The sequence below is a fragment of the Dehalobacter sp. MCB1 genome, from assembly GCF_003590275.1.
GTDB lineage: Bacteria > Bacillota > Desulfitobacteriia > Desulfitobacteriales > Syntrophobotulaceae > Dehalobacter.
The window spans coordinates 57,672-115,342 of record NZ_LXPC01000008.1 but is presented as its reverse complement, the minus strand read 5'-3'; the positions used below and the strand labels follow the sequence as shown (position 1 = coordinate 115,342).

Genomic DNA, 57,671 nt, shown 5'->3' with positions numbered 1-57,671 from the left:
GCCACTTGACTTCCTGGCCAATTTGAGCCTCGGTCAGCATAATCTGCTCATAGCTTTCATTATCCATCACAACAAATTGATCACCGTCTTTATACAAATACTGCATCTCACGGCGATCCAGACGGGCTCTGGGAACTTTCTCCCCGGCATTGAATTTCTTTTCGACAACGCCGCCCGTTCTGACATTCTTAACTTTGGCACGCACAAAAGCAGCGCCTTTGCCAGGTTTCACGTGTTGGAATTCGACTATCTGAAATATATCGCCATCCAGTTCAATCGTCACTCCGGTTTTAAAATCGTTTGAAGAAATCATTTTGCTGATCCCCCTATAATATTGTAGATTTTTTTATGTATCAATAACGGATACAAGTAATACCACTAATCAATAATAATGCACTGCTTTGGCGTTTGTGTCAAGACTTCCGCCCCAGAATTTGTGACTAACGCAACATCTTCAATTCTGACGCCGCCCCAGTCAGGGATATAAATTCCGGGTTCAATCGTAAGCACCATCCCCGGTTCAAGTACCGTTTCATCACGGGTATTTAAATACGGCGTCTCATGGATCTCGATCCCAAGGGAATGCCCCAGACTGTGACCGAAATATTCACCGTAACCGGCACGTGTAATCACTTCCCTGGCTACCGCGTCAACATCTTTAACCTTAACGCCGGGCCTCAGAGCTTTAAGCCCAGCCAGCTGCGCCTCGAGCACGATATCGTAAACTTCCAGGTGCTTGCTCTCAGGCTTTCCCAAAAACAGCGTCCGCGTAAAATCGGAACAATACCTTTGGTAGATCGCTCCAATATCGAGCGTTAAAAATTCCCCTTTTTGTATCTTTTTGCTGGAAGCCACACCGTGCGGCAGCGCGGAACGTGTTCCCGAGGCAATAATATAGTCAAACGAACGCCCGCTGGCACCCATTTTCCTTTGCAAGAACTCCAGTTCCAGAGAAAGCTCTTCTTCCGTCATTCCCGGATAAATCTTGCTGAGCGTCTGGGCAAAAGCATGATCCGTGATTTCAATCGCTTTGCGAATCAGCGCAATTTCTGTTTCATCCTTAATTTGCCGAAGGTTCTTAAAGATCGCGGAAGCATTCTCAAATCTATGCCCGCTTAGAGCCTGCTGCAGTTTTTGGAAATCGCCCAGGGACAAAGCCTCTTCCTCAATTCCTATTACGAACAGCCCTTTAATCATTTCCCCGATGACTGCATAGGGATCTCCGGTCACTTTGATAATTTCAAAACCCGGTGCTTCCGCCTCGGACTGTTCGATATATCGGAAGTCTGTGAACAGAATGGCGTGTTCGGGGTCGATCAACAAGGTTGCACTGGTTCCCGAAAAACCACTCAAATAAAAAATATTGGGCGGTGAAGTCACGATCAGCACATCAAGTTTATTCTCGGCCAGCTTCCGGCGAATCTTGTCCAGCCTCATGGTTGCTATTCCTTTCTTTCTGACGGTACTTTTGAAATTCCAGCGCATAGGCTAAGGCCAGAAAATAACTGTCTGTCCCGAGTCCGCTGATTTGCCCGACGCAAGCTTCGGCGATCACCGAATGGGAACGGAAACTTTCCCGGGCGTAAATATTCGACAGATGCACCTCAAGAGCGGGTACGTTTACACCTTTAATCGCATCGTAAAGCGCATAGCTCGTATGGGTCCAGGCCCCGGGGTTAAGGATTAAAAAATCAGACGGCGTTAGCTCCGTAATCCAGTCCACAAGCTCGCCCTCATGGTTCGTCTGACGGCAGTCGACGTTGAAACCATGCGCTTGGCCTGTTTCCATCAGTCTGCAGTTCACTTCATCAAGTGTCGTTCTGCCGTATATATCCGGTTCCCTTTGTCCGAGAAGATGAAGATTAACACCATGGAAAACATGAATACTGTTCATAGGTCTCCCCTTCTTTATCTATTATTTTCTAAAGAAACAAAAATAATGACATAGCCTTTTTGTGCCCAAAATAAGGCCTATCTCATTATAACGAAAAAATAAAAATTATAAAATAATTTTGCTGAATTCTTTCGATTCATCAGGAACCGCGTCAGAGACGTCTATCTTGATTCTTCACTGTTCGTTTTCTCGCTGCTCTGAACCTGAGGATAAATGACCCCGAGTGCAGATTTTTCGCCTTCAATCCGCGGAGAATTGACAATATTAATATTGCTCAGCATAATGCTGGTTTCAATAACCCCATTCCCGGGACATTCCACTTTCCGGATTTCAGTCCGCGGCAGGATAAAATGGACCTCATGCGGAACTGTCGGTTCACCGATCCTGGCAACCCGAATTTTTACGCCTTCGACTTCAAGGATTACATCATCATACCGTTTCTGAGCATACCCGCTAGTAAGATAATTGCCTGGATCATTCGAATAAGTTGAACCAGCAGATCCGGAAGCACCATAACCGGAGGTCTGACGATCCGGAATATTAATGACCTGTCCGATGACCAAAGCACAGGGATCGACCCCGGGGTTTGCTTTGCCGATATCCTGCCAGCAGCACCCATTTCGGCCGGCTAAAAGGAAGAATGTATCTCCTGTCTTTATCGTATACTTTTTCAACAGCCTTACCCCTTTCTACATTTCCATATTATGGGGTTTGTGGTTGTCAGGTTACTGTTGATATGCATTAAAGACCTCTGCCATGGGCCTTTTCTTACTCAAATACGATTATCTTTCTCATAACACTTTGCTCCCCGCCCCCCTCTATTCAGAACGAATAAGAACACTCAAATGGATTTCCGCTTCCCCATCAACATAATCCAACTCCTCAATCAAAAAAGGGACCTCCTGCTGACGCTGAATCGTATTCACTGCCTGGAGTATTTTTTTCAGTTCCCCTTCTCCGTTTACCTTGATCGTGGCTTGAAAGAAATTCCCTTTTTTGATAGACGGCTGGGTGATATCCATGGCCTTAACCGAAACATTTTCGGATTTGAAGCAATGATTGATCTGTTCCAGCATCTGCGGGAAGTAGGTGCGATTCGGTATCAGCAGATTGTTCTTAGCCTCTTCCGCCAAAATGTCCTGATATTCCTGCTGGAGTAAGTGTTCTTTTGCACTGGCGGCATCTAATTGCTGAGTCAACGGTCTTACTGCCAGGACCTGGACTGCGATGACGGCCAATAGAATGATACTCGTACCCATGATCACAATTCTGCTTAAACTTAACTTATCTAAAAACCGCCACCCTGTAGTAGGCTCAGATAAGAAATTTTTCTGAAGCAAGATGTTTTTATCAGATAAAAAGCGTTTAAAAAATTGGAGGTATTTAAAAAACACATCCTTACCTCACTTCTTATTTTTTCTTTCTACACTCAGGCAGAATGAAACCGTTTGATCACGGTAACCATAATCGGTCAGCTCCGGTTCCCTCCAGCCTTCTTCCGTCAAGAGTCCGATTAACTTTGTAATATTGAGATTATCAGAACACTCCGCATATAGGTATAGCGTATTCTGCCGATAACTCAGACGATTCAAACGTATACTGGTGTCAAGGCTGGCTAAAGACTTCTGAATCATTGTCAAATCTCCAAATGTATCACTGCGGTTCCGTTTCCATTCCGACCAAATCTGATTTTCACGTTCCGCGTTAATTTCATCGACCTGTCCCTGTAATGCCGCAATTTCTATCTGGTGCTCAGAAATATCGTTGAATCGTGGATAGTCGTAACAACCCATCCCGAAAATAATTCCAAAAAGAACTGTCAGGAATAACAGACATGTTTTTAATTTAGCCGGCCGCAAAAAAACGCAGCCAAAATTGCAGTTTTTCTTTTCTTTAACTCTTTGCCTGCCGGCTAATAATGCCAGGTGATGAAAATCTCTAGAACGGCTGGCCGCTGAAAATTCACTTGAAGCCAATTTCTGATCAAAGGATTCCAGTGTCCGGACACTTTCTGCTTCTCCGGAATCAAGCAGTCTATCTGCTATCTGAGAGGCTTTAGCGCTTCCATCCGTGACAATGATGTTGAAAGGAATGGTACAGTCTTTCAGCGCAGTATAAATCTGATATTTTGGAATCTCCGGCTCACTGCCCGGGATCACCCTGATCACTTCCGGCAAACCATTGCGATATTGGACGGCCTGAATATTCTGATCATCAAGTTTAAACAGGCAAAGAATTTTTTCTTCTTTTAAAGGTGCTAGTATCTCGCCAAAAGCCTGAACGGTATATTCGGCACCGCAAAGTTCATACCCCGTCTGCTGAAGACACCGGGCATAAAACTTAAGCGTAGTTTTCCTTACGCCGATGACGCTGATCCGGAGATATTCATTCTTCTTCTCATCCAATACCACGTATTCATAACAAAGTTCGCCGATTGGAACCGGAACTTCCTGTTCAAGCCAGAAATGAACTGTTTTATCTCGGTACTTCGGAACAACCCAAGGAATACAAAATTCCCTGATCAGCCCATTCTGAAAAGGAAGCAACAGATAAACAGGGACTTTTCCCTGACATTTTCGTTGCCCGAATCGTCCCTGACAGTCTTTTTGACGATATTCATCCAGAGCCATTTTAAGATTTTCTTCGGCGTCGCTGCCTTCGGACCCTGAAAAAGTCTCCCGTGGAAAGCTGGAGATGACAATCTCGGAAGCCCTGTTTCCAAGATGCTTTGAGCGATAAAAAAATCTTATTTCTTGAGCATCAATCTCCAAAATAAGCATTTCTTTCCTGCCTTCTAAACAGACGACCATAAAGTACTAGTAAGACTTTCGTCGAAAACTTTAACTTCAGCCTGAGATCCATCCGAACTCAGGTATACCATGATCAAATTTTCTGGATCCGGAAAAGTATTTCCGGTAATCTCAGCAATACCAAACCCCATTTTCCCCGTCTCGGCTTTTTGTTGCGTCACCGTTGAATCAAGTCTGGCAATATAATTAGGGATAAATCCGAGACCCGTGATCGTACCGTTTACAGCAGATAATTCGTCAATCTTGGGATATATTCCATTGTCAACCTGATACCTGTCCAGCGCTGCTTTGACTTCACGTCCTGTTGTGATATCGGCTTTCTCCCTGGCTGTTTCTGCATTCCCTACGAAACGCGGGATGACAATTGCAGCGAGAATGGCCAGAATAACGACTACCAGCATAACTTCCAGAAGGGTGAATCCTTTCTCATTTTTAACCACGCAAGACATTCCTCCCTGTGTTCTGACAAAAGTTTATTTTTTGTCCGTGCTTTATTCCATGTAAAGTTTGTTTAGCAAATAAAAATATATGTTTAATTGTACTAAGTCAATTAATCTGCGAGCTGATATCGAAAATCGGCAGGAGAACTCCTATAGCCACAAAGCCAACCATACCAGCCATGATAAACACCAAAGCAGGCTCTAAGAGCTTCGTATATTGCTGAATTTTCTCCTCCAGCTCCTTTTTGAACATCCGGGACATATACGTAAGCATCTCACTGAGTTTGCCGGATTCCTCGGCGACTTCCAGCATCTTGGCAGCTTCGGGAGGAAACAGCTTACTCATCATGATGACGGAAAACATTCTTCTTCCTTCATTGACAGCGAAGATTAATTGCGCAGTCAATTCCTGCATCAAACGATCCTTGAAAATTGTTTTGACCAAGAGCAGTGATTCCTGCAGGGAGAGTCCGGCTTCCAGCAATCTTCCCAAGACGGAACAAAATTGAATGAGGTGCCTGGTTCTGTTAATCTTACCGGTTCCAGGTATGATGAAGAAATGTCCCTTTTTATTGAACAGCCATACCGCTATTGCCAGGGCAGGGATAACAGCTGTCAAATAGGGAATACAGCCGCCCACTTTGAATATCATTTTTGTCGCCAGCGGTAATTCTGTCTCAAATCCCTGAAAAAGAGTTTCATACATCGGCAGAATCAAAATGCTAAGTGCATAGATAATGATCAAAGCTGCAACTAAAAGCAGAAGCGGATAAAACAAAGCGTTTTTAAATTTCTTTTCAAAAAAATACGCGTCCTCAAAATAATTAGCCATATCGATCAGCGCAGCCGGCAAAGTCCCGCTTCTTTCGCCGGCTTTGACCATCGTGTAAAACAGGTGTCCCGCAGAGGGTATAATACCTTGTAAACTAATATGAAGTTCGACTCCAGCCTGAAGCGACTGGCTAACCTGCTTCCACTGATTTTTATGTAAACCGGTTGTTTCCCTTTCCGCAATGACATCTAATACCGAGAGCAACGGAATGCCTGCCTCGAGCATTGTTCCAAGCTTATGTGCCATCCTCCCCCAAAACAGTTTTCTATTTCCTGTCTTGTACTTGATCCACACCGGGGTAAACAATGCCCTGCTGATCCCTACCGGATATAAATTTTGTTCCCTTAGACCGGAAACAACCCTGCTCCGGTCAGTCTCAGCCCAGTAACCTTTCCGTATATTGCTATTTTGATCAACAGCTTTCCATTTCCAGAGCAATCGTAAACCCTCTTATTATCCTAATCATTATTTTCCGCCCACAGTCTCATGATTTCTTCCAAAGAAGTTATTCCGGCAGCGACTTTCCTAAGCGCATCTTCTTTTAGTATCAGCATTCCGGATTTTTTGGAGGCCTTTTCAAGGCTGGCGGCACTGCCTTTTTGCAAAATGAGTTCCTTGATTTCCTGATTGTAGGGAAGATATTCATGAATTCCTATCCTGCCGTTGTATCCAGTCCCATGGCACTTGGAGCAGCCTACCGGTTCATAAATGGCTGATACAGCTTCTCTGTGAAAAATTTGCTTCTCTTCAGCGAAAACCGGTCTTAATTTCCGGCAATTCAGACATAGTCTCCGAACAAGTCTCTGCGCCAGTACCCCGCAAACTGCCGAAGCTACCATATAGGCATCAATATCCATATCCAATAAACGGGTAAGGGCTTCTGCTGCTGTATTGGTATGAACGGTAGATAAAACAAGGTGCCCGGTCATCGCAGCGGCTGTTGCAATTTTAGCGGTTTCTCTGTCTCTTATTTCCCCTACCATAATGACATCCGGATCCTGACGAAGAATGGATCTCAGGCCGCTTGCAAAGTCCAGGCCAATACCGGTATTGACCTGGGCCTGACTGACTCCTGGAAGCCGGTATTCAACAGGATCTTCTATAGACACAATATTGATGGTTTCAGATTGAAGCTCCCGGATCAGGGCATACAATGTGGTGGTTTTTCCGCTCCCGGTTGGGCCGGAAATAAGGACTAGCCCATGCGGCTGGCGGATAAGCTTTCGGATTTGGTACTCGATATCTTCCTGCATACCCAGTTTCTCCAGGGAAAGACCTGCGGTCTTCTTATCCAGAATCCTGGTTACGACTTTTTCTCCATAGACAGTCGGGAAAGTAGAAACTCTGACATCAATTTTCTTATCAGAAATGTCCAGCATGATTCTGCCATCCTGAGGGAGGCGTCTTTGGGTAATATCCAGACCCGACATAACTTTCAAGCGTGCAGTAACACTTCTGGACAGATTCTTTGGCAAATTTTCCTTGACCATCAACAGCCCGTCTATCCGAAATTTCACGCTGAATCCAGTTTCGATTGGTTCCCAGTGTATATCACTGGCTTTTTCAATAACAGCCTGCCTAAACAGCGAATCAACAAGGCTGACGACCGGCGTTTCCTGGGCATTGACATTTTCTTCAATCTTCCAGCTCTCTGATTCGTTTGAATTTAGAAGAGCGTGCTCCCCGGCTGATCTTTCCAAGGTAAAACATTCCCGGATTGCAATTTTGATTTCTTCAGCAGAAGCCAGGAGCGGATCAACCTGATATCCGGTAAAAAGCATTACATCATCCAACGCGGTTCTGTCTGTAGGGTCCGCCATAGCGATGATGATTCTTTGATTCTGAGCCGCAATTGGAATCAGTGTATATTTTCGGGCCAGTTCTTCCGAAACTAATTTTGCTGCTGACACATTGACAGGTCGCTCAGCAAGACTGATCATGTTAATTCCTGAGATCCGGCTTTTAAATTCTAGGATTTCCTCTTCAGCCAAATACACTGCAAGAAGTTCTTCAAGTTTTGCTCCCTGATCAAGCAGGGCAAGCTGGGCAGCTATCTCATCAGCGTTTGGTATAAGCGCCTTGTTTTCACGGGCATACACGTAAAGTTCTTTAAGTACAAAATCTTTCCAGAATCCCGGTTTGGACTGATCAATCATAACAATACCTATATCCGGCAAGCTCGAACTTCCCGTCTTCTCCCAAGACAAGCTCCCCATATCTGCATTGCTTTATCTTCTCCATTGTTGCCCTGGATGTGATCTGCGTTACGTCATTGGCGCGTATGCCTTCAATTTCAACCACCACTCCCCCGGAATCGTATTGCAGAGTCCCCTGCCAGGAAGGGTCCCGGGCGAAGACTGCTTTGGCGTATTCCAGTCCACTGTCTGCCATATAAGCGGTCTTTACTTTTTGAGCCTCATAGACAACGACACGTTCCTGCGAGCTAATCAGAATGAAAGTCTGGACCCCAATCCAGGATAAAGAAAACGTAACGAGAAGAACCAGCAAAGACACATTGCCGCTTTCCCTGTTTAATCCGAAGAATTTCTTACACGAACAGTTCTTTGCCAGTAAACGGTTTTCTCCGCCTGTGCTGCCGTCAGAGAGATTTGCCATAATCCATCCATAACCCCAGTACATTGAAATTCACAAATCTTACTTGCTACAGGATTCGGAACACCGAGATGCTCGCGGTACAAGTCCGGGACTCCGTTAAAGTCCTTGTCGGCAAGATAGTAGCTGTCTGTAACGGCCTTGCCGTTCTCAAGATAACTGATACGTAATACTTTACCTGTCCATACGACGCTTTCTGCTGTAGAAACTGCTGCGGTCACTACTTGACCCGCCCTGACAGCTGCAAAGGAAAGATCGGCGTCTGCCATCAGCTCCTTCGCCATCCGGTACTGACTTATGTACAGTTGCAAAACCATTGCAGCAACAATTCCGGTAATGACTAGGGAAACGAGAACTTCCAACAGCGTAAACCCTTTGTCGTTTTGCCATCCCGTTTTCTTTGTCAGGCCAGCCATAAGTTACTCCAACCAGCTTAGTCAAATTCTAATCTGTTATTACCATTATTTAACTTTATTACTATATTTCTACATATTTTTTTAATTTCCTGCCTGTAATATAAGTAATTTACTTATTTTCCCAAATTAATTGTTATTCTGCAATATAATGCAGATAGGTCAGGTTGTACTCTTTTTGCTCTTTCAACTCAGTCCAACTGATTTTTACAGAGATTTTAAGCAGATTCGGAGAATCCCATTCACAACAGACGGTTCTGGAAAACCGGCCGGATTCATCCTGCGCAACCCCATTCAGATAACGATCAACGGCAGAAGGATCATCTAACAGGACCGCCGTGATTTCCTCCACTGTCGAGCTGGCAAAATTGACTGCCTGCAGGGTATGATCCGTATGGCTGTTCTTGATATAAGCCGTGTTGATCAATGCCAGCATGACTGCAAATCCCAAACTAAAAATAAAGAGCCCCGTTAAAACGTCAAGCAAAACAAAACCTTTTTTCTTATCGTCCATTTCTGCGCCTCCCTAAGAAGATGGATTCGTAAATCCTACAACAATTAAAGGATCACCGCTTTGCCATCATCATCCAGCATATAATGTTTATTTGGATCAAGCGGGCAAACCGGTATTTTCTCAAGATAGGGTCCCTGCCAGTTTAGATCGGCTGAGGGGCAGGTAATCAGGTCATCCAGACTTTCCGGACGGCTGCCCGTGTCAAGACGGTATAGCTTCACGGCGTTTTCTATTTTAAGCACATTGACTTTGTGTACTTCCGATTCCGTACTGTTGATACTGCCGCTGTAACTTGGCAAAATCATACAGGCCAGGATACCCAACAAAGCAACAACCAATAATACTTCCCATAAAGTAAAACCATTTTTGCAAGCTTTAGACATACCTGTTCCTTTCTTTTCCCAATAAAAAAAAATATGTAAATTAATTACATATTTTCTACATTAACCTACTATTTCCTTTTATTTTTTGGTATCTTATGGAATCAATGTGTATTACTCGAGTCTCGGCCCGGTGTCTTTGACGAATATTCCTTGTTCAACGCTGCGTTTTATTCTTTCGATTGATCTGAATCCAGATGATCTAAATCTAAATGATAACCTTTTCCCAGGCCCTGAGGATTTCTCCATCGCTGCAATCTGCTGCAACGGCTGATTTCCCAATGCCGACAGGCAGAACAAGCACCTTATTACCGGCTTTGTTCTTCTTATCCGCAGACATGTGCCCGAGCAGTAGTGACGGATCGTGATCCTTGGCGGTTATCGGCAGGTCCATTTTTAGTAAAAGATTCAGGATTCTGTCCAGCTGTTTATCGTTGAGCAAACCTCTTTCTCTGGACAGATTCGCTGCAGCGGCAATCCCAATACTGACACCTTCGCCATGCATAACACCCTGATAGGCCTCCTCTGTCTCCAGGGCATGCCCAAAACTGTGTCCGAGGTTCAGAAGCATCCTGTTTCCTTTTTCTTTCTCATCCTCAGTGACAATCTTGACTTTGACAGCCAGAGACCGCAGGGACATTTCCTTGATGACCTTGTAGTCCAATCCTTTGATGGCTTCGGCATGTTCTTCGATGAATTCAAACAAATCCGGATCAGCAACAAGCGCGTGTTTAATGGTTTCGGCAAGCCCGTTCCGCATCTCTTCCCACGGAAGCGTCTGCAAGGTTCCAAAATCTGTCCAGACAGCCTGAGGGGCATAAAAAGATCCCAGGAGGTTTTTACCGGAAGGATGGTTCACCGCCACCTTGCCGCCGATGCTCGAATCAATCTGGGACAGCAAGGTGGTCGGAATGTGGATGTAACGCATTCCACGCATAAAAATACTTGCAAAAAATCCAGACAAATCCCCGATTACCCCTCCGCCGAGGGCCAGCACCACAGTGTCTCTGTCCGCTTTGAACTGCAGCGCCTGTTCCGTCAATTTACTGATCCTGTCAAGTGATTTCTCCTGTTCACCGTCAGGAACAATCATCAAATCGGTCTTTAAGTCCTTCATTCCGTCCAAAAGTTTATCTGCATAGTATCCGGCCACAACATCATTCGAGATAAGAAGATAATGCCCGCTCGTGCCATATGTTGTTTTCAAATGACCGCCAAGCTCGTCCAAAGCGGCTCCCAGTAACAGCGGATAACCGTGGCCTCCGCTGACATCTATTCTCTGTATCATGCTGTAATGTGTTCTCCTTTCAACAGTTCGAGGATCTCCGCCGCAACTGTTTGAACATCTTTATCCGATGTGTCAACCGTTATAGACGCCTTTCTGTAAATCACTTCCCGGTCTCTCCAGAGCTTTTCTATTTGTTCCGGCTCGCTGCTGGAAAGAAGCGGCCGATCATGATGTTTTCTTGCTCTCTGCAAAGCAGTCTCCAATGGAGCATATAGGTAAACCAATTTCCCAAGTCCGCAGAGAATATTCCAGTTTTCCGGATTCAAAACCGTTCCTCCTCCGGTGGCAATCACTGTATCGGTAAATCCGGAAATCTTATGAACCAGCAGATTTTCTTCCGACCGGAACATTGCTTCACCGTATTTTTGAAAAATTTCCGGGATTTTCAACCCTGTCACTTTTTCGATCTCACTGTCCGTATCCAGAAATCCCCAGCGGAGTTCCCTGGCCAGAAGCTTGCCGACACTGCTTTTTCCAGCAGCCATAAAGCCGATAAGTACAATATTTTGGGGTATCGAATTCAGGCTATCGGACATGAAATTTCACCTCTCTATTCCATCCTTATCCTGCCCATCACAGGCGCAACAATCACATTTTTTTCTAAATCCCCTGACGCCAGCATGACCGTCAGACCGGTGTCAGGCGTCCCTGTCGGGCGAAAAGTAAGATCAGAAGGACTATTGGCAAAGCGCACGCCATTCTGCAGGCTGACTTTGCGGATAAATTCTCCCTGTTTGAAGATCTTATATTCCCCGGTATAAACAGAAAATTTAATTTTATACCAAACATTCTCAGCCAAAGCTGTCTGCTGAACTTCCCGTAAGTCCTGAAGCAGAACTGCCGCTGAAAGGTCCAGTCTCCGTTCCTCCATTTGCAGCGGAATATGCACAAGGAAAGTAAAGGCCGCACCCGATAACAGCGCAAGCACAAGCAGGATCTCAATCAATGAGTACCCGTTTCTTCGCTTTGCTACCATTCCTATCCCCTGCATTTCTATCCTTTGTTACCTTCCAATTTCTCCTGCAAAGCTTTCCGCATAATGTCCAGCGGAGCCTTCTGCTCCAGCCAGAATTCCCAGGCAAGGATCCCCTGAAACAGCAGCATATCCAAACCATTCATGGACCGGCAGCCGCAGGCAGCGGCCTGTGCCATGAAATCTGTAACGGCCGGATGGTAAATCAGGTCAACGGCCCAAGCCGAAGGATTAAGGCCTTGAAGATCAATCGTATACGCTTCATCTTTCATGCCAATCGAGGTTGTTTGAATCAGCAAATCCACAACCTCCAGCCAGCACCCGCGAGCAAAATTACCCGAGGCTGCGTTTCCACCGAGTCTGTTTACTTGTCCGGCAAGTGTCCCAGCTTTTTCCTCACTTCTGTTCAGAATAAGCATTTTTACCTGTAAGGACGCCAGGGCTGCCGCAATGGCTTTGGCAGCCCCTCCAGCCCCTAATATGACAACTTCTTTACCCTCAAAAATAAAACCCTTACTGAGCAACGCCTGAATAAAGCCACCGCCGTCTGTGTTATGTCCATAGAGTCTTCCGTTCTGGACTTTCACTGTGTTGACGGCGCCAATACGCTGTGCCTCAGGAGTAAGGACATCCATATAAGGAATAATTTTTTCCTTCAACGGATACGTGACGTTCCAGCCGTCATAGTGGTTATTTTTGAGATATCCGATACTTTCAGCCAGTTGAATCGGCTGAACTGTGATCCTGTCGTAGGTTGCAGGCAAACCGGCAGCCTTAAATCCCGCCTCGTGCATTTTCGGAGACAGGGAATGTTCCACAGGATAGCCGATGATTGCATACTTCATGCGTATCTCGTCCCTTTAATAGACATTTAAAAATGGATAATCTGAAAACAAAGTCTTAAGCCCTCTTAAGATCTTATCGTGCGGATATACTTGGCTTTTCTGCCTGCCAGCCGTTCCATAAAACGCAGGACTTTCGTACCCGGGAATTCCTTTTGAGCAATCGGTGAAACTAATATGGTCTTAAGTCCGAGCTTGTTGCCGCCAAAAACATCCGTAAACAGCTGGTCCCCAATCACTGCGACCTCGGACTCCGGAATATCCAGGACCCGAATCCCTCTCAGAAAAGCTTTTTTATGTGGTTTCTTGGCCTTGTAAACATAAAGTATTTCCAGCACATCAGCAACAGCAGAAACCCTTTCGGGTCCTCTGTTATTGGAAACGATGCAGGATTTAATTCCTGCGTCATTCATTTTTTTAAACCAGGCGATCACGTCTTCGGTTAAAGTTCTGTCATTCCACGGCGTTATGGTGTTATCCAGATCCAGGATCAAACCCTTGATGCCATTTGCCTGCAGATCCTCTGCCTGGATATCCTGCAGCATCTCATATTGAAAATCCGGTCGTAAGATTCCGCGCATACCGGTTCCTCTGCTTTCCAATTATTATTACCAAATAATTATATATCAGCTCAATATCTAAGAGCAACCTGTTTCTGGCAAGTTTGAGGCAAGTTGTACCAGTTTCGTACTATTTCACCCGGTGGTCCTTCATTTCCTCCATCAGTTTCTCCACCGCTTTTTTCTCTATCCGTGAGACGTAAGACCTGGAGATTCCCAGCAGTTTACCTATCTCTCTCTGCGTCTTTTTGGGTGTGTTCATCAGGCCGAAACGAAGTTTAATTACCGTTTGTTCCCTTCCTGTCAAACATTTGAGTTTTTCCAGGACCACCCTTTGTTCAAATTGACTTTCCACCTGATCCGAAATTGCATCCGGATCTGTACCCAGGACATCAATAAGATTAATCGCGTTTCCTTCTTTATCCGTACCAATTGGGTCATAAATGGACACTTCCCCGCGGGATTTTTTTAGGGAGCGCAAATACATCAAAATCTCATTTTCGATGCAGCGTGCCGCATAGGTGGCGAGTCTGGTTCCCTTTTCCGTGTTAAACGTATTGATGCCCTTAATTAAACCGATGGTCCCGATCGAAATTAGATCGTCACTGTCCGCTCCGGTTCCGTCATATTTTTTTACAAGATGCGCGACCAGCCTCAGATTATGCTCAATCAGTTTATTTCGCGCGTTTTCTGCGACAAGTTCATTGGAAAAATTCTCGGCATTTTTGTAGTCCGCCAGGATACTCAGATATTCAGCTTCCTCCCTTTCTCCTAACGGCTGGGGGAACGCATTATTATTAATATACGATACCAGCAGGGTAACGCCCTTAATCACCGATAAGGCAAGCCCGACAAGAAAAGCTTCAGCAATCATTAACCCTTCAACTCCTTACGCATGCTCTTTTAATAACTATGCGTAAAGCAGAAGAATACTGCTTATCCTGACTCGGAAATTTTTCATTTAAACAAATCAGAAAGACTGCACTTGCCTCTGTAACAAAGGAAGGCGGTGTCGCAAAACGATAAGTTCGGCGGCACCGCCTTCTTCTATCGGAATATTAAAGGCCAACTCAGGTATATGGATTGAGCAACTACCTCTGGGAGGTATAACGAATAAAGCCTTGAAGGTAGGGCTTTGCAATGTCTAATCTTAGGTCTTTGTAAGAGATATTCTTTGGGGATTAACGTGTTTTTTTCCATCAATTCCAGGCCATTTTTAGCTGATGAAGTAGCTTTCCGATGCGTTCATTTTGTATCTTCGCATGAAGCTTGTTGACGTTATATCCAATACACAGCAAAACTAATTGATACCCGTCGCGATATTCGGTATACTTTTTAGCGTATGATTTATTTAGTAGCATATCTAAATTATACAGTATTTGCGGGCTCTTCGAGCCCGCATTTGCCGAACTCTATAAATTCTCTAATGGCTCCAAATAATCGTTTATTCTTTGTATCCGTAAGCAATGATCCTAATCCTGGCTGCAGCCGTATCCTCTTCGCCTTCATTTACCTGGATGCTGTCCAGCGCCAGATTATACTGACTTACCTTGCGAAGCCGTTCCACAAAAGCATAGATTTTGGCGGTTGGCCCCGTACAGGAGAAATTCATAGCCAGAGAAGAATAACTGCCTTCATCTTTCATCTCTTCAAAAGTCAGATTCTGAGAATTGATCCCGCTGTCTTTGGCCAGATTGAAAATAAAGACCATCATATCCGGTTTGACCAGGTTTTTCGGAACGGTCAGATCCAGTTCAGCAGCTTGAGCTGTTAAATCCGTCTGTTCCTGTTTCAGCCCGGACAAATTGATGTAATTGTTCTGCAACGTTACCAGATAAGCCTCGCGTTCGCGGAGTTGATCTGAATTCTCCTGCAGCACTCCACACTGACCAGCCAGCAGATAGAGATAACCTATTCCGAACAGAATGATCAGGCCTGTTATTAAAATGCCATTTTTCTTCATACGCATCGTTTCTATTTCTCCTACGGTTTCAGTTTCAGAGCGAGATTTAACGTCTGTCCCCTGTCATTCAATGAAATCGTTTGGATATCAAAACTTTCAAACCTACCGGAACCAATGAAAATATTTTCTAAACTGCGGATATTTACTGATTTAGGCAGGATCAGCTGCAATTGGACCCTATTATCCACCTGAAGCAAAAAAGAAGTGACCTGCGCGTCTCCCGGCAGAAGTCCGCCTATTTGACTCCTTATAACTGCCGGATTGCCGATTGATCCCCTAGCCCCAAGCTCCAGAAAGCTACGCTGATCAGTGATCAGGGAACGGAGCCTGTCGTTTTCTGCCATGAAAGCAGCAACTTCATTGTAGGACTGAATGCCGGCTTCAATCCTGTCTGAATCCAAGGCCAGTTTTTGCTGCCAAACCCACGGGGAGGCTAGAATGATCACAGCAAAAACAACGGCGATGATGATAACAACGACGCTAAGCTTTTTTCGAACAGGCTGTTTTCCGCTGCCGGATTCAATTTCCCAGCGCAGCGCAAAATTAAACTGTGTTCTTTCGTTCATTTGCCCCTCCAGTTAGTGGATATCTTCACGTAAGGCGAGCCCATACAGACTGCCATACTTCTGCCAGTTTTCCGCTAGGCTTGTATCTCCGTCCGCCTTAAACAGCGGCATCCAGTTATTTGGAAAACCCGTTTCAGTGTTGATCCGCAAACTTTTTCGGAAATATTCTTCCAGTCCCGGCCAGAGGCTGTACTCCCCGGTCAGATAGATTGTCCCTACCGAATTTCCGGCATGGCGGTCGGAATAGAAGTTCAATAGCTTGGATAATGCGGATATGATCGGGCTTAAATCTAATTTACCGGAAATATCGGAAAGTTCCTTCGGCGAACTGTACATACTAAGGTCAGCTTTTTTATCAGCTTTAGCGGCCATCTCTTTTTCTAAATCCTGATATGTGGACGAGATAGGTAATTCCTCTTCCAATAATTCGTAAGGCACAAATAGATCTTCCAGGACAAACTCATCTTTTTCTTTGACCGATTTGACGGATTCCAGCTGGGAATAATAGAATTCCGCAGCTTCTAATTCCTCCAGAGATAATGTTTCTTGATGATTCCGCAGGTTTTGGACCCTATAAAAATCGAGCTGCGGATAATCGTTATCTTTGGTCTCCAACCCAATTAATTCATCTAACAGATCAGAAGGTTCCTGGCCTGTTGATTGTGGCAAGTCTTCGGGAAAAACATGTTTTTCGGTATTGCCTGTTCTACTCGCATTTTGATTTCTTTCATCCGTATTGAGAGTTTCTTCTGCCTTAACGGTTTTCTCGTCCGTATTAACTTTTAAATCGGTATACAAAAAGAAGCTGCCATTTTCCAGCAGTACAAACTCAATCAGCCCCGGATTTAAGGAGACAATCGCGAAATCGTTGCTGTTTTGTCCTTGTTCCGTATTCCCCTGGGGAGCATGAGCAGGCATTCTTTCTGCCAAGAAAGAATAAATTCTGGCTAGGCAATCCGCAGTAAGATCCACCGTCTTGGGTTCAATCCCAAGATCCCGGCAGAATGACTGAACCTGCTTCATTTTTTCGGCCGGGAAAGCTGCCAGGAGGACTTTTAACATGGGTACCCCGTTTTCCTGATATTTTTTCAGGATGCGATAATCCACAATATAATGATCGGTATACCGTTCAAGATATTCATCCATATCTCCGGCAATAAATTTTTCGAGTTCCTGATCCGCCATATTCGGCAGTGTAATAATGGTCGTAATTAATCCTTGACCCGAAACGGCAATTTTTAGTTTATGGAGCGGTATCCGCTGGTATTGAAGCCAGTTCTTCAGCCCCGAAACATCATAACCGGTCGGCACGGCATAGCCAATATTTTTACCGCCCGGTTCCTTGTATGATGCTTGCATATGTATCTCAATTTCTTTAGATTTTCCGACAGCAATTGTGGCTATTGACAATTCATTTTCACCGATGACAGCCAGCCAGTGTTTTTTCATGCGGAAAGTCTCTCCTACTCTTCTCGTATCACCCATAACACTATAATAGTATAGGATTTTTCTCAGAACAACAAGATTCTGGCAGAATATCCAATTTTAATTCAAGGAATCTCAAATGCCAGTTAGGATAAAATCTCCATTTGCAAAGGAAGTGCCGAGAGTATTTTTTCTAATTCCGGCCAGCAGTACCTGGTCGTTTGGATCATTACTTCACCTTTGGCTTTATCGGTTGTTGTGACCACCCCCAGGTGACCAAGTCCCTCGACATATTTGGCCAAAAGCTGAATATCTGAACGGGGGATCCTTGCTTTGACCAGCAGATCAGAACTTTCCCAGCTGCTATGGGATTCTTCATCAATTGATTTTACTTTTAAATTTTCAATATTCCCGTCTTTTTTCATTTGGTCTTTCTCCCGTGTCCTTACCCGATGTTTTTATTCTTTGTTGTTATCTCAGGTTGTTCTTCCCAGGGTAATCAAGCTTGCATGAATGATTTGGGCAGGGAATTTGTGAACGTTGTACTTGTCAGCCCTGATATTGTGATCATGAACCTAACGGGCAGGAACTACTTTGCGCAGGATACTGAAAGGTTTCAACGGTGCGGGAGCCGCAATCTTCAGTTTTTGCTGCGGATGCCTCGCCACATCGGTCTTCTCCCCATCCAAGCTCCAGAGGCCGTTCACTTTAAATGTCCACGGTTCTCCTTCCGGAGCAAGCACCTCAAGCTCATCGCCTAGCCGGAAATGATTACGCTGCTCTATCCAACAGCCGCATTCGTTTCCCTTCCCGATTGCCGCGCATTCCTCTTGTTCCAGCACTCTTCCGACAAAACTGTATTCGCGGATATAATTGGAAGTTTCAATGTTATGCGCTTCAGCCCCCGGCTTTCCAAAAAGGAATCCGGTTGAATAGTCACGGTGGCTCACCTTGTCCATTTCGGCAAGCCAGGAAGGAATCTTTTCCCTGAATTTTGTTTCTCCTTGTTCCCACAAGACGTCCAAAGCTTCACGATATACTTTGACCGTGCTGGCTACATAATAGGCGCTTTTCATTCTGCCTTCTATCTTATAGCTTGCCAGATTTAAATCTTTCAATAAAGGCAAGTTGGGCAGAAGGCAAAGATCATGGGAGTTAAATATATAGCTTCCCCTGACATCTTCCTCCAGCGGAAAATACTGTCCGGGCCTTTTCTCTTCGACCAGCGCGTAGCCCCAGCGGCAGGGATGGGTGCATTCTCCGTGGTTAGCATCACGACCGGTAAGGTAATTGCTCAGAAGGCAGCGTCCCGAGTACGACATACACATGGCGCCATGGACAAAGATTTCTAATTCGCCTTGGGCTTGGGGACAGAGGGTTTTTAGTTCTTCCAGTGTAAGTTCCCTCGCAAGTACGGCTCTGCGCACACCCTGGGAAAACCAGAAGTTGGCACCGGCTGCATTCGTACAATTGGCCTGTGTACTCAAATGGACGGACAGATCCGGCGTTTCCCTCCGGGCCAGGGACAGTATCCCGGGATCAGAGACGATGATCCCGTCAATTTCAAACTCTGTTAATCTGATCAGATAATCCTTAAGTCCGGCGAAATCCTGCTCATGCGCAAAAATGTTGACGGCAATATAGATCTTCCGGCCAAGTCTATGCGCATATTCGGCCCCCAACTTAAGTTCATCATCATTCAGATTCCCGGCATAAGCCCGCAAACCAAACGAAGCCCCCCCTGCGTATACTGCATCAGCCCCGTACGCATAGGCAAACTTTAACTTTTCAAAATCTCCGGCAGGTGCCAGGAGTTCCGGTTTTTTCATCAGTTACTCCCTGCATTATTTTTAAACTTAAACAATTGATCATCACGTTTTATCAAAATTTTTATTGATAGATGCTTACATTTTTTAAATGTTCCTCATAGGTAACAGCAAAAGCATGTGACCCGTCATTTTTGGCGACAAAGAAGAAATAGTCGGTATCTTTCGGGTAAAGTGCGGCCTGTAAAGAAGCATGACCCGGGTTCGCAATCGGTCCGGGAGGCAGCCCGGTATTCCGGTACGTATTATACGGAGAATCGATCTGGGTATCCGCAATAGTCAGCACCGGTTTGACTTCCCCCAAGATATACTGAATCGTTGCGCAGGATTCCAGCGGCATGTCAATTTTCAGACGATTTTCAAAAACACCTGCAATCAACGGTCTTTCTTCTGCTTTCTTCGCTTCTTTCTCGACGAGGGAAGCTTTGATGAGCCACTCAAAAACAGACATATTCCGTTCAGCCAGGCGGTTCGTGGTCTCAGCTGTCAGCTCCTGTTTAAAACGCTGCAAAAATCGTTCAATGGTTTCTGAGGGCGTAGCCTTTTTATCAAAGAAATACGTGTCGGGAAACAGAAAGCCTTCCAGCCGGTTTTCACCCGAAGGGATATCTGCCAAAAAGCTGTAATTATCCTGATCAAATCGTTCCATAGCGTCATAAAATTCATTCTTCGTTCCCAAGCTATTCTCGACGAGCTTATCGACAATCTGGGCAACCGTATATCCTTCCGGAATCGTAATCCGGACAACTTCCGGTTCCGGTCCTTTCATCAGCGTATCCAGGATCTCCCTGGAGCTCATGGAAGGTGAAAGATAGTATAATCCTGCAACCAGCTTGGAATCAGCTTTGTTAATCCGGCATAACTGGCGGAACACACTTGCCTGGCGAATTAAATGGTCAGTTTCAAGCTTGGCCGCAACTTCAGAGGCATTCATGCCAGGCTCCAGAACAAAAGCAACTTTATCGGAAGAATCGGAGACCGGCTTTAAATTCCCTGACCACCATGTTCCGCCGGCCAACAGCACAAGCAGCACGACCAAAATAATGCCAATCGTATAGATTTTTTTTCTTACAGGAGCCTTTCGGCGTTTTCTCCTCACTTTACCTCTCTCTTTCCTAATCCAAGAATTTGGATGACTAAAATAATGATCCATTGAATGACAAACCTGCTATGTGCTATTATACCTTTTTTTTCGTCAATAAGAAACTCACGCTTTCCAGCGTGAGCTTCTAAATCATTTATGACTTCTAAGAACAAATTTTCTGCTTATTCTTCGTCAAATTCATCTTCCATTTCTTCCCAGGCATCGGCAACTTTTTCCCATTCCTCATCGTCTTCGATATCCATGAGCATGTCTTCACCGTTTTCATCTTTGCCAAGCTTCAGAATAATGGCTTCGGCTTCTTCTTCGTCTTCTTCTGTTTCTTCAACAGGAAGAAGCACAAAATACGTACTGCCTTCAACTTCGAGGGTGGCAAGATGCATGAATTCGTTTTCATTTCCTTCGTCATCATTTAAGACAATGACATCAAAAACCTCTTCATCATCAAGATCATCTTGCTTATTAATTTCATCGGACATATGTATCACCTCTTCAAATCAGATATTGTAATTCTACCTTGGCAGGAAAAGAAAGTCAAATGATATCTCAATTTCCGTTCACTTGCTGTTGAGATATCCCTGGAGAATGAATACTGCCGCCATCTTATCAATGACTTTTTTCCTCTTTGCTCTGGACAGATCTGCCTCCAGCAAGGCCCTTTGGGCTCCGATGGTGCTCAGCCGTTCGTCCCACAACTTCACCGGCAGTAAATATTCTTCACGAAGCTCTTCGGCAAAAACCTCCGTCAGCTTCGCTCTTTCACCGAGTGTCCCATTCATATTCTTCGGATATCCCAGGACAATTTCATCCACCTCGTACTCCCGGATCAGGCGGGCTAATTCTTCCCGGTCTTTCTCTTTTCCGGTTCTTCTTATGACTTCCACTCCCTGGGCAGTAATACCCAGCGGATCGCTCATCGCGACGCCAATCGTCTTTTCACCAAGATCCAGCCCCATTATCCTCATTCATGCACCTCAGCAACTGCCTGACCACGTAGGGTCTACGCCCGGTCCTGCTCGTCATCGTTGTTTAATGGAATAGAGTCGTTCATTACACCCTGCGAATTGTGACTTCCGCAATTCTTACATAACCATTCTTCGCCATCATACAGGAATTCAGTAATTTCGCCGCACTCAATGCAATACTCCTGAACTTTCTTTTTCATAACAGCGTCCCCCTGTCTGTACATTTTGGCATCACTATTCGATTACTTTCAGATGTACGTCCCTTATCCTAATTATATACCTTAACATTTTTCTCCGCTATTATTATCCCGATTTACGGAAAATATTATTTAAATTTTTTTCATATAATCTTCAAACAGAAATGCGGGCAATATCTGCCGCAGTATCCGCACAAAACACATCTTTCCGGCTGCAGGCAAGCCTGTCCGTCGTTTAGATAAAGCGCATTTTGTGGGCAGCCGCCGACGCATTTTCCACAGCCCTGACACCAGTCGGCAATGTACAGTTTTTTCTCCCGATGTAGAACCGCTTGACGCAATTCATCGGATATAGGTTCCTCGTTCAGCAGTGCTAGGTTATAATCTACTTCCGGAATTGATGACATACCTAAAGCCATCGCCTGAATTCCGCGAATACTCCGGATAAAATTCACGGCTCTGTCCGGTTCAGCCGCCAAGTGTCCACCACCAAAAACCTTCATCGCATAGATCCCAATACCCAATTCAGCCGCAAACGCAATAGCTTCCAGCATCTCCTCAAGACTTCCGTCGATAATGCCGAGGCCCTGGTAATTAATGAGCGGGTGAATCACGTCAAGACCCGGCTGAAGAGCCCCTGCTCTCACCCCTTGGACCGCGTGTGTCGAGATTCCGATCATCCCGACCTGACCCCTGGCCTTTGCCCCAAGCAGTCCTTCCCAGGCCCCGGCATGTCCTTTGAGTGTTAGATGGCTTTCCTGCTCATGAAGCAGAAAAATATCAATAGAATCCCTGCCCAGTTCCTTTCTGGCTTTCTCTAGACTCGCATCCAGCTCCTGATGCGTCACCGCATAAGATTTAGATACAACTTTCATCTCAGGATTCTTGGCCAGAACAGGTTTTAACTGACTATAGTTTTCATAGAGTTCTGCCGTATCGACCCAGTCTATCCCCTTTGAAAGCGCATATTGAAGGATCTCTCTTCCCTGCTCTTCGCTCACCCTGCCCTGAAGCGAAGAAATCGCGAGGCTGCCAAAACATATTTTCGATACCGTCGGGCCCTTTAGCCCTAATTTGACCTTCAGCAAATGTCCATCCTCCAAAACGAAACCCCCACGTACTGTGAGGGCAGCTAATCAAACGCAACGCAAAAACAAGAACCATTCGTGTTAGATTCAAAAAATTAAAACGTAAGAAAATCTTTTTTATAAATCACGCAAATAGAATTTTACCAGTTCCTCCAGCAATTCATAACGTTCCAGCTTGCGGATTTTGGTTCTGGCCTGATTATGACTGGTAATATAGACAGGATCTCCGGACATCAAGTAGCCCACCAACTGATTGATCGGATCATATCCTTTCTCCTGCAGTGCAGCATAAACCTGTTGCAATATTTCCCGCGGTGAATTGTCACCTGGATGGGATTTGAACATCATGGTTTCTTCCATCTTACTCAAGGTTTATACCTCCTTTCTTTCACCAGTATGTTATACATTATTCTGCATCGATCCAAAGATTACCTGTCAGTTTGTTAAAAATATTTTCACTTTTTTAGTAATCTTTAACTATTATGCCCCAAAAAATGACGAATTATGGAAGGTACTTTATCCAGCGCCTCGCCAAGCTTGGAAGGATCCTTGCCGCCGGCCTGGGCCATGTCGGGACGACCGCCTCCTCCGCCGCCTGTAATCGATGCCACTTCCTTAATAATCTTGCCGGCATGAAGTCCATTTAACCCTGACGGATGAACCACAGTTACCAGATTTACCTTTTCGTCGGCAACAGCACCAAGGACAATAACGCCTTCTTTCAGCTTGTCCCGGAGCATGTCCGCTGTTTGCCTGAGTGTCTCCATATCCGGAGCCTGAACCCTGGAAGCAAGTATTTTCACGCCGTGAATATCCTGAACCTTGCTCAGAATGCTGTCCGCTTCATATTTAGACAGCTTGGCATTGAGCTGCTGGATTTCTTTTTCGAATTCTCTGATCTGAGCGGCCATAAGGTAAACTTTTTTCACGCTTTCCTTCGGCTGAACTTTCAGTACCGTACTGATCTCAGCGAGCTGGCTCTCTATTTCTCTTAAGTATGCCAACGATCCCATACCTGCCACAGCTTCAATTCTTCTTAAGCCTGCGCCAATACCACTCTCGGAAATGATTTTGAACAAACCGATTTCTCCTGTATTTTTGACATGGGTTCCACCGCAGAGCTCTCTGCTGTAATCTCCCATTTCCACCAAACGCACAATTTCTCCGTATTTTTCGCCAAACAACGCAATCGCGCCTTTTTCACGGGCTTGGTTCATACCCATTTCTTCGGCCTGCACCGTAAGACCGGCCATGATTTGCCGGTTCACTTCGTTTTCTACTTCGGTAATTTGCTCAGCCGTAAGCGGTGAAAAATGCGAAAAATCAAACCGCAGGCGTTCACTCGTAACAAGGGAACCTGCCTGCTGGACGTGATCCCCCAAGATCTTACGTAGCGCCGTCTGCAGAAGATGCGTTGAACTATGGTGTCCGGCTATGGCCTGGCGTTTTTCCTTATTGACGATGGCGTGGATCTTTTCCCCTATTTTCAGCACCCCGTCTTTAATCAGCAGGCGGTGCGTAACCGCGCCGCTCGGAAGTTTCCGTAATTCCAGCACTTCAGCATACGCCTTGCCGGTCCGGATGATTCCTTCGTCTGAAACCTGTCCGCCACTCTCAGCATAAAAAGGTGTCTGATCCAAAAGACAAAGGACTTCCTCCCCTTCACCGGCCCCATCCACTTCGCCTTCTTCATTGAACATCGCTTCAATGATGCTGTCACTTTCCAGTTGCTCATAGCCGAGAAAACGGGTCGGCCCCAGTCTTTTTGCTTTCTCTGTGAGCAGGCTGTTTTCCCCAACAGCTTTCATCTGACGGGATTGTTCTTTCGCCAGCAGACGGTGTTCTTCCGATGCTATGTCGAACGACTCCATATTCACGGAGATCCCCTCTTCCATCAGCATTTCTTCCGTCAGTTCTACCGGGAAACCATAGGTCTCATACAGATGAAAAGCGTCTTCCCCGCTAAGGACCTTCTGACCTGATTCTTTAAGCACTTTCACCTTATCCTGAAGGATCAGCGTGCCCTGTTCAAGGGTAGCCTGGAAATTCTTTTCTTCCAGCCGCAAATGGTTTAGGATAAAATTTTCATTCTCTTTGAGCTCCGTATACCAGTGCGCATAATGTTCCTGGATAACACGGAATATTTGTTCTAAAAACGGCTTTTCAATTCCTAAAAGCCGGGCAAAACGAATGCCCCTGCGTAAAATCCGCCGTAAAACATAGCCACGGCCGTCGCTGCTCGGCCGAATTCCGTCCGCCAGCATAAAAGATACTGCTCGGGCATGGTCGGCAACGACCTTCAATGCAACGTCCGTCTTCGGATCTTGTTTATATTGCACGCCAGCAATTTCTGCCGTTTTATTGATGAGCGGTATAAATAAATCCGTATCAAAGTTGGATTCAACGCCCTGAATCACCGATGCGATTCTTTCCAGCCCCATCCCGGTATCAATATTTCGCTTCGGCAGAGGAGTCAGTGTACCGGCTTCATCTCTTATGTACTGCATAAAGACCAGGTTCCAAACCTCCAGGAAACGGTCACAGTCGCAGCCGATTGCACAATCATCTTTGCCACAACCCCGGCTTTCTCCAAGATCTACGTAGATTTCCGAACAAGGCCCGCAAGGTCCGACCGGTCCGGCAGCCCAGAAATTCTCGGGATCGGCGACGATCCGATCCGGACTTACACCTGCCTTTGTCCAGATATTTCTGGCCTCTTCGTCTTCCGGATAGATGGTTACCCAGAGCTTTTCGACGGGAATTTGCAGTACGCCGGTAATATATTCCCAGGCCCATGGAATGACTTCCTCTTTAAAATAGTCACCGAAAGAAAAATTACCGAGCATCTCAAAAAATGTATGGTGTCTGGCCGTTTTGCCGACACTCTCCAGGTCAGGGGTTCGGACACATTTTTGAGCGGTGGTCGCTCTCGAAAACGGAGGCTCCACTTGCCTTAAAAAATATGGCTTAAACGGAACCATTCCGGCTACCGTTAAAAGTAAAGTAGGATCATCTTTCGGGATTAGGGAGGCGCTGGGCTGAATAACATGTCCTTTTCCCTCAAAATACTTCAGAAACATTTCACGCAGTTGATTTCCGGTATACATCTACTTCCTCCTTATATGGAAGGCTCCTAAGAGCTTATATTTATCTCAAAACAGCAACGGCAAATCTAGCTAAGACTTAGAAAACTTAGCCCGGCGCAAGCCTCTTTGGAAAGGACTGCCCTAGCTGCACTTAGATCATCCAAAAATCCTTATACTTTCTGATAGACGAAAGAAAACGTGGCTGACGCCAAGCCTTTGGCGGCAGCCTTCGTTGCACATAGATGGTTCAGAAAGTACTTACACTTTCTGATACACTAAAATAAGTATAGCCAAAAGAGAAGTTGCCTGTCAACAGACCTGACCACCGCAAAACCTACTTAATTCTTCGTTGACTTCAGATCTCGCGGTGCAACCAGATAATAATAAACATTTTTGATGATGATACGCAGGACTGCCGTCAATGGAACGGCAAAAAGCATTCCGAGCAAACCGCCGATTTCCCCGCCGGCCAAAAGAGCAAAAACGACCCAGAGCGGATGAAGCCCGATTTTATTACTCATCAGACGCGGATTAATCAGATTGCTGTCCAGCTGCTGGACAATGAAGATGACCAGGGCGACTTTTACAGCCATCAGAGGGGATCTGCTTAAGCCCAGTAAAATTGACGGTATGCCGCCTAAGATCGGACCAAAATACGGGATCAGATTGGTAATTCCGCAAATGATCCCGATAATCAGCGCATATTCCATACCGATGAGCTTAATCCCTATGCCGATCAGAAGGCCGACGATGACCGCATCAATCATATTGCCCTGGATATACCGTTTGATCACATAATCGATTTCCTGTAATACCTTGTGCCACTGCTCCCTCATCCTGCCAGGAACAAGCATTAAAACCCCGTCCGCGATTTTTCTCCAGTCCGCCAAAAAATAGATGGCCAGAATTGGGGAAAGAACGATTAATCCGATGGAAGAAAGCAAAGCCGGAATATTTTCCATGACCTTTTCCAGCCAGCCGGTCAGATAGGATTGCCCCTGAATCAGTTTTTTATCCATTAATCTGCTGAGCTCTTCAGGCAGGATATTTTGCGGGTAGACACTTTTCCCAGTTTGTACATAATGGTAAATGACTTCCAGTCTCTCTGGCAGTACAACGGACAGTCTTCCAAGCTCCAGGTAAAACGTGGGCAGCAGTAACAAAAACAGCACAGCAAGCAAAACCACAATCCAAAGGAAAATCAAGGCAATTGCCCACCGTCGGCGCAGGCCTTTTTTTTCGAGCCAATTGACCATGGGACTTAAAAGATAGGCTATAACGGCGCCTGCTGCAAAAGAAAAAGCAATCTTTTTAACCTTCATAAACAGAAGGAAACCTGCTATAGCCAACAAGATGCCAAAAATCCAACGCAGCTTGGTCTGTCCCATACTCGCCTCCCAGTTATGTTTTAAGACAAATAAAGGGCGGTCTTTTCAAAATGAATTTGAAAATCCCAACCCCCGATGGACAGGCCGTGGCCTTAGCTTCTTGGCCTTGCCGCTACTTGCCATCCATGGTATAAGCGAAGCGCCAACTCTATCCTACGCATGTACGGTATGAAGGTATAGACATGGCAATTCGGCGTCATTCAGCAGCTGCCTGAGCCTGAACGATCTGCTCGCTTTCAAGGAAGAAATCTTCCCACGCTACCAGTGTCCCATCTTCTTCCAAATCAAATACGACTACCTGATCGGTATGACTGTTGAATTCAATAAAACAGTCCCAGCAATAGTATTGTTCCACACCGACCTTTCCGGTCTGTCGTCCCCCGCAAACCGGGCAAATCATGACAATGAACCTCCTTCAATCACAACAACATCCTGGCTCTCGCAAAGAATGTTTTCCTCAAATACAGCCTCCCTGCCCTTCATCAAATCCGCAAAAAGACCGTCTGATATTTCATAACCAAGTACTTTTTGGACTGTGTTGTCCACATAGATATCGCCTATCGTTCCTTTGATATCGCCTTCTCCATTAAAAACTTTGTTTCCGACTTTCTGAGACCAGGATGCACCTGAAATCTTTTTCCCTTCTGGGTTCTTAACAGCAAGGGAATCCTTGCCGAAAGATACGATATCATCTCTGCTCATGTCTTCGAGCGGGTGCGTGAGCAGAGAATCTTTTTCCACGATGATGCCGGAAACCGTATTGTCTTTTTCATTATATAGGATATCTTTTACCCAGCCCAGACGTTCCCCGGAATTTAGATCAATCACCGGGAGCCGGACAATATCTCTCATCCTCCGCATAATTCCCTCATTTGCCTTAGGATTATATCCGGTATTATTGCCGGAATATCAGGATAATATTCCTTTCAGCAATATTGCATTTTATATTATGACATAAAACTGAAATATCGCTGAAAGAAATATTTCGCACGGGTCAGCCCTTCGGCAATCACTTCTTATTCTGCCTCAAGAAGATCTTGGCGGATTCCGCACTTATCCGATACAATAACCCCTCCTCCCAACACCGTCGGCCCGTCATAGAACACAACCGACTGACCGGGAGTAACTGCCCGCTGCGGAGTCTCAAACTGAACCCTGACAAGATTATTTTCAGGATAAAGAACAGCTGCTGCGGGATTCGCCTTGTAACGAATCTTGGCCTGCACCTTCAAGGGGTCGGACAGCCTTTCCAGAGCAATCCAGTTCAGATCTGTCGCCCAAAGAACATCGGTATAGAGATCATTTCCTTCTCCAAGTATTACCCAGTTGCCAACCGGGTCAATCGAAGCCACAAACATTGGTTTACCAAATGTTACCCCTAATCCCTTCCGCTGTCCGACCGTATAATGGATCAATCCCCTGTGTCTGCCGATAATGCGGCCGGAGAAATCCGTGAAATCACCTGGTTCAGAATCTTTGCCCATTGCCGTCCTAATATATTCCGCATAGTTGTTGTCAGGAATAAAACAGATTTCCTGACTCTCACTGCTGTCAGCAGCTGTCAATTTTCTGTTCCTCGCCAAGTCCCTGACCTGTTCTTTCGTATAATCACCAAGCGGGAAAAGTGCATGGGCAATCTGCTCCTGGCTTAAGGAGTATAACACATAACTCTGGTCTTTTTTCGCGTCCAGCCCGGTTTGGATCAGCCAGCGGCCTGAAGTTTCGTCAACCATTTTCCGAACATAATGACCGGTCGCAAGATAGTCGGCACCAAGTTTGTGCGACTGTTTCAGCAATTCTCCAAATTTGATTTTCCGGTTACACAGCACACACGGATTTGGCGTTTCCCCTCTGTAGTAGCTCTCCGCAAACGAATCAATGACTTCCTGTTTAAAAACCGTCCGGAAATCAAGCACATGCAGCGGTATTCTGAGCTGCTCAGCTGCTTCCAGCGCAGCGGTTTCAGCAAGTCCGCCTTCATGGGTCACAATGGTGACTCCGATCACCTCATGACCATTTTCTTGAAGTAAAGCAGCGGCGGTGGAACTATCCACGCCGCCACTCATTCCAACAGCAACTTTCATACGTTTAACCTTCATCCTTCCTCAGACCTTGGTCTTTTTCTGGATGTAGTCTTTGATAGCTTCATGAACAGCATCTGCGGCAAGATTGGAACAGTGCAGCTTGGCTTCAGGCAAACCTCCAAGGGCTTCGGCAACAGCAGCATTCGAAATATCTAAGGCTTCATTCACGCTTTTGCCTTTGACCATTTCCGTAACCATACTACTGGTTGCTACCGCAGCCCCGCAGCCAAATGTCTTAAACTTGATATCTTTGATAACATCGTTTTCAACAACCATTGAAATCCGCATAATGTCGCCGCACTTGGCGTTGCCGACTTGCCCAACGCCATTTGCATTTTCAATGTCACCTACGTTACGGGGATTCGTAAAATGATCGATTACTTTTTCTGAATACATCTGATTCACTCCTGTCTTATTCCTGTCTTTCAGCTTGCTTTGAGGAACTATCTATTTGCTTTAACTAGCTCAAATTGCTTTATGATATAAAGGAGACATTTCTCTTAAGCGCTGCACGATCTTCGGAAGCTCCTGTAACACATAATCGATCTCTTCATCCGTATTCTGTCTGCCAAGCGAGAGCCTCAGAGAACCATGGGCAACCTCGTGGCTTAAACCCATGGCCAGTAAAACATGCGAAGGATCCAAAGATCCCGAAGTACAGGCCGAACCGCTGGAACCGGCTATTCCAACCAAATCGAGACTTAAGAGCAGTGATTCTCCTTCAATGAAATTAATACTGATATTGACATTGTTCGGAAGACGCTTGGCGCCACGCGGACCGTTCACCTTGACACGATCAATGCTGGCGAGGATTCCGTCGAATAATTTATCACGGAGTCTAACCAGTTCAATATTTTCGTCTGCCATCCTTTGTCCGGCCAACTCACAGGCTTTGCCAAAACCAATGATCCCCGGAGCATTTTCCGTACCGGAACGGACTTTTCTTTCCTGCGAACCGCCAAAAACAAGCGGAGAAATCCTGACGCCTTTGCGGATGTATAAAGCACCGACCCCTTTAGGGCCATAGATTTTATGGCTCGATATCGTTAACAGATCGACATTCATTTGATTTACATCGATTGGCAGTTTTCCAAGAGACTGGACGGCGTCGACATGGAACAGGACCCCTTTTTCCCTGGCAATCCGGCCTATTTCAGCGACAGGCTGAATCGACCCAACCTCGTTGTTGGCGTGCATAATACTGATTAAAATCGTGTCCGGACGGATTGCCTTTTCTATATCCTGAACACTTACCAAGCCTTCCTCATCAACCGGCACAATGGTTATTTCGTAGCCGTTTTTAGCCAGGTATTTAAAAGTATCCAGAACAGCATGGTGCTCAATCGCCGAAGTTATCAGGTGCGTACCTTTTTTTACGCTTGTTCTGGCGGCACCCTGAATGGCTAGGTTATCAGCTTCCGTTCCGCCGCTGGTAAAGGTAATCTCCGAAGGATTTGCTCCAATCAGAGATGCAACCTGTTCTCTGGCTTCGTCGATGGCCTTATGAACTTGTCTTCCAAAGGAATGTACACTGGATGGGTTTCCATAGTACTCTGTAAAGTATACCATCATTAATTCTGCCACCTGCGGGTCGACCGGTGTTGTGGCGCTATGATCCAAATATATTCGTTTCATTTTATCCTCCATTATATAGCTATTACCTGACACAGATTTTCTGACAGATCTAAGCAAAATCATGATCTCGAATCTTATCGAAGAAATTCCAAGTTTTCTCCACCATTGCCTGCTTCTTTCAGTAAATCTGCCAGAGAAATGGAATCAACAACACCGTTGATGGAATCCCTAACCTTCACCCATACTTCCCGCGTTACGCAGAAATCTGTTTTCTGGCAGCAGTCTTCTTCCGACTGGGTAACACACTCGACTGGTGCGATCGGTCCTTCCAGTACCCTGATCACATCACCGATATTGATTTGTTCTGGACGCTTGGCCAGTTCATACCCGCCCTGGGGCCCCCGGATGCTTCTGACTAGCCCCGCCTTACGCAGCTCAGGAACGAGTTGTTCCAGATAATGCTCAGATAGTTTCTGCCTGTCAGCGACAGACTTCAGGGAAACCGGACCATCAGCCGCATGCTGGGCTAAATCAACCATGATTTGTACCCCATATCTGCCTCTGGTAGAAAATCTCACACAATTCACCTCATGCTATGCAAAATGTTTGCCCTTCGTCAGTACGTTTATATCCTACTAAACCAATCGGAATTTGTCAATAAGCATTCTGGTTATTCTTTTGCAATTTTATTTGTTATAATGGATTCATCTTTCATAACATTTCCTTTTTATTGTTGATTTATTAATTGAAGTATATCCGCAAGAATAATTTTGGAGGAAAAAGAAAATGAATCTTTTTTCGGCTGCTTTTGACTCCGGTAAAGTTGCTCCCCTGGCCGAGAGAATGCGTCCCCGTACGCTTGAAGAATTTATCGGCCAACAGGAAATTCTCGGGCCCGGCAAACTCCTGCGCCGCGCCATTGAGGCAGACCGGGTGACATCCATCATTTTATACGGGCCGCCCGGAACGGGTAAAACATCCCTGGCTCAGGTCATCGCCAATAAAACAACCTCGAACTTTATCCGGATTAATGCTGTTTCTTCCGGCGTCAAAGAACTTAGAGAAATCCTGGAGAAAGCCGAGGAAAAGCTGCATCTTTATCAGCAGAAAACACTTGTGTTCTGCGATGAAGTCCACCGCTTCAACAAAGGCCAGCAGGATGTTCTTCTGCCGGCTATTGAACGTGGTATGATCACTTTTATTGGAGCAACTACTGAAAATCCGTATTTTGAAATCAACGCTGCTCTTTTAAGCCGTTCCACGATTTTCAGGCTGGATCTTCTTTCAGAACAGGAACTCCGTCTTGGGCTTGATAATGCCTTGAAGGACAAAGAGCGAGGTCTTGGTAATTACCATACGGAGATTACAGCAGAAGCATTTCAGCATTGGCTGGATTTCGCCGGCGGAGATTTGCGCCGGGCCTTAAATGCACTCGAACTTGCAGTTCTGACCACAGCTCCTGAAGACGGGGTCCGCAGGATTGATCTAGAAACCGCCATAGAATCCGTTCAGGAAAGACACTTCCGTTTTGACAAAAATGGGGACAACCATTACGACATGATTTCGGCGATGATCAAAAGTATGCGGGGGTCCGATCCTGATGCAGCCTTGTATTGGTTCGCTGTTCTGCTGGAATCTGGTGAGGACCCGCGGTTCATCATGCGCAGGATCATCGTGCATGCTTCCGAGGACGTCGGCCTTGCTGATCCGACAGTCATGCTCCAGGCCCACGCCGCAGCAAATGCCTTAGAGTGGGTTGGCCTGCCTGAAGCCAGAATACCGATGGCACAGGCCGTCCTGGCTATCGCGACTGCTCCGAAGAGCAATTCTGTTGTAGAGGCTATTAATCAGGCTCAGCAATACGTCAAAACGAACAAAGCCGGACAAGTGCCGCTGCATCTGAAGGATGCCTCTTATCCCGGTGCCAAGAAGTTTGGCCATGGTTTAGACTATCTTTACCCGCATGCATATCCAGATAACTGGGTCGAACAGAACTACCTGCCCGAAGAAGCCAAAGGAGCAAAATTCTTTAACCCGACCAGCCGGGGGCTAGACAAGAACAGGGGAAAACCGTCTTAATAAACTTACCCATCAGTGAGAATCAATGGCAAATAGTTGGCAACAATTAAAAAACTGGAGCAAAAAAAATGAACACCTCACTGTTTTCAGCACAAGTGTACATCAATAATTTTGATAACTGAGAAAAGAGAATCTGGCTAACTGTTCTTCTTTTCTCTTTTCTTTTCATACATGACTTGATCCGCTTTTGCCAGTACATCATTCGGGGTCTGGCATCCCTGTAACGGGGCAATCCCGAAAGTAATGTCGACCATCGGTTCAATATTTTTCACATATTCTTTAAATTCTTTTTTGACTTGTTCCAAAACCGTCTCCACATGCCCGCTTTCACCAAAATAAATAATAATAAATTCATCGCCGCCCCAGCGGCTGATCATATTTTTCCCATTATCAAAATACTGCCTTAAAATAGCCCCCAAATGTTTCAGTCCATCGTCTCCGGCTAGATGTCCTTCTTTATCATTAATCATCTTAAAATTATCGACATCAAGCATGATCAAATGACCGTTGTGATTTCCCGATTCAAATTGTTTCTGCAGAATCTCATTAAAATTTCTTCGGTTCAGTAGCCCTGTCAGCTCATCAAAATGAGCAAGTTGCATGAGTCTTCGGTTCGTCTGGTAGTAAGCGTCAGCAAAATAGCGTACAACTAAGAAACTCAAAAGCAAGACAATTGGGACTTGAATCAGCTGATCCACAAAGAAACTGTCGGAGTCCAGTACGGGTATCCTTTCCGGGAAATAACGGGAGTAAGTGTGGACACCCATAAAAGCCAGAATAATCACAGCGATAATTGTATTACGGTACCAACCGTCCAGAATATAACTGACGATAATCAAGAGAAAAAATACATACGCAATCGTAAAGCTGTTACTTCCTCCGGCATCGATAAAACTTAAAGGCAGAACAATCCCTGTCAGAACCAAAAAAAACAAGAATTTGCTGCGGTCGGAAAAACCTTTATGTCTTTCATATAATATACTACATACTGCCAAAACAATTAAAAAAATCCATTTAATATTGAGGCTTAATGAGTAGCCTACTGCTAGATTTCCAATAATGGAAAAGGCCGATAGTAGTATCATGGCCTTTAACAGGACTAGATAAAACCCCTGCTTAAGATTCGTTTCCTTCACTAACCCCATCTCTATTCTTCTCAAATTAATACCAGTCATATTAAAAATCATAACATGATATTTTTTGGATAACAATCATAATTTTGGAAGTATATTTTTACAAGATGCTACATCTAGCTTTAAAATGTTCTGGCTTTTTCTTCGGCTTCCTGCATTTTTTTGGAAAGCTCTCCCTGCGCATCAAATCCGATAACATCAAGTTGTTCCGCAGCGATTGTTGTGAAGTCGGTGATGCCCAGAAAACCAAAAATTGTTCTTAAGTATCTGTCACCCATTTCATAAGCAGCACCTGCCCCTTCCGAATAAGTACCGCCCCGGGTTACGATATGAACAGCTTTTTTTTCCTGGCATAAGCCCACTGGGCCTTGTTCAGTATAATGAAAGGTAATCCCGGTGACCGTAATATAATCCAGATAACTTTTTAGAATGGATGGAAAACTGAGATTCCACATTGGAGCAGCGATAATGATTTTATCACTGGCCTTGAACTCATAAGCATACTTTAAAACATGATGATTGATTGAATCCGTGTCCTTCGGACCAAAAACAGTTTGTAGATCCCCTGCAGACAGCGGCTTGACACCTTCCTGGTAAAGATCGTGGGTAATAATCTCATCACCAGGATTGTTTTGCCTGTACGTGGTGATAAAACTCCCTGAGAGACGAAGCGTCCTCGACTGCTCGTCCGACTTGGGATTTGCTTTAATATACAGTACTTTAGCCACAATTTTATCCTCCATAATCATTGACAATCTTCAAATAGTTTGAGTCATTTTTGATAAAGCTATGACTGCCATTTCAAACCAAAACAATTATGTTTGCTTTGGCTACTTTTGCTGAGTTTCCCCTTGGAGTTTTTCCTGCAGTTTCTCCAGCGCCTGGCGCATTTCCAGTTGTAAGCCGTCTTCCAATTTAGGATCTTTCAGATCCCCCATGCTGGCAAGACTTTCGACATAGGAATCCCGAAGACCCTGATTGATTTCCACGAGCTGATAATCTTCTTTAATCCCGACAAGCAGAGCGTCCCTGCTGCTGAGCAAGGTTTCGGAAGTTTCCCGGACTGATCCTTTTGCCGACTTTGTCCGATCCGAAGCTTTTGGTTTGGAAGACCTAGTTTCCGTTTTCTGGTGATCTTTCTGCGAGAGGGCATCCCAGGTCTCTTCGAGGTTTGCCTGAAAATAATTGATTTCTCCCATGAGCTTTGCCGCCCATTCCCTGACTACCTCAGGGTTCCGGGTAACGACAAAGGCCTCCTGAACAGATCCGCCATTTTTTAGGAGAATCTTGCATCCGGTCGGTGTTTCGTACTGATAAGCTGCACCGCGTTCCCTGGTATTGGTTACATCGATCACCCCAGGAATGATGTCGGTGATTTCGCGGTACTTACTCAAATCCTCCAGCCAGTCCAGGGCACCGGTAATGATACTGTGTTCTCTTTTAATTTTATTGCGACGAAATTTCATATTAAAACCTCAGACTGCGTGATGGCAAAAGTAATTAAAAAAACAGATGCTGGATATCGAAACTCCCTTTTTCACTTAATTTCAATAAACCCATGGAAAACTGTGGCTGTCCTCTTCTTTCCGTCGGCGATCCCGGATTGAATAGCAATACCCCTTCATAAACATTTTTATAAGGTATATGGCTGTGTCCGAAGATAATCATATCTACATTTTCTCCCGAAAAAAAATTGTAAGCCCTTTCCGGGGTATTCTTTCCGGATCCAAGATAACCATGCGTAACACCAATCCTTAGAGGACCTAGTTTCGCTATGATTTTCTCTGGCAGCTCATCCAATAGCCAATCACAGTTTCCTCTGACTGCAATGACCGGTGCAATCAAATCCAGTTCCTCAATCAGACTCTTCGTCACAACATCTCCTGCGTGAATGATTGTATCAACCTCACTTAAAACATTCCAGACAAATGATGGGAGTTTCCGTCCATAGCGAATATGTGTATCAGAAAGAATGGCAATTTTCATTTCTTTCCTCCCTAATATGTTAGGCTGACCTGGATACATGTTCCTCATTTCAATACTTTTTTGGATTTTTGGTTAACTTCGTATTTCTATAATAGTAATGAAAAATTGCTGATTTGCCAATAGCTGTCTACATAATTTGACAGACAATATCTAAAAATAAACAGAGATATTTATCTCTGTTCTCTTCATGGTTATAAAACGTTAAAGATATTGGCATTGACATTTTAAGGTTTTGCGGATTTCGTTGGCAACCCTCCAGGTTTCCTGCAGATGAGGAGTAAGTAACTCTATCTTGCCGCTGAATCGGTCTACAAGCAGATCGGGGCTCGGATCACTGTCAATGTCTTTATTGGAATGGCGGATATCTATCGCAATTTTATTGTCGTCGAACACAGGCGGAACAAAATAATTAAGTACTTCTTCCGTAGCATCTATCAGATCAGCCACTTGATCATCCGGGTATCCTTCCCGTAAAAGAATTTCTTTAACCTGAGACAAAGAATGATCTAAAGTAAGCAATATCTGCGCCCTTCTAACCAGTTCAGGATCTATATTCATTCTGCCACCTCTTTTCATTAGCTGCTTATCAACATTTTTCCCTGTAAGACGGAACAAATACTACTATATTTTTAACTCACTTGGTGTTCTTGCCCATCATGAATCCTTATTTTAATATATGTGCATATTTAGTGGAGGTTAGAGTATGTTAAATTTTTTTTCACTGCCTGCTGTTCTAGCAGCAATCTCCGGAGCTGCAATGGCCGTGCAGGGAACGCTAAATTCACAGCTGACGCAAAAAACTTCTTTGCTTTCTTCGACGCTGATCGTACACATCATCGGCAGTTTAATTGCCCTACTGGCCGTATTGGCTTGGAAAGTACCTATGTTTGCGCATAAATGGCTGCAAATCCCCTGGTATCTCTATTTAGGAGGAGCGTTGAGTGTTGGGATCGTTGCCTTAGTCGCCATAACGATATCTAGGATTGGCGTATGCAATGCCACGACGGCCATCATTCTTGGACAGGTCGGTCTTGCGGTCATCATTGACCACTTTGGTCTTTTCGGGGTCCAAAGAATAAGCTGGAATCCGTGGCAGTTGCTGGGTCTTGCACTTTTTGTCGTTGGGGCAAAGCTGCTGTTCAAGTAAATTCTATATTGTTCCGGAACGGTTATTGATCATATTTAAATTCAAAAGAATATTATAAACTTCTTCTGTGACTACATATTTGTGAATATTGCCATTTGCGGAAAGCAGCAATATTTTTGTTGCTTCCCCTTTCCGATCTCCATCAATCAGCCTTATAATGTAGGAATAGCTCTCTGTCGACAAAGAAAGTTGCTGAAACTCGTTGTTGCCGACAAACAGCGCCCAGTATCCGTCTGAGATTTCACTGTCCCCAGTGTAGATGGAATTATAGACACTTGTTGTATCTGACTCATCCCCTGTTGTGGTATCCTGAACCTCACTTGAGGTTGGCAGCGTAATTTCACTTATTTCTCCCGTTTCTGCAGTTGCAGAGGTTAGCTGGTCGTAAACATTATGAAAAAAATCCGGGAATAGCAAATAACCGACGATACCGACGATGAATATCCATAAAGCGAGCACTTTAATATCGCCCCAGATGTCATTTTGAGGAGGACGTCCCCAGGCATTGCTGCGCATAATACCACCCCAAGAAAATATACGTCCTTTTATTGGAGAATATGACGTTGCAACTTTTAAATATTCCCCCTACAATTTAACTGAGGTGAAAATTTTGATAGATTTACTGCAAAAAAAACTAAAATTGCTGCCGGATAATCCTGGCGTTTATTTGATGAAAAATGCTGCCGGTAAGATTATTTACGTCGGAAAAGCCAAGGTACTGAAAAACCGGGTAAGGTCTTATTTTACAGGGTCCCATGATCAGAAGACCCAGAAACTTGTCAGTGAAATTACCGACTTTGAATATATCCTGACATCTTCTGAAGTTGAGGCTCTCTTGCTCGAATGTAACCTTATCAAAAAACATGACCCATACTATAACATTATGTTGAAGGATGATAAATCTTATCCTTATATATTAATAACATCTGAAAAACACCCTCGGATTATTGTTACCCGTAAAGTTTCCAAAAAAGCCGGCAAATATTTTGGTCCCTATCCCAATGCAACAGCGGCCAGAGAAACTGCTCGCCTACTAAACCGGCTACTTCCTTTCCGCAAATGCAGTCAGATCCCTGCTAAATCCTGTCTTTATTATCATATTGGACAATGCCTCGGTCCGTGTATTCATCCTATTGAGCCTGAACAATATCAGGAAGTCCTTGATAAAGCCACCATGTTCCTCCGCGGCAATCAAAAAAGTATCATTGACTGGCTGGAAGAAAAAATGAGCAAAGCCGCTGAAGCGCTGCAGTTTGAGGCAGCCAGAGAATACCGGGATCTCATTCATGACCTGAAAACCATCAATGAAAAACAAAATATTACGCTAAGTGATTTGCGAAACCGTGATATCGTGGCCTACGCGTTTAATGAAGAGCTAATGAATATTCAGGTCTTCTGTTTCCGTCAGGGCAAATTGGTTACCCGGGACAGTTTCTTCTTCGCCTACTATGATGAACCGGAAGAATCATTTCTTTCGTTTCTGGTCCAGTACTATGCGGACGAAATGGTCATTCCGGATGAGATTTGTATTCCGGAAATCCAATCGACTGCAGTCATGGACATCCTTCCTCTGACCATACCCAAAAGAGGTAAGACCAAACAACTTCTAGCAATGGCCGCCTCTAATGCTGAGACTGTTCTGAAAGAAAAAATGGATCTGGAAAAAGACAAAAATGAAAAGATTCGGAAAACGATGGCAGAGTTATGTGAACTTCTCGGGATCGCTCAGGCCGATACGATCGAAGCCTTCGATATTTCTGGGCTGTTTGGCAGTAATATCGTCGGTGGTATGGTTCAGTTTAAAACTGGAAAACCCTCCCGGGCAAACTACCGGAAATTCAATATTGCTCCGCTCGCGGACACCAATGATGACACTGCTTACCTTAAACATATTATCGGGCGCCGTTATTCCCGCCTGCTAAAGGAAGAATCAGCGATGCCGGATCTTATTCTGGTTGATGGCGGAAAAGGACAAGTCAAAGCTGCGCTTGATACTCTGAAGGAGCTAGGTTTGACCATTCCAGTTGCCGGTATGGTTAAAAATGACCGTCACGAAACGCGCAGTCTAATCAATCAGGCCGGCCGTGAGCTTTCTATTGACACCAGAGTTGAGGTGTTTTATCTGATCCAGCGAATCCAGGACGAGGTGCACCGTTTTGCGATCACTTTTCACAGACAGCAGCGGATCAAAAACATGACCGCATCGGAGCTGGATGGGATTCCCGGAATTGGGCCAAAACGAAAAAGAATGCTCCTCAGAACTTTCGATTCCTTGGATGCGATCAAAAATGCTGCACCTGAAGAATTTATCAAGTCCGGTTTGTCGGCAGTGACCGCCCAAGAAGTCTATAACCACTTTCACCACACGTAAAAGTAGATATGATATTATTTTGTATCATGATTTTTTGACTGTCTTGACAAGACAATCAAACACGTATATTCTAGAAAATGGATTAATGCCTCACAAAAACGCGAAAATATAAAATATTTTCGTTTTTTGTGTCTTATTCAGGAGTGATATTTTGAAGCACAAATACTCAATTATTATCATCCACCCTGACCACGACAAAGCGCCCCGGCAGATTCAGTTTTCAGTTAAAGCGAAAAAAATGGTTGTTATTAGCTCAGCTGCACTGGTCATCTTTTTTACGGGACTTTTTGCTCATGACATTTATCAGGCTTATTACATCAATATTTATCAGCAAAAAATTGCCTATGTCGATAAGCTTGAAGCCCAGCTGCAGACCAAGGATCTGGAAATTGCAAGATTGAATGAAAAGACATCCGAAATCAATCAGAACTTGTTAACAATCTCCTCGCTGGAATCTAAAATTGCCGGCATTCTTAAAATCCAGCAGAAAAATACGACGGAAGTCAGCCGCGGCAGTTACTCCGTACAGTCATATTCCGAGCCGGAAAGCCTTGATCAGGCTTCAAATCTGCTCAATTCTCATGTAGAAACCTTGCAGGAGTATTATGATGCTTCCGTAGAATACAAAGATAAGCTAAACCGGACACCGAGCATTCTTCCGGTCAACGGTCCGATCTCTTCACCTTTTGGCTATCGCCGCAATCCTTTTGGGGGTTGGAGCAGTGAGTTTCATTCCGGTGTTGATATTGCTTGCGATTATGGTACACCTGTCCAGGCGGTTGCTGCCGGGACCGTCACTTATGCGGGCTATGACGGTTATTGGGGACGAAGGGTGCAGATTGATCACGGTTATGGCGTTGTTACGTTTTATGCCCATAATTCCAAACTGACAGTCAAAGTAGGAGACACGATTCAGAAAGGCGACGTTGTAGCGTACAGCGGAAATTCCGGTCGGAGCACCGGCAGCCACCTTCACTACCAGGCCTATATTGACGGTGAACTTGTTGATCCGACAATTTTTACTACATATACCGAAACGCAATAAAAAAGGAGCGGCTAAGAATGTTTAGTAAGAAAGAAAACGACACAAAACCGGTTATCCGTAATATCAGCACGAACACAAATATTACATACATTGCTGAAGACTGTGAACTCAAGGGGTCTTTGGTATCGGTCGGCAATGTTCGGATAGACGGGAAGCTCGAAGGCACTATTGAAGTTGGGGGTGACTTGATCATCGGTCAATCTGCCTCAGTAAAAGCCAATATTACTGCTGCCACTGCAACGATCACCGGTGTTGTCTGCGGGAACATTAAGGTCGGAGACCTATTGGAATTAAGCCCTTCCTCCCACCTCTGTGGGGACATCATCACCAAACAGCTTAAAATCGACCAGGGCGCCATCTTTGTCGGCACAAGTTCGATCGTCTCTAACAGTATAGATCATCGCGATGATGCTTCCCCTGAAAAAAAGTCCTAAGAAACAATGCATATTCGGAGTCGGAGTTTTGCAGGAATGCTGTAACAGCAGCCCAACAAAACTCCTTTTTTAGCTCTGTGTCAAATATGGGGAATTTTTTCGTCCAATAACATATCTTCTTGAGGTCTAAGTTCTTAGATATTATAACATACGATATTTTTATTTATTTTATTAATTTCGCTATGGTTAGAGGCATATTGAAAAATTTCTTGAGTTATAACTTTATTTTTTTTATTTTCTTTCATAAGTACTGACAAACAAGCTTTGACTACCTCACTATCATATAAAACATTACTATGTTTTAATACTTCAGCCATTGCTTCTCCTAAACCACGGGCAGGTCTATAAGGTCTATGAGAAGACATCGCATCTATCGTATCCGCAACAGCTAATATCTTTGCTTCTATAAGTATTTCATTATTTCGTAAACCATTTGGGTACCCAGAGCCATTCATTCTTTCATGATGCTGTAAAATTATTTTAGCAATTGGCCAGGAAAATTCTAAGGTCTTAATAACTTCAAAACCATTCTGAACATGCTCTTTGATTAAATTGAATTCATTATCTGTTAAATTACGAGGTTTATTAAGTATATCTAAAGGTATAGCTATCTTTCCAATATCATGTAGTAGTGCAGCTACTTTTATTCCTTTAATTTGTTCCTCCGGTAATTTCATTTCTTTGGCTATAGCACAAGACAAATTAGCAACATTCGTTTGATGAGAAGCCGTATATGAGTCCTTTTGTTCTAACAGTTCACTTAATGCTGTAATTGTAGATTGTGAAAGGATTTGTAATTTCTCATTAGTTTTTTTTAGTTTTGCTTCCAATGACTTAATTGCTTCCTTTTCCATTAATAATTCTGTTTGCACTTGCTTATACTTTGACATTTCACACATATATTCAAAGCGAACATCCCTGCCGTCCCTCCAACGGATTATCTTATTGGTAATTTCAAAATATTTATTTACAAAAGTATTATAATGTTCCCAGATATATGGTTTGTCCTTGGTTTCTTTTATAATTTGATTTGTACAAAAAATACATGGATAATCCTTATTATGCAAGACCTTATAGCATAACTCTCCTATCGGTTCTCTACCATAAATATCTTTAATAAATTTATTTGCATAAAGTATTTTGTAGTTTTCTATATCCGAAACGTAAATTCCCGCATTGATGTTATCAAACATAGTACAGTACTGAATACGTTCGAAATTCATGCTTTTTTTGGCCATATCATTTGCAATAGCTGAACAAAGAATTCTAGCAATAGACTGGAGAAAATTAACATCAACTTCCAGCCATTCACGATAATTTCCCCATACATCAAAACCTAAGCAACCGTAGTATATATTTTTAACAAATAACGGGATAATAAAAAGAGATTTTATCCTTTGGTTAAGTATTATTTTTTTTGTGATCTCATCGGGAATATCTTCAATGTCTGAAAAACATATTATTTTATTATTTTCCACTTGATTTAGTAACCAAGGTGTAAAACATTCCGACATATCATGAAGATTATTTTTTTCGTGAACGATACCGGGCGAAACCCATACAAAATTATTATTTATATTTGTTTCTTGATAAGGTTCTAATAAATAGGCTCGACTAACTAATAGAGTTTCTCCAAGAACTTGAAGACTTTTATTTATGCAATCGTCTATATCACTATCTTCAAGAGTAATAAGAGAAACTTTATTTAGCAATTGTTCATATATGAGTCTATTTTTTAATGAATTTATTAAATTCCTTTTTTCAACAGCCAAATGTGTATGCAAAAATGCTTACTCACTTTCTAAAAGAAATTTTATAATCTTAGAAGAAGTGTAAATCGGCTACCAGATGATCGTCATTTTAAATTTAAAAAATCCTTATTTATTCTTAATTATACTTTTATAAAACATTTTACTCAAGAAAAATTTTGTTTTTCAAAATATTTTTATTATTAAATATTTATTTAAAGCGCCATGAATGGCCAATAGCCGAAAAGCGGTTCGGGACACGATATAAACCCCTAAATTTACAAAAAGATACTGCCAACAGTATAAAACTATTAACAGCATCTTATAGGTTTGGAGTTACTCTTATTTAGGGGGTTATCCCAACACCACAGAACCTTATCTTACATACCACTTTTGATGGTAAGTCCATTGGATTGTAGGATATGGAGAAGTAAATGTTGCGGCTTAGGTCAAGTAGGTTTTCCCACCAGAATCCCTTTGGTTTCCTGCAAGGGCGGTTTCCCCTTCCTCCTGGTCTGAAATGTCGCCATTTTTCAGAACTTGATTGCCACTTAGTCCGCACTTCAATCCTTCTCAATAAAACGCTCTAGAAGTTTTCCTTAACACTCCCGGTCACCCTAGCCTCTTTTGCAGAAAAGAATTTCCGGCAGGTATAACGGATGTTTGCCAACACCAGTTAACCAATCATCGCCTTTCCAACTTTTCCACCTCAAGGCAGGCTACACTGCACTAAGTTCCTTCCTAATGCAGGTTCATCCCCAAGCCGTAGCTATGTTTCAAACCACGTACCTGGGCCTCCACGGATAAAGGGTAGCGCCCACATGCCATTGCAGATCCCCCTCTGTCCTTAACTCCCAGCAGCAGCCCACGACTGGGCGTCCCAAGCCACCACCAGGAACTTCATCGGTATGCCCTTAGCGGATTCTTAGGCCCGCCCTCGAATGACCGTTTCATGCACTAGAATAACGCTCCATGATCCAAAGGAGCCTTACACATCTGAAACTAAGATATAATTAGTTTTCACTAGTTCATTTCTATTAGCTTCCACATCATTTTATACATAATATAAAATTTTTGCAAAAGCCCGATGTACTATTAAGCGAATTTATTCCGCAGATAAACGAACGTTCGTTGATTAAACGTTCATCTATTTCCGTCAGTTCATTGTTTTTGGCTAGATTCAACGCTAAACAGTTTATATTGATAACCAAAAAACACACATTATTTATGATTTAAAAATAAAAGTCTATCAAACTCATGTATTGTTTCTTCTGGGATATTTTCCCCATAGCGAACCATCAGCATATTAGCTGGATGAGATGTAATTTCCTCATCGTCCGTTTCTTTAATAAACAGATCCGTATGCGCCATCAGGTGGCGCATCATTTCCCGGTATTCCCAGATTGGCAGACTCGTTCCATCCAAATCCCAGTGCCAGTAATATTCTGTTGCAATCACGATATAGTCTTCCATTTTTCTGTCACCAAAAGCAACTTCCAGCATCCTGCAGCCTACCCCATAATTGCGGTAGCGCGGGGATACCTCAATGGCTCCAAGCTCCAGAACGTTGTCTGGTCCGGATGACCATCGTTCAAATTCGTCCGGCGGATGAAACGTAATATAACCAACCAGTTTCCCATTGATTTGGGCTGAGACAACTTTTCCCTGTGGAAGGCAACTGATCTCAACAATGGCTTTTTTTTGTTTGGCAGCCGGACGGAAAGCTTTTAATTGCTGGTCAATCTCAAGCTTTTCCAAGATATCCGGAGATGTCACTCCGGATATTAGCAGCTCCCCTTCAGAAGTCTGGATAATACGGGTAATGTTGATCCATTCCTCTTTATTCATTTACCCACCCTGCTAGGTATTCCGCCTGATCTGATGTCAGGCTGTCAATTTGCAGCCCGAGTGAATGAAGTTTCATCAACGCGACCCTGTTGTCCAGTTGTTCCGGAACATTAAAAACTTTGTTCTCAAGCCCCTGGTTTTTTACGAGATATTCGAGGGCCAGCGCCTGTAGTGCAAAAGACATATCCATTACTTCCACCGGATGGCCGTCTCCGGCGGCTAAATTCACCAGTCTGCCTTCAGCGAGTAAGAAGATTTTTCTCCCGTCTTCAAAGGTAAATTCTTCAATATTGGGGCGGACCTTTCTTTTGGAGACAGCCAAAAAATTCAGATCCTGCTTGGAGATTTCCACATCAAAATGGCCGGCGTTCGCCAGGATTGCACCATTCTTCATCCCTGCAAAATGATCTTTGGTAATGATATCTTTATTGCCAGTCACAGTAATAAAGTAATCTGCCATAGAAGCGGCTTCCTTCATCGTCATGACTTCGTATCCGTCCATCCAGGCCTCATTGGCTTTTACCGGGTCAACTTCACAGATAATGATTTTTGCCCCAAGCCCTCTGGCTCTTAACGCTACACCTTTGCCGCACCAGCCATAACCAACGATACAAACCGTCTTTCCTGCGACGACCAGATTAGTTGTCCGCAGGATTGCATCCCAGACGGATTGACCCGTTCCGTATCGGTTGTCAAATAAATACTTGCTTCTGGCATCATTGACGGCCATCATCGGAAACTCAAGCTTGCCTTCTCTGGACATGGCTTTTAATCTGAGAATGCCTGTTGTGGTCTCCTCTGCTCCGCCTCTAACCTGGCCAATCAGTTCCCGCCGGCAGGTATGGATTGTTGAAACGAGATCCCCACCGTCATCAATGATATAATCAGGCCCAAAATCAAGGGCCTTGTTAATATGCGCTTTATACTCTTCATCTGTCGCACCGTGCCAGGCATGAGCCCTGATGCCGTTTTCGACCAGAGCCGCTACGACATCATCCTGCGTAGAGAGTGGATTACTGGCGACTACAGCAACTTCCCCGCCTCCCGCCTGAATTGTCAAGGCCAGATACGCGGTTTTCGCTTCCAAATGAAGGCAGATGACAATTTTTTTTCCTGCAAATGGGCGCTCTTGAATATATTGATCCCGAAGTGAATTCAACACCGGCATGTACTGTTTTACCCAGTCTATTTTTCGCTGTCCGTCAGTAGCCAGCCTAATATCTCGAATGGTAGAAACTTCTTTCATCTTAGCACTCCTCCGCTTTATTATACACGTAATCCGTCCAAAAGTCAGACTGTTTCATTCCCCTTGCTGCGGGCAGCAATTTTTTGAGCGATCACATCAAACAGCGCCGACTGATATTCTTCAACTTGCCCGGCATCGGAAAGCGCCGTCAGTCTTGGATCAATCGGCAATTGGCCGAGATAAGGGATTTCATTCACCGCAGCTTCCTTCTCTCCAGCCGGTTTGCCGAATATCTCAATGCGCTTGTTGCAGTCCGGGCATTCAATATAAGCCATATTTTCAACAAGTCCATAAAAAGTAGCTTTATACATGGTGGCCATTTTTATAGCTTTGCGGACAACCATGTTAGCAAGCTGTTGAGGACTTGTGACAATAACCAAACCATCCACCGGAATAGACTGCAATACGGAGATCGGTACATCGCCGGTTCCCGGAGGCAGGTCGATCAGCAGGTAATCAAGTTCTCCCCAGATCACATCCGTCCAGAATTGTTTCACCAGTTGGGAAATGACCGGACCTCTCCAAATCACAGGATCATCCTCATTTTCGAGCATAAGATTCAGAGAAACAATCTTGATGCCACTCATGGATTTGAGCGGCATAATCCCCTTTTCAGCGGCACTTGCTTTGTCTTTGAGACCAAAAATCTTCGGAATGCTGGGTCCTGTTATATCCGCATCAAGAATGCCAACTTTATAACCTTGACGCATCAGGCTTACAGCAAGCATGCTCGTTATAGAGGATTTGCCGACTCCTCCCTTGCCGCTCATGACTGCAACGACGTTTTTAATATTGCTTAATTTTTGAGCTTCAGTAAGTTCCGGAACTGAGGAGCAGCTACCGGAGCAGGTTGAAGCTGTTGAACAACTGCTGCATGGACTACCCACTTTTTTTACCTCCATTATTCGCCAACAAGTTTTTCCAGCTGATCGAGCAGCTCCACGAAAACATCCAGCGCCTGCTTGACCGGTTCAGGTTTTTCCATATCGACTCCGGCTTGGCGCAGAAGTTCGATCGGATAATCTGAGCCTCCGCTGGACAAAAAAGCCAGATACCGCTGTACAGCAGGTTCCCCTTCCCGCACGATTTGCTGAGCGAGAGCCGTCGCTGCTGAAAATCCTGTCGCATATTTATAAACATAGAAAGCATTATAAAAATGCGGGATGCGTGTCCATTCTATATTGATCTGTTCATCCAAGACAATGTCGGGCCCAAAATATTTCAGGTTCAGGTCCCGGTAAATTTTGGACAGGTAGTCTGCCGTGAGGGATTCATTCCGTTCGGCTGCAGCATGGATTTCCTTTTCAAACTCTGCAAACATGGTCTGCCTGAACACGGTCCCCCTGAATTGTTCCAGATAATGATTGATCAGATAGGCCTTCATTTTATTGTCACTTGAGGCATTGATCATATGACGCATTACCAGTGATTCATTCAGTGTGGAAGCAACCTCGGCCACAAATATTTTATATCCTGCATAAAGATGGGTCTGGTTTTTATTCGATAAATACGTGTGCAGGGAATGCCCCATTTCATGGGCCAGGGTAAACAAGGAATCCAGCGTATTCTGATGATTCAGCAAAACATAAGGATGGGAGCTGTACGTGCCCCAGGAGTAGCCTCCGCTTGTTTTGCCGATGTTTTCATAGATATCAATCCAACCGGAACGGAACCCTTCGTCCAGAATCTCCAGATACTCTTCTCCCAAAGGTTTCAGCCCTTCGCGTACAATGGACTTCGCTTCCTCAAACGGAATATGCGCATCCATTTCAGGGACAAAAGGAACATAAATATCATACATATGCAGCTCAGCAACGCCGAGGACTTTTTTGCGCAGCTGAATATACCGTTGAAACTGCGGCAAATAATCATGAACTGTCTGTATCAGCGCGTCATAAACGGGAAGCGGCACTTTGTCGTCGTCAAGAGCACTTTGAATCGCAGAATCATAGTGTCTGACCCTTGCATAAAAAACATCGGCCTTGACACTCGCTCCGAGCATTGCCGCCCAGGAATTGATTTGTTTGCCGTAAGCCGCATAAAGCGTCGTAAACGCATCCTGTCTGACCCTACGGTCTTTGCTTTCCATATACCGGATAAAATTCCCCTTGGTCAGCTCAATTTCCCGGCCTTCTTCATCTTCGATCGGGCCAATTTTCAGATCCGCATCGTTAGCCATACTGAAAATCGTGCTTGGGGCTGAAGCCAGTTCGCCGGTTTCAGCCAGGATCTTTTCCTCAGCCAGGCTTAAGACATGCTGTTTTTGTCTCAGGATATTTTCCAGGTAATGATGATAAACCTGCAGTCTCACGTCCGAACGGATCTCACTTAAGCGTTCATCCGGAATGGCTAGGATTTCTGGAACAATAAATGACAAGGCACTTCCAGCCTGTACCGAAAGCATTGTCGCCCTGTCTGTCATCCCCTGGTAACGGGAGATCCGGTTATCTTCATCCCTTCTCATCCGGGCGTACGTGAACAGGTCTTCCAGATTCAGGCTGAAACGGTCCGCCCATTCCATACATTCGACAAAAATGTCCGCACCGCCGGCGAGTTGTCCCTGATATTTTGCGGAAAGTCCGATCATTTTTTCTGTTTCGCTAAACATTGTCTCCCAGTCCTGATCACTGGCAAAAATATCTTCGAGTCTCCATTTATATTCCTGTGGGATTTCTTCCCTTGAACGTAAGGTTTCTGACAAACTGATCCCTCCATAAAATTGATCTTCCAAATATTATACACAGTAAAAGAAAAAATTACTAATTTGCTGAAGCAAATTATAACTTAATTTTTTTGGTGCCTAATTTTTTGGTGCAAAACCTGAATGATATCGTAAAACGTTTTGTCATCTAAGCCGAATAAGCAAAATCAGATGGTCCTACGCTCGCAAGGTAAGGCTATGCAATGTATAAGCCGTTTTCGGCAGATTGCGCCCTCCTTGGCGCAAACAGCCGCGCTGCGCACTCCATGCTCCGCTTACACCAGTTATACATTGCATAGCCCAATCTCTGGTCTTCATCTGACCGATATTCTTAGGGATAAAGTATATATTTCTCGTTTATATCAGGCCGAAAAGACGCCAGTTGTCGCCAGTTGTATAATGACGCCTTTCGTTGGGAACAAAGTTGTTACAGCCCCATGTCTTATTATTCGGCTAAATCTGCCCACGTTGCATAAGGCTTCCTGCCAAGATTAAGATTCGTATAGCGCTTCTCGCCGGTTATTTCACGATCACCGACAACCCATTCCGGAAATTCAAGCGGATAGTCTTCCTGCGGAATTTCTACATCCACAGTAATCAATCCGGTATTCTCCTCCTCATAAACATCAATCTCCCAGATTAACCCCTGACGGCTTTTCACTGTATATCTCGTCTTAATGATCGGCGGGCTTATTGCCAGGGACATAAGCTTCCGAACTTCTTCCTCCGTTACTTCCTTGGCCGGAGTGTCCAACTCAAACCGCCTGTTTTTCGTATAATAATCCTTGATTGTCAACACCATTTTATTCCCCTTGATTCTGAATCTGACCGATGGTTTCTCCGAAAGATAACCCTGAATCATCCGTTCCCCTTCCTTCAGTTCCGGCAGAAGATGCTGATGAACAAGATACTTGCGTTCGATCTCCAGTCCCACTATCTCCAACTCCCATACGAATACCATGTCAGCCCCTAAAATAATAATATAAGATTTAGGGCTGGCATGGTACTACTATGACTCATCTCATTAGCTTCATTATACTTTAAATTTCCCACGGTTTATATACATCTATTTATTTGATATATATTTTTAATCTCAATAATAAGGTTGAATTTAGAATCAAGTGTCTTTTACTTCAGCACTTCGTTTTTTATCCCGGTCAGCAAGTTTTAAATAGCCCCAAGTAGCCAATGGAAACCAGATGCAAAAAAGAGCGATGGGATAGATCAGCAGTTCGCCCGGTCTTAAAATGCCCAGTTTTCCGATTACTTGAGAAAACATCACACTATATAATATCCCGGATAAAACATAAATATAGCGATAAATATTTTTCTCAGGCAAAAAGTAGAAGTATAAAACATAATATATTGCCCAGGAAATCGGAGCAAAAAAATGCAAAGCCATTACCCCGAACTCCTGGTAATCGATATACCCGAACATTCCGGTTAAATAACCAATGGTCGCTGCAATAACATCAAATATAGCTCCAAATATGATTGCATAGATCGATAATCTCCGAATTTCTGCTCTTGGAACAACTGCAAACATAATTAATGCAAAAATAAATGTATAGACCATCGGAATAAATTTTACAGCCATAAAACGTGCTCCTTTACTAAAGAGAATGCTGATATTAATCATTCCTGCTTTTCGAAATTATTATGCAAATGACAGTCCTAAAATAATGTTGTATATCAGGAAACAGAGATCTATGACATGACAAGCAACAGTCCAATTAAGAAAGCAATTGATTGTTCATAAGGCATACAAAGCAAAGAGCACTTCTGACTGTTTATGACAGCAGCAGTGCTCTTGCTTATTTTAGCCGGAACATTTGTACCTGCTCGTAATGCTTAATTTTAATACCTGCTCTCTTACTACTTCCCAATCTGCTGCAGCGCTTCGACTGCTGAGGCATCGGCCAGCGTCGTTGTATCGCCGATTGACCGCCCTTCAGCGATGTCCCTCAAAATTCTGCGAATAATTTTTCCGCTGCGAGTTTTCGGCAATTCTTCCGTAAGATGGATTTCATCAGGTCTGGCTATTGCTCCGATTTTGGCGGCAACATGATTCTTAAGTTCATTAACCAGGTCTTCCCCTGACGCCACCCCTTCACGGAGGGTGACGAAAGCTGCGATTGCCTGCCCTTTCACTTCATGGCTTTTACCGATGCAGGCTGCCTCAGCCACAGCCGGATGCTCAACAAGGGCACTTTCAACTTCAGCTGTACCGATTCGATGCCCGGAAACATTGATGACATCATCGACTCTGCCAATAATCCAGAAATAACCGTCTTCATCGACTTTGGCCCCGTCCCCGGCAAAGTATCGGTCTGGCCATGTGCCCCAGTAGGTGTCCTTATATCGCTTGTCATCACCATAAACCGTTCTGAGCATTGCCGGCCATGGTTCCGTGATCGCAACGAATCCAACCTCTCCGTTTTGAACCGACTGTCCGGATCTGTTCAATATTTCGGCTTTGACTCCCGGTAAAGGCACAGAACAGGAACCAGGCTTCATATCGGTTACTCCTGGCAGAGCTGAAATCATAATCATTCCCGTTTCCGTCTGCCACCAGGTATCGACGATCGGGCATCTTTCTCCACCGATATACTTGTGATACCATAACCAAGCTTCAGGATTGATCGGTTCTCCAACTGTCCCGAGGAGCCTAAGGCTGGTCAGGTTTCTATTCTGGGGATAGCTTTCTCCCCATTTCATAAACGTCCTGATAGCAGTAGGTGCAGTATACAGAATGGTTACCCCGTACTTTTCAATCAGTTCCCAGTATCTGTCCTTCGCAGGGTAGTCAGGCGTTCCTTCAAAGAGGAACACCGTTGCTCCGTTGGCCAGCGGGCCATATACCAAATAACTGTGCCCTGTGATCCAGCCAACATCCGCCGTACACCAGTAAATATCGTTTTCCTTTAGATCAAAAACATACTGATGGGTCGTCGAAACCCCTGTCAGATAACCTCCGGTTGTATGCACGACCCCTTTAGGCTTTCCGGTCGTACCACTCGTATATAGGATAAACAGAATATCTTCCGCATCCATTTCTTCAGCCGGACAATCTGCAGCAGCATCCTTCATCAGCTCATGGTACCAGACATCTCGCTCTCCCTGTACGGCGTTATCAATGCCTACCCGTCTGACCACGACGACTTTATCAATTTCCGCGACACCTTTCAATGCCTCATCGACATTTTCTTTCAACGGAAGAACCTTTCCGCGGCGATAGCCGGCATCAGCCGTAATCACAATCTTGGATTTAGCATCATTGATTCTGTCCCGAATGGCCTCAGCGCTGAATCCACCAAAAACCACACTGTGGGGCGCTCCGATTCTGGAGCAGGCTAGCATGGCAATAACTGCTTCCGGAATCATTGGCATATAAATGGTGACAACATCCCCCTTTTTCACACCCAGAGAGCGAAGTACCCCCGCAAATTTGCTGACTTCATGATGCAATTCCTTATAGGTGAGCAATTCAGTATCACCATTTTCGCCCTCAAATACAATGGCATTTTTATCCGCCCGGGGCCCGGCCAAATGCCGATCCAAACAATTGTAGGACGCATTGAGCTTGCCGCCGTTAAACCATTTGGCAAATGGCGGATTCCACTCCAGAACAGTATCCCATTTTTTGAACCAACTAAGCGTTGAAGCCCTCTCTTCCCAAAAAGCCAATCTGTCTTCTGCCTTTTGATAAATGCCCGGGTCGGAAATGAGGGCATCTTTCCTGAATTCCGCTGAACTCTGAAAGACGTGTTTATTTTCTGAACTTAGGGTAATCTCTTTGGACATCTCTTTTTTCCTCCTTACCGACCCAACAATAATTTTTTTTCATCATATCACAACCGGCTGCCCAAATCGTCTGCTTTGGAGTCAATTGCCAATATTAAAGGGTTAAACGCAAAATACCGGCCTTCGCCGGTATCTCCAGATTCTTTATTATCTTTAGTGTAGCATCTTTAATCATATTGTCTCTTATCTGATCATTCATTCCAGCTTATAGATTAATAAGTGAAACAGACAGCGTACGTTCCACTGCCTGTTTCTGCCACCTCGTCCACCTTTTCTCCCAGGAAGGTTCCCCGTCCTTCCAATTAATTATTTTACTTGATGATATTTTCAAATGCAAGTGCTAATCCAAATATGTTCAAAATAGGTACTAGTCCTTAAGAAACTTCTTTTCCAGATAAGCGGTAATTCCCTCAGGCTTGCACCGGAATACCTCCTGGGCAGGCTTCTCTCTTAAACCCTGCAGCCCAGAAGGGATATTCCAGCCTGTCAAAGTGCTGAGCCTGGTCAATGCTTCCCAGGGGCCATATTCTCTATACCTGTCACCGGCAATTGCTGTCAGCACGCTTTGAGCAAACTTGAAAGGACTCGCTGTTGAAGTCAGTACTGTAAACGTTCTATCCCCGCTGTTTTCTCGATAATCGTTGTAAACCTTCATCGCGACAGCCGTATGAGGATCCAGCAGATAGTTGTCCTCTTCATATACTTTTTTGATGATTTCAAAAACACCCTCTTCATCCGTCCAGCCAGCGGTCATATTCTCCCTGCATGCAGTCAAAGTATCCGGATCCACACTGAACTTTCCTTCGCTGGAGAGACGTTGAAACCAATTACTGATCTTGCTCGCATCCCTTCCGGATACTTCAAACAAAAAGCGCTCAAAATTACTGGAAATAAGAATATCCATTGAAGGGGACGAAGTCAGATAAAACGGCCGGTTGATCTCATAGGCTCCGGTCGTAAAGAAATCCGTAAGCACATTATTTTTATTTGAAGCACAAATCAGCTTGCCCAGCGGCAGTCCCATTCTTTTGGCATAGTAGGCAGCCAGAATGTTACCAAAATTGCCTGTGGGCACCACGATGTTGATCTTCTCTCCTGGGGCTGTTTTTCCGAGTCTTACCGCCTCAAGATAAGCCCAGAAATAATAAACGATCTGCGGTAACAGTCTTCCCCAATTGATTGAGTTTGCCGAGGAGAATACCATGTGGTTGGCTTTCAGTTTTTGTCGCAGTTCTTCAGATGAGAAAATCTTTTTTACTGCAGTCTGGCACTCATCGAAATTACCATTCACCGCTGAAACAAAAGTATTTTCACCGCCTGTCGTGATCATCTGGCTTTCCTGGACTGCGCTGACACCGCCGTCGGGATAGAAAACCACAATTCGGGTACCCGGTACATCCTTGAAACCTTCCAGGGCTGCTTTGCCGGTATCTCCGGAAGTCGCAGTAAGGATCAGGACCTCCACATTAAGTCCTAGTTCTTTAATACTTGCAGTAAGCAGATAAGGCAGCACTTGCAGGGCCATATCCTTAAAAGCAGCGGTCGGCCCGTGCCAGAGTTCTAGCATCCCGCAGCCACCGACTTCAACAAGTGGTGCGGGGTTTGACGTATCAAAACGTCCATCTCCATATATTTTTATTGCCTCTTCCAGCGTCCCTGCCGGTAGATCTCCACAATACAGCTTCATGATTTGCAGCGCAAGCTCGGCATAACTAGCGTTTACATATTGCTTCCAATCCACACAGGGGATCTCCTGAGGAACAAACAGGCCTCCCTGAGGTACCATTCCTAGAGCAATCGCCTGGGCAGCGGTTTGGGCATCGAGGTTGCCGCGGGTACTAAGATACATTTTTTCTCCTCCAATAATCACTATGCAATATTTTAAATTATCCAATGATTGATATTTTACTTGATTTTATATGAAAAGGCACGTAAAAACAATATAACTATAATAGAATCCTGCTGAACTATCAAGCATTATCCTGTATTAATTTGGGTTGGATACAAGGTATTTTACGTCTGACCAAGAATATATTGGATAAGCGGCTGGTGCGCTGGATAAAATGACTCATGTAACTTGGGCATTTCTAAGCTGAAAACCAAAAGAAAGGCAAGATACGATGAAGGAAAATTTAATCCGCAAATACAGACAGACTTTACTGCTTGGCTTAATCAAGGTGATCCAGGAATTGTTCCCCGAAGAAATGCTGAAGATTCCTTATTCCATCCTTGACGGCGTTTATTGCGAATTTTCCGGCTCCCTGGTTTCTCCCAGAGAGGTCAGACAGATTGAAACAGCGTTAAAGAGCTGGGCTTATAATAAAAACTGCATTGAATTTTTGGGGAAAGAAGAGAATTTTCATATCTACAAATTGGATGAAGCCATCATAAAATCAATTTATTCCGCCTTCGAGGATACTTCTGCCATCAAGGATTTTCAGCTCATACCATTTCAGCCTGGATTTATCCTGGATTTTTCTGATGACTCCGGAAATTTAGGAAACTATATTCTTCCGAAGAAACTTTCAGCAACCTATACGGAAACTCAGCGTTGGCTGGAAATCCAGGATCTCGCTGAAACCAAGGACGTGAATTCGTCTATCAAAAACGGCCGCTCCATCGATCTCATCAATATCGCCGAAGCTCTCCAGGAGAAAAAGATTGCTGATATTGCCGATAAAATAACCAGTGAAAATAAAAATGTCCGGATTGTTCTCATTTCAGGCCCATCCTCATCAGGCAAGACGACCTTTACCCAACGTCTCTCAACTCAGCTGATCGTTAATGGCCTGAAACCGATTTCCTTATCTCTGGACAACTATTACCTGAACCGGGAAAGCATTCCGCGTGATTCTTCCGGACAGCCCGATTTTGATTCACTTTATTCCCTTGACCTTCAATTACTCAATGAACACATGGAGAAACTTATTAGGGGAGAAACGATTCAGACGCCCCTATTCAATTTTTTCACCGGGAAAAGAAATCTGGACGGAAATCATATCCGCCTCGGTGCAGACAATATCCTGCTGGTCGAAGGCATCCATGCGCTGAACCCAAGTTTGCTCACCATTAACAGTAACTCCTTCTTTAAAGTCTATATCAGTGCGCTTTTCCTGCTGAATATTGACCGCCATAACCGTGTCCCGACAACTGAAGCGAGACTGATCAGACGAATCGTACGCGACGATAAATTCAGAGGCTTTAGTCCGGAGCGGACCCTAAACCAGTGGCCAAGCGTAAGACGCGGTGAAAATACCAGTGTTTTCAGATACCAAGAGGAAGCCGATGTCATGTTTAATTCCAGCCTGCTCTTTGAAATGAACGCTTTGCGTCCCTTTGCCGAACCCCTTCTTAAAAAAATTCAAGAAACAGATATGTTTTACGATACTGCAATTCGTCTGCTGAACCTTCTGTCGTTTTTCGAACCCATGGACACATCCAATATCCCCTTAAATTCAATTCTCCGGGAATTTATCGGAGGAAGTATCTATAGTGAATAGCCATAACATATCATCCAAGGAGAAAATAATGGAACCCAGCAGGCTTATGATGAGTGATTGTAAAATGAACCGCATTCTTTGTATTTTAGAACAAACCTATCCAGAAGCGCACTGTGAGCTGAATTTCCGCAACCCCTTTGAGCTCCTTGTCGCAACGATTCTCAGTGCCCAGACAACAGATCAAAAGGTCAACAAAGTAACAGCTGTTCTTTTCGAACGCTGCCCTACTCCCCAAAAAATGTTGGAGATCACTCCCCGCAAGTTCGAAGAAATCATTCACCCGATCGGGCTCTTCCGTACCAAAGCCAAAAATATTTTGCAAACCTGTCAGCTGCTTATTGAAAAATATCACGGAGATGTCCCCGCTAATCTGGATGACCTCGTAAAAATGCCGGGGGTTGGCCGTAAAACGGCCGGAGTGGTCTTAGCAAATGCCTATGGCATTCCCGCTTTGCCTGTGGATACCCACGTACTGAGGGTTGCCAATCGGCTCGGCCTGTCCCTGGAAAAAGACCCTTCTAAAGTAGAAAAAGAGCTTACTGCTCTTATCCCCAAGGAACTATGGATTGATACCCACCACCGTTTGATTTTTCACGGCCGTAGACTTTGCCATGCTCGGAAGCCGGAATGCCCGGCCTGTCCTTTGAAAGACTGCTGTCCGACATTTACTAGCCCTTCCTAGTCTTCCGAAATAAAATGATATCTTAAGCATTAGTGCTTCTTTAGCTTTTTCCAGAATGAATACCCTTTGAACATAAGTCTGCCCGTTTTTTTTGCTGCCCCGGTTTCTTTTCATCGATAAGCTGAACTCTGGCCGTTTCACTAACCAATTTGATATTGGCTGCAGAAGCGGCCAGATCTTCCACCATCTCAGGCAATTTCGCATTAATAACGTTTAAGGTTTCCTGCACCTCCCCGATAAATACTTCAGCTTTGGCAACAGCATCCCGGACTGTGTTTAATGCACTGTCCATTGCTTGCATAGTCCGGCGTGCTGAACGCAGCAGCACAAGCAGATATATCCCGGCAGAGCAGAATATGACCGTTAAGAGCACGGCGCAAATCAGTGCATAATTTGTAGCATTCATTTTTATTTCCACCCTATTTTACAACATGAGCCGTCAACTGCATTAACGTGCTGCGATTTTTTACCCCGGACAGATTCTCACCCGTAATTTGCTCTCCTGCTTTTAGTACTGTACCATTCTCAAGCTGAATGTCATTATTCAGCGTTTTTCCGAGCAGAAACTGAAGCTGCCGCTGCTCAAAGACATTAAAATCCTCCGGATATATGATTGTCTCATTATTTTCAGCGGTTTTTAGTAAACTTTCACTCTTGCCAAATTGTTCAATTTTCTTCTTCAGAAGCTCTTTTTCACTCAAGGCTGAGCTCTCCTTACCGCTTGATGACTCGGGTGACTCTAAAGCCTTGTTCCGTTCCGGCTTAATCTGTTCTTTGACTTGTTTTCCTGCAGAAGGATTGTCATCAATTAAAATGATCTCCTTGCCGTACGTGATCACGTGATCACATTTAAATTCGCTGCATTTCCCTTGCGGATCAACGACCTCACAGGCCGAAATCTTTCCGTTTTTTTCATCGAACAATATTTCCTTGACCTGACCTATCAAGCACCCCCGGGTCGTTAGAACCTGAGAACCAACGACCTTAACATCTTTTTTCAAGAGTTCCACGGCAAGGTCGTTATGCGCAACATCCTGAACAACGGTGCTATCATTGATAATTAATGCATAATCCCCTAGCCCCAGGATATCGGCGTAAGCGATTAATCTTGCACCAAAATAAT

At 44.4% G+C, this 57,671-nt stretch carries 62 protein-coding genes (2 of these 62 cut by a window edge); 7 read left to right on the top strand and 55 right to left on the bottom strand.

From position 1 onward, the window contains the following. From efp to A7K50_RS04695, 38 genes are all read right to left on the bottom strand, one after another. Window positions 1-313, bottom strand: the 5' portion of a protein-coding gene (efp, locus tag A7K50_RS04875; RefSeq protein WP_015042509.1) for an elongation factor P. 245 nt of this gene lie to the left of the window's left edge; 313 of the gene's 558 nt are visible here — the first part of the coding sequence; it begins with the start codon at window positions 311-313; its stop codon lies beyond the left edge, outside the window. Between the two features lie 65 nt (window positions 314-378). Then, complete coding sequence (locus A7K50_RS04870) at window positions 379-1,437, bottom strand: Xaa-Pro peptidase family protein (protein ID WP_119774851.1); 1,059 nt, start codon at window positions 1,435-1,437, stop codon at window positions 379-381. Beyond that, complete coding sequence (aroQ, locus tag A7K50_RS04865; protein WP_119774850.1) at window positions 1,397-1,894, bottom strand: type II 3-dehydroquinate dehydratase; 498 nt, start codon at window positions 1,892-1,894, stop codon at window positions 1,397-1,399. The genes A7K50_RS04870 and aroQ overlap by 41 nt, the downstream gene beginning before the upstream one ends. A 161-nt stretch (window positions 1,895-2,055) precedes the next feature. Next, complete coding sequence (locus A7K50_RS04860) at window positions 2,056-2,568, bottom strand: LysM domain-containing protein (RefSeq protein WP_119774849.1); 513 nt, start codon at window positions 2,566-2,568, stop codon at window positions 2,056-2,058. A gap of 144 nt (window positions 2,569-2,712) precedes the next feature. Continuing rightward, the gene (locus A7K50_RS04855) at window positions 2,713-3,234 is read right to left on the bottom strand and encodes a hypothetical protein (RefSeq protein WP_243103649.1); all 522 of its coding nucleotides are present in this window, start codon (window positions 3,232-3,234) and stop codon (window positions 2,713-2,715) included. Between the two features lie 63 nt (window positions 3,235-3,297). Beyond that, a complete protein-coding gene (locus A7K50_RS04850) occupies window positions 3,298-4,674 on the bottom strand; it encodes a hypothetical protein (protein ID WP_119774848.1) in 1,377 nt (458 codons plus the stop codon). Between the two features lie 14 nt (window positions 4,675-4,688). Beyond that, entirely contained in the window at window positions 4,689-5,144 is a 456-nt protein-coding gene (locus A7K50_RS04845; protein ID WP_119774847.1) for a prepilin-type N-terminal cleavage/methylation domain-containing protein, read from the bottom strand. Window positions 5,145-5,250: 106 nt separating this feature from the next. Next, the gene (locus A7K50_RS04840) at window positions 5,251-6,414 is read right to left on the bottom strand and encodes a type II secretion system F family protein (protein WP_199698227.1); all 1,164 of its coding nucleotides are present in this window, start codon (window positions 6,412-6,414) and stop codon (window positions 5,251-5,253) included. 20 nt (window positions 6,415-6,434) lie between these two features. Next, on the bottom strand, window positions 6,435-8,153 hold the full coding sequence (locus tag A7K50_RS04835) for a GspE/PulE family protein (RefSeq protein WP_243103648.1): 1,719 nt from the start codon (window positions 8,151-8,153) through the stop codon (window positions 6,435-6,437). Continuing rightward, window positions 8,125-8,490 carry a hypothetical protein gene (locus A7K50_RS04830; protein ID WP_243103647.1) on the bottom strand — a complete coding sequence of 122 codons (366 nt, stop codon included), beginning with the start codon at window positions 8,488-8,490 and terminating at the stop codon, window positions 8,125-8,127. Before A7K50_RS04830 ends, A7K50_RS04835 begins: the two co-directional genes overlap by 29 nt. Before the next feature lie 17 nt (window positions 8,491-8,507). Beyond that, on the bottom strand, window positions 8,508-9,005 hold the full coding sequence (locus A7K50_RS04825; protein WP_119774846.1) for a prepilin-type N-terminal cleavage/methylation domain-containing protein: 498 nt from the start codon (window positions 9,003-9,005) through the stop codon (window positions 8,508-8,510). Window positions 9,006-9,138: 133 nt separating this feature from the next. After that, window positions 9,139-9,516 carry a hypothetical protein gene (locus A7K50_RS04820; protein ID WP_119774845.1) on the bottom strand — a complete coding sequence of 126 codons (378 nt, stop codon included), beginning with the start codon at window positions 9,514-9,516 and terminating at the stop codon, window positions 9,139-9,141. Window positions 9,517-9,560: 44 nt separating this feature from the next. Then, entirely contained in the window at window positions 9,561-9,899 is a 339-nt protein-coding gene (locus A7K50_RS04815; RefSeq protein WP_119774844.1) for a type II secretion system protein GspG, read from the bottom strand. 205 nt (window positions 9,900-10,104) lie between these two features. After that, window positions 10,105-11,184, bottom strand: a complete 1,080-nt coding sequence (gene aroB / locus A7K50_RS04810) for a 3-dehydroquinate synthase (RefSeq protein WP_119774843.1) — start codon at window positions 11,182-11,184, stop codon at window positions 10,105-10,107. After that, window positions 11,181-11,720, bottom strand: coding sequence for a shikimate kinase (locus A7K50_RS04805; RefSeq protein WP_119774842.1), 540 nt, complete (start codon window positions 11,718-11,720; stop codon window positions 11,181-11,183). Before A7K50_RS04805 ends, aroB begins: the two co-directional genes overlap by 4 nt. Window positions 11,721-11,734: 14 nt before the next feature. Further along, window positions 11,735-12,160: a type II secretion system protein gene (locus tag A7K50_RS04800; protein WP_243103646.1), complete on the bottom strand. Its 426-nt coding sequence runs from the start codon at window positions 12,158-12,160 to the stop codon at window positions 11,735-11,737. Between the two features lie 17 nt (window positions 12,161-12,177). Next, on the bottom strand, window positions 12,178-13,002 hold the full coding sequence (aroE, locus tag A7K50_RS04795; protein WP_119774840.1) for a shikimate dehydrogenase: 825 nt from the start codon (window positions 13,000-13,002) through the stop codon (window positions 12,178-12,180). A gap of 65 nt (window positions 13,003-13,067) precedes the next feature. After that, the gene (locus A7K50_RS04790) at window positions 13,068-13,580 is read right to left on the bottom strand and encodes a YqeG family HAD IIIA-type phosphatase (protein WP_020491674.1); all 513 of its coding nucleotides are present in this window, start codon (window positions 13,578-13,580) and stop codon (window positions 13,068-13,070) included. 109 nt (window positions 13,581-13,689) lie between these two features. Further along, window positions 13,690-14,433: an RNA polymerase sporulation sigma factor SigK gene (sigK, locus tag A7K50_RS04785; protein ID WP_119774839.1), complete on the bottom strand. Its 744-nt coding sequence runs from the start codon at window positions 14,431-14,433 to the stop codon at window positions 13,690-13,692. A gap of 570 nt (window positions 14,434-15,003) precedes the next feature. Further along, window positions 15,004-15,528, bottom strand: coding sequence for a type 4a pilus biogenesis protein PilO (gene pilO / locus A7K50_RS04780; RefSeq protein ID WP_119774838.1), 525 nt, complete (start codon window positions 15,526-15,528; stop codon window positions 15,004-15,006). 14 nt (window positions 15,529-15,542) lie between these two features. Next, the gene (locus A7K50_RS04775) at window positions 15,543-16,088 is read right to left on the bottom strand and encodes a hypothetical protein (protein ID WP_119774837.1); all 546 of its coding nucleotides are present in this window, start codon (window positions 16,086-16,088) and stop codon (window positions 15,543-15,545) included. Between the two features lie 12 nt (window positions 16,089-16,100). Continuing rightward, a complete protein-coding gene (gene pilM, locus A7K50_RS04770) occupies window positions 16,101-17,537 on the bottom strand; it encodes a pilus assembly protein PilM (RefSeq protein WP_119774836.1) in 1,437 nt (478 codons plus the stop codon). Window positions 17,538-17,659: 122 nt separating this feature from the next. Beyond that, window positions 17,660-17,938, bottom strand: a complete 279-nt coding sequence (locus tag A7K50_RS04765) for a DUF4911 domain-containing protein (protein WP_119774835.1) — start codon at window positions 17,936-17,938, stop codon at window positions 17,660-17,662. A 150-nt stretch (window positions 17,939-18,088) separates the two neighbouring features. Continuing rightward, entirely contained in the window at window positions 18,089-19,342 is a 1,254-nt protein-coding gene (locus A7K50_RS04760; RefSeq protein ID WP_119774834.1) for a U32 family peptidase, read from the bottom strand. A 61-nt stretch (window positions 19,343-19,403) separates the two neighbouring features. Next, window positions 19,404-20,438, bottom strand: coding sequence for an endolytic transglycosylase MltG (gene mltG / locus A7K50_RS04755; RefSeq protein ID WP_119774833.1), 1,035 nt, complete (start codon window positions 20,436-20,438; stop codon window positions 19,404-19,406). 167 nt (window positions 20,439-20,605) lie between these two features. After that, window positions 20,606-20,920, bottom strand: coding sequence for a DUF1292 domain-containing protein (locus A7K50_RS04750; protein WP_015042479.1), 315 nt, complete (start codon window positions 20,918-20,920; stop codon window positions 20,606-20,608). 78 nt (window positions 20,921-20,998) lie between these two features. Beyond that, window positions 20,999-21,406 (bottom strand): Holliday junction resolvase RuvX, encoded by a 408-nt coding sequence (gene ruvX, locus A7K50_RS04745; RefSeq protein WP_020491682.1) that lies wholly within the window; start codon window positions 21,404-21,406, stop codon window positions 20,999-21,001. Between the two features lie 35 nt (window positions 21,407-21,441). Continuing rightward, window positions 21,442-21,606 (bottom strand): hypothetical protein, encoded by a 165-nt coding sequence (locus A7K50_RS14150; RefSeq protein ID WP_015042477.1) that lies wholly within the window; start codon window positions 21,604-21,606, stop codon window positions 21,442-21,444. A gap of 140 nt (window positions 21,607-21,746) precedes the next feature. Continuing rightward, window positions 21,747-22,706, bottom strand: a complete 960-nt coding sequence (locus tag A7K50_RS04740) for an aldo/keto reductase (protein WP_119774832.1) — start codon at window positions 22,704-22,706, stop codon at window positions 21,747-21,749. 102 nt (window positions 22,707-22,808) lie between these two features. Continuing rightward, window positions 22,809-23,060, bottom strand: a complete 252-nt coding sequence (locus A7K50_RS04735) for an IreB family regulatory phosphoprotein (protein ID WP_015042474.1) — start codon at window positions 23,058-23,060, stop codon at window positions 22,809-22,811. A gap of 104 nt (window positions 23,061-23,164) precedes the next feature. Then, window positions 23,165-25,798, bottom strand: a complete 2,634-nt coding sequence (gene alaS, locus A7K50_RS04730) for an alanine--tRNA ligase (protein ID WP_119774831.1) — start codon at window positions 25,796-25,798, stop codon at window positions 23,165-23,167. A 317-nt stretch (window positions 25,799-26,115) separates the two neighbouring features. Beyond that, entirely contained in the window at window positions 26,116-27,165 is a 1,050-nt protein-coding gene (locus A7K50_RS04725; RefSeq protein ID WP_119774830.1) for an AI-2E family transporter, read from the bottom strand. Between the two features lie 196 nt (window positions 27,166-27,361). Beyond that, a complete protein-coding gene (locus A7K50_RS04720; RefSeq protein WP_015042471.1) occupies window positions 27,362-27,565 on the bottom strand; it encodes a hypothetical protein in 204 nt (67 codons plus the stop codon). Further along, window positions 27,562-28,026 (bottom strand): PRC-barrel domain-containing protein, encoded by a 465-nt coding sequence (locus A7K50_RS04715; RefSeq protein WP_119774829.1) that lies wholly within the window; start codon window positions 28,024-28,026, stop codon window positions 27,562-27,564. Before A7K50_RS04715 ends, A7K50_RS04720 begins: the two co-directional genes overlap by 4 nt. 155 nt (window positions 28,027-28,181) lie before the next feature. Next, the gene (gene mnmA / locus A7K50_RS04710; protein ID WP_243103645.1) at window positions 28,182-29,264 is read right to left on the bottom strand and encodes a tRNA 2-thiouridine(34) synthase MnmA; all 1,083 of its coding nucleotides are present in this window, start codon (window positions 29,262-29,264) and stop codon (window positions 28,182-28,184) included. A gap of 6 nt (window positions 29,265-29,270) precedes the next feature. Further along, window positions 29,271-29,645 (bottom strand): Fe-S cluster assembly scaffold protein NifU, encoded by a 375-nt coding sequence (nifU, locus tag A7K50_RS04705; RefSeq protein WP_119774827.1) that lies wholly within the window; start codon window positions 29,643-29,645, stop codon window positions 29,271-29,273. A 69-nt stretch (window positions 29,646-29,714) separates the two neighbouring features. Beyond that, entirely contained in the window at window positions 29,715-30,884 is a 1,170-nt protein-coding gene (gene nifS / locus A7K50_RS04700; RefSeq protein WP_119774826.1) for a cysteine desulfurase NifS, read from the bottom strand. Window positions 30,885-30,958: 74 nt separating this feature from the next. Next, on the bottom strand, window positions 30,959-31,402 hold the full coding sequence (locus A7K50_RS04695) for an Rrf2 family transcriptional regulator (RefSeq protein WP_119774825.1): 444 nt from the start codon (window positions 31,400-31,402) through the stop codon (window positions 30,959-30,961). Between the two features lie 208 nt (window positions 31,403-31,610). On the opposite strand from A7K50_RS04695, the gene A7K50_RS04690 reads away from it, so the two are divergent. After that, a complete protein-coding gene (locus A7K50_RS04690; protein ID WP_119774824.1) occupies window positions 31,611-32,903 on the top strand; it encodes a replication-associated recombination protein A in 1,293 nt (430 codons plus the stop codon). A gap of 137 nt (window positions 32,904-33,040) precedes the next feature. Here the strand turns inward: A7K50_RS04690 and A7K50_RS04685 are convergent, their stop codons facing one another. From A7K50_RS04685 to A7K50_RS04665, 5 genes are all read right to left on the bottom strand, one after another. Continuing rightward, window positions 33,041-34,090: a GGDEF domain-containing protein gene (locus A7K50_RS04685; RefSeq protein WP_243103644.1), complete on the bottom strand. Its 1,050-nt coding sequence runs from the start codon at window positions 34,088-34,090 to the stop codon at window positions 33,041-33,043. Between the two features lie 68 nt (window positions 34,091-34,158). After that, window positions 34,159-34,764, bottom strand: a complete 606-nt coding sequence (locus A7K50_RS04680) for an FMN-dependent NADH-azoreductase (protein WP_119774938.1) — start codon at window positions 34,762-34,764, stop codon at window positions 34,159-34,161. 102 nt (window positions 34,765-34,866) lie between these two features. Then, on the bottom strand, window positions 34,867-35,502 hold the full coding sequence (locus A7K50_RS04675; RefSeq protein WP_119774823.1) for a DUF2103 domain-containing protein: 636 nt from the start codon (window positions 35,500-35,502) through the stop codon (window positions 34,867-34,869). Between the two features lie 34 nt (window positions 35,503-35,536). Continuing rightward, window positions 35,537-36,022 carry a metallophosphoesterase gene (locus A7K50_RS04670; RefSeq protein ID WP_026156324.1) on the bottom strand — a complete coding sequence of 162 codons (486 nt, stop codon included), beginning with the start codon at window positions 36,020-36,022 and terminating at the stop codon, window positions 35,537-35,539. Between the two features lie 201 nt (window positions 36,023-36,223). Then, the gene (locus A7K50_RS04665) at window positions 36,224-36,580 is read right to left on the bottom strand and encodes a hypothetical protein (RefSeq protein WP_020491698.1); all 357 of its coding nucleotides are present in this window, start codon (window positions 36,578-36,580) and stop codon (window positions 36,224-36,226) included. Between the two features lie 145 nt (window positions 36,581-36,725). Here A7K50_RS04665 and A7K50_RS04660 point away from each other — a divergent pair, with 145 nt between their 5' ends. Continuing rightward, window positions 36,726-37,169, top strand: coding sequence for a DMT family transporter (locus tag A7K50_RS04660; protein WP_026156325.1), 444 nt, complete (start codon window positions 36,726-36,728; stop codon window positions 37,167-37,169). 3 nt (window positions 37,170-37,172) lie between these two features. Here the strand turns inward: A7K50_RS04660 and A7K50_RS04655 are convergent, their stop codons facing one another. Next, window positions 37,173-37,685, bottom strand: a complete 513-nt coding sequence (locus A7K50_RS04655; RefSeq protein ID WP_020491700.1) for a hypothetical protein — start codon at window positions 37,683-37,685, stop codon at window positions 37,173-37,175. A gap of 97 nt (window positions 37,686-37,782) precedes the next feature. Between A7K50_RS04655 and uvrC the strand changes: the two genes are divergently transcribed. From uvrC to A7K50_RS04640, 3 genes are all read left to right on the top strand, one after another. Next, window positions 37,783-39,540, top strand: coding sequence for an excinuclease ABC subunit UvrC (uvrC, locus tag A7K50_RS04650; protein WP_119774937.1), 1,758 nt, complete (start codon window positions 37,783-37,785; stop codon window positions 39,538-39,540). A gap of 151 nt (window positions 39,541-39,691) precedes the next feature. Continuing rightward, window positions 39,692-40,585 (top strand): M23 family metallopeptidase, encoded by an 894-nt coding sequence (locus A7K50_RS04645; protein ID WP_119774822.1) that lies wholly within the window; start codon window positions 39,692-39,694, stop codon window positions 40,583-40,585. 17 nt (window positions 40,586-40,602) lie between these two features. Continuing rightward, on the top strand, window positions 40,603-41,019 hold the full coding sequence (locus A7K50_RS04640) for a polymer-forming cytoskeletal protein (protein ID WP_119774821.1): 417 nt from the start codon (window positions 40,603-40,605) through the stop codon (window positions 41,017-41,019). A gap of 134 nt (window positions 41,020-41,153) precedes the next feature. On the opposite strand, the gene A7K50_RS04635 is transcribed toward A7K50_RS04640, so the two are convergent. From A7K50_RS04635 to thrC, 9 genes are all read right to left on the bottom strand, one after another. After that, window positions 41,154-42,791: an HD domain-containing phosphohydrolase gene (locus A7K50_RS04635; protein WP_243103643.1), complete on the bottom strand. Its 1,638-nt coding sequence runs from the start codon at window positions 42,789-42,791 to the stop codon at window positions 41,154-41,156. Between the two features lie 1,197 nt (window positions 42,792-43,988). Beyond that, a complete protein-coding gene (locus A7K50_RS04630; protein WP_119774820.1) occupies window positions 43,989-44,615 on the bottom strand; it encodes a GNAT family N-acetyltransferase in 627 nt (208 codons plus the stop codon). Then, the gene (locus A7K50_RS04625; RefSeq protein ID WP_119774819.1) at window positions 44,608-45,861 is read right to left on the bottom strand and encodes an adenosylhomocysteinase; all 1,254 of its coding nucleotides are present in this window, start codon (window positions 45,859-45,861) and stop codon (window positions 44,608-44,610) included. Before A7K50_RS04625 ends, A7K50_RS04630 begins: the two co-directional genes overlap by 8 nt. A 44-nt stretch (window positions 45,862-45,905) precedes the next feature. Continuing rightward, on the bottom strand, window positions 45,906-46,748 hold the full coding sequence (locus A7K50_RS04620) for an Mrp/NBP35 family ATP-binding protein (RefSeq protein WP_119774818.1): 843 nt from the start codon (window positions 46,746-46,748) through the stop codon (window positions 45,906-45,908). 14 nt (window positions 46,749-46,762) lie between these two features. Then, window positions 46,763-48,562 carry an oligoendopeptidase F gene (pepF, locus tag A7K50_RS04615; protein WP_119774817.1) on the bottom strand — a complete coding sequence of 600 codons (1,800 nt, stop codon included), beginning with the start codon at window positions 48,560-48,562 and terminating at the stop codon, window positions 46,763-46,765. 445 nt (window positions 48,563-49,007) lie between these two features. Continuing rightward, complete coding sequence (locus A7K50_RS04610) at window positions 49,008-49,523, bottom strand: adenylate cyclase (protein ID WP_199698225.1); 516 nt, start codon at window positions 49,521-49,523, stop codon at window positions 49,008-49,010. 156 nt (window positions 49,524-49,679) lie between these two features. Next, window positions 49,680-50,159, bottom strand: a complete 480-nt coding sequence (locus tag A7K50_RS04605) for a hypothetical protein (RefSeq protein WP_119774816.1) — start codon at window positions 50,157-50,159, stop codon at window positions 49,680-49,682. A 278-nt stretch (window positions 50,160-50,437) separates the two neighbouring features. Then, window positions 50,438-52,366 (bottom strand): acetate--CoA ligase, encoded by a 1,929-nt coding sequence (gene acs / locus A7K50_RS04600; protein ID WP_119774815.1) that lies wholly within the window; start codon window positions 52,364-52,366, stop codon window positions 50,438-50,440. Window positions 52,367-52,733: 367 nt separating this feature from the next. Continuing rightward, window positions 52,734-54,215 carry a threonine synthase gene (gene thrC, locus A7K50_RS04595; RefSeq protein WP_119774814.1) on the bottom strand — a complete coding sequence of 494 codons (1,482 nt, stop codon included), beginning with the start codon at window positions 54,213-54,215 and terminating at the stop codon, window positions 52,734-52,736. A 271-nt stretch (window positions 54,216-54,486) separates the two neighbouring features. Between thrC and A7K50_RS04590 the strand changes: the two genes are divergently transcribed. Then, complete coding sequence (locus tag A7K50_RS04590; protein ID WP_119774813.1) at window positions 54,487-55,866, top strand: nucleoside kinase; 1,380 nt, start codon at window positions 54,487-54,489, stop codon at window positions 55,864-55,866. A 28-nt stretch (window positions 55,867-55,894) separates the two neighbouring features. Next, complete coding sequence (nth, locus tag A7K50_RS04585; protein ID WP_119774812.1) at window positions 55,895-56,548, top strand: endonuclease III; 654 nt, start codon at window positions 55,895-55,897, stop codon at window positions 56,546-56,548. Window positions 56,549-56,588: 40 nt separating this feature from the next. Here the strand turns inward: nth and A7K50_RS04580 are convergent, their stop codons facing one another. Together A7K50_RS04580 and A7K50_RS04575 are read right to left on the bottom strand one after the other, a co-directional pair. After that, on the bottom strand, window positions 56,589-56,954 hold the full coding sequence (locus A7K50_RS04580; protein WP_243103642.1) for a hypothetical protein: 366 nt from the start codon (window positions 56,952-56,954) through the stop codon (window positions 56,589-56,591). Window positions 56,955-56,967: 13 nt separating this feature from the next. Next, window positions 56,968-57,671 carry the 3' portion of a PRC-barrel domain-containing protein gene (locus tag A7K50_RS04575; protein ID WP_119774811.1) on the bottom strand. 136 nt of this gene lie beyond the right edge of the window, so the window shows 704 of its 840 coding nt (coding positions 137-840); the start codon falls outside the window, past its right edge; the stop codon is at window positions 56,968-56,970.

Excerpts from the sequence above, each read along its gene's own strand:
- A7K50_RS04870 (WP_119774851.1), bottom strand. The coding sequence starts at position 1,437 with ATGAGGCTGGACAAGATTCGCCGGAAGCTGGCCGAGAATAAACTTGAT.
- A7K50_RS04850 (WP_119774848.1), bottom strand. The coding sequence starts at position 4,674 with ATGCTTATTTTGGAGATTGATGCTCAAGAAATAAGATTTTTTTATCGC.
- A7K50_RS04820 (WP_119774845.1), bottom strand. The coding sequence starts at position 9,516 with ATGGACGATAAGAAAAAAGGTTTTGTTTTGCTTGACGTTTTAACGGGG.
- A7K50_RS04690 (WP_119774824.1), top strand. The coding sequence starts at position 31,611 with ATGAATCTTTTTTCGGCTGCTTTTGACTCCGGTAAAGTTGCTCCCCTG.
- pilO (WP_119774838.1), bottom strand. The coding sequence starts at position 15,528 with ATGCGTATGAAGAAAAATGGCATTTTAATAACAGGCCTGATCATTCTG.
- A7K50_RS04640 (WP_119774821.1), top strand. The coding sequence starts at position 40,603 with ATGTTTAGTAAGAAAGAAAACGACACAAAACCGGTTATCCGTAATATC.
- A7K50_RS04760 (WP_119774834.1), bottom strand. The coding sequence starts at position 19,342 with ATGAAAAAACCGGAACTCCTGGCACCTGCCGGAGATTTTGAAAAGTTA.
- A7K50_RS04790 (WP_020491674.1), bottom strand. The coding sequence starts at position 13,580 with ATGCGCGGAATCTTACGACCGGATTTTCAATATGAGATGCTGCAGGAT.
- A7K50_RS04580 (WP_243103642.1), bottom strand. The coding sequence starts at position 56,954 with ATGAATGCTACAAATTATGCACTGATTTGCGCCGTGCTCTTAACGGTC.
- ruvX (WP_020491682.1), bottom strand. The coding sequence starts at position 21,406 with ATGAGGATAATGGGGCTGGATCTTGGTGAAAAGACGATTGGCGTCGCG.
- aroB (WP_119774843.1), bottom strand. The coding sequence starts at position 11,184 with ATGATACAGAGAATAGATGTCAGCGGAGGCCACGGTTATCCGCTGTTA.
- A7K50_RS04660 (WP_026156325.1), top strand. The coding sequence starts at position 36,726 with ATGTTAAATTTTTTTTCACTGCCTGCTGTTCTAGCAGCAATCTCCGGA.
- A7K50_RS04655 (WP_020491700.1), bottom strand. The coding sequence starts at position 37,685 with ATGCGCAGCAATGCCTGGGGACGTCCTCCTCAAAATGACATCTGGGGC.
- A7K50_RS04590 (WP_119774813.1), top strand. The coding sequence starts at position 54,487 with ATGAAGGAAAATTTAATCCGCAAATACAGACAGACTTTACTGCTTGGC.
- A7K50_RS04665 (WP_020491698.1), bottom strand. The coding sequence starts at position 36,580 with ATGAATATAGATCCTGAACTGGTTAGAAGGGCGCAGATATTGCTTACT.
- A7K50_RS04625 (WP_119774819.1), bottom strand. The coding sequence starts at position 45,861 with ATGAAAGAAGTTTCTACCATTCGAGATATTAGGCTGGCTACTGACGGA.
- nifS (WP_119774826.1), bottom strand. The coding sequence starts at position 30,884 with ATGAAACGAATATATTTGGATCATAGCGCCACAACACCGGTCGACCCG.
- A7K50_RS04775 (WP_119774837.1), bottom strand. The coding sequence starts at position 16,088 with ATGAACGAAAGAACACAGTTTAATTTTGCGCTGCGCTGGGAAATTGAA.
- A7K50_RS14150 (WP_015042477.1), bottom strand. The coding sequence starts at position 21,606 with ATGAAAAAGAAAGTTCAGGAGTATTGCATTGAGTGCGGCGAAATTACT.
- mnmA (WP_243103645.1), bottom strand. The coding sequence starts at position 29,264 with ATGAAGGTTAAACGTATGAAAGTTGCTGTTGGAATGAGTGGCGGCGTG.
- A7K50_RS04715 (WP_119774829.1), bottom strand. The coding sequence starts at position 28,026 with ATGCGGAGGATGAGAGATATTGTCCGGCTCCCGGTGATTGATCTAAAT.
- A7K50_RS04720 (WP_015042471.1), bottom strand. The coding sequence starts at position 27,565 with ATGATTTGCCCGGTTTGCGGGGGACGACAGACCGGAAAGGTCGGTGTG.
- thrC (WP_119774814.1), bottom strand. The coding sequence starts at position 54,215 with ATGTATCTTAGTACCCGCGGCAACCTCGATGCCCAAACCGCTGCCCAG.
- aroE (WP_119774840.1), bottom strand. The coding sequence starts at position 13,002 with ATGAAGTATGCAATCATCGGCTATCCTGTGGAACATTCCCTGTCTCCG.
- A7K50_RS04605 (WP_119774816.1), bottom strand. The coding sequence starts at position 50,159 with ATGGCTGTAAAATTTATTCCGATGGTCTATACATTTATTTTTGCATTA.
- A7K50_RS04725 (WP_119774830.1), bottom strand. The coding sequence starts at position 27,165 with ATGGGACAGACCAAGCTGCGTTGGATTTTTGGCATCTTGTTGGCTATA.
- A7K50_RS04800 (WP_243103646.1), bottom strand. The coding sequence starts at position 12,160 with ATGGTAGCAAAGCGAAGAAACGGGTACTCATTGATTGAGATCCTGCTT.
- acs (WP_119774815.1), bottom strand. The coding sequence starts at position 52,366 with ATGTCCAAAGAGATTACCCTAAGTTCAGAAAATAAACACGTCTTTCAG.
- A7K50_RS04685 (WP_243103644.1), bottom strand. The coding sequence starts at position 34,090 with ATGATTTTTAATATGACTGGTATTAATTTGAGAAGAATAGAGATGGGG.
- A7K50_RS04675 (WP_119774823.1), bottom strand. The coding sequence starts at position 35,502 with ATGAAATTTCGTCGCAATAAAATTAAAAGAGAACACAGTATCATTACC.
- A7K50_RS04765 (WP_119774835.1), bottom strand. The coding sequence starts at position 17,938 with ATGAAAAAAGACGGGAATATTGAAAATTTAAAAGTAAAATCAATTGAT.
- A7K50_RS04815 (WP_119774844.1), bottom strand. The coding sequence starts at position 9,899 with ATGTCTAAAGCTTGCAAAAATGGTTTTACTTTATGGGAAGTATTATTG.
- A7K50_RS04610 (WP_199698225.1), bottom strand. The coding sequence starts at position 49,523 with ATGGTATTCGTATGGGAGTTGGAGATAGTGGGACTGGAGATCGAACGC.
- A7K50_RS04750 (WP_015042479.1), bottom strand. The coding sequence starts at position 20,920 with ATGTCCGATGAAATTAATAAGCAAGATGATCTTGATGATGAAGAGGTT.
- nth (WP_119774812.1), top strand. The coding sequence starts at position 55,895 with ATGGAACCCAGCAGGCTTATGATGAGTGATTGTAAAATGAACCGCATT.
- aroQ (WP_119774850.1), bottom strand. The coding sequence starts at position 1,894 with ATGAACAGTATTCATGTTTTCCATGGTGTTAATCTTCATCTTCTCGGA.
- A7K50_RS04670 (WP_026156324.1), bottom strand. The coding sequence starts at position 36,022 with ATGAAAATTGCCATTCTTTCTGATACACATATTCGCTATGGACGGAAA.
- A7K50_RS04805 (WP_119774842.1), bottom strand. The coding sequence starts at position 11,720 with ATGTCCGATAGCCTGAATTCGATACCCCAAAATATTGTACTTATCGGC.
- nifU (WP_119774827.1), bottom strand. The coding sequence starts at position 29,645 with ATGTATTCAGAAAAAGTAATCGATCATTTTACGAATCCCCGTAACGTA.
- sigK (WP_119774839.1), bottom strand. The coding sequence starts at position 14,433 with ATGATTGCTGAAGCTTTTCTTGTCGGGCTTGCCTTATCGGTGATTAAG.
- pilM (WP_119774836.1), bottom strand. The coding sequence starts at position 17,537 with ATGAAAAAACACTGGCTGGCTGTCATCGGTGAAAATGAATTGTCAATA.
- alaS (WP_119774831.1), bottom strand. The coding sequence starts at position 25,798 with ATGTATACCGGAAATCAACTGCGTGAAATGTTTCTGAAGTATTTTGAG.
- A7K50_RS04825 (WP_119774846.1), bottom strand. The coding sequence starts at position 9,005 with ATGGCTGGCCTGACAAAGAAAACGGGATGGCAAAACGACAAAGGGTTT.
- A7K50_RS04630 (WP_119774820.1), bottom strand. The coding sequence starts at position 44,615 with ATGAATAAAGAGGAATGGATCAACATTACCCGTATTATCCAGACTTCT.